Annotated in this window: 55 protein-coding genes, 3 tRNA genes and 1 pseudogene (2 of these 59 running past the window's edge); 17 read left to right on the plus strand and 42 right to left on the minus strand. The window is 70.6% G+C overall.

Going from position 1 to position 55,465, the window contains the following annotated elements:
* Both M1D56_RS11575 and M1D56_RS11580 read left to right on the plus strand, forming a co-directional pair.
* Positions 1-919, plus strand: the 3' end of a protein-coding gene (locus M1D56_RS11575; protein ID WP_456283654.1) for a PTS mannitol transporter subunit IICBA. The gene continues 1,151 nt to the left of window position 1, outside the view; only the last 919 of its 2,070 coding nucleotides appear in the window; the start codon falls outside the window, past its left edge; the stop codon is at positions 917-919.
* The gene (locus M1D56_RS11580) at positions 919-2,064 is read left to right on the plus strand and encodes a mannitol-1-phosphate 5-dehydrogenase (RefSeq protein WP_456283655.1); all 1,146 of its coding nucleotides are present in this window, start codon (positions 919-921) and stop codon (positions 2,062-2,064) included. Before M1D56_RS11575 ends, M1D56_RS11580 begins: the two co-directional genes overlap by 1 nt.
* An 86-nt stretch (positions 2,065-2,150) precedes the next feature.
* On the opposite strand, the gene M1D56_RS11585 is transcribed toward M1D56_RS11580, so the two are convergent.
* The 11 genes from M1D56_RS11585 to sdhC form a co-directional block, all read right to left on the minus strand.
* Positions 2,151-3,266 carry an adenosine deaminase gene (locus M1D56_RS11585; RefSeq protein ID WP_456283656.1) on the minus strand — a complete coding sequence of 372 codons (1,116 nt, stop codon included), beginning with the start codon at positions 3,264-3,266 and terminating at the stop codon, positions 2,151-2,153.
* Between the two features lie 67 nt (positions 3,267-3,333).
* Positions 3,334-4,623: a thymidine phosphorylase gene (locus M1D56_RS11590; RefSeq protein ID WP_324014230.1), complete on the minus strand. Its 1,290-nt coding sequence runs from the start codon at positions 4,621-4,623 to the stop codon at positions 3,334-3,336.
* The gene (locus M1D56_RS11595; protein ID WP_271173859.1) at positions 4,620-5,015 is read right to left on the minus strand and encodes a cytidine deaminase; all 396 of its coding nucleotides are present in this window, start codon (positions 5,013-5,015) and stop codon (positions 4,620-4,622) included. The genes M1D56_RS11590 and M1D56_RS11595 overlap by 4 nt, the downstream gene beginning before the upstream one ends.
* 5 nt (positions 5,016-5,020) lie before the next feature.
* Entirely contained in the window at positions 5,021-6,307 is a 1,287-nt protein-coding gene (locus tag M1D56_RS11600; RefSeq protein WP_455969878.1) for an ABC transporter permease, read from the minus strand.
* Positions 6,304-7,566 (minus strand): ABC transporter permease, encoded by a 1,263-nt coding sequence (locus tag M1D56_RS11605; RefSeq protein WP_455969877.1) that lies wholly within the window; start codon positions 7,564-7,566, stop codon positions 6,304-6,306. The genes M1D56_RS11600 and M1D56_RS11605 overlap by 4 nt, the downstream gene beginning before the upstream one ends.
* Positions 7,563-9,083 carry an ABC transporter ATP-binding protein gene (locus tag M1D56_RS11610; RefSeq protein WP_455969876.1) on the minus strand — a complete coding sequence of 507 codons (1,521 nt, stop codon included), beginning with the start codon at positions 9,081-9,083 and terminating at the stop codon, positions 7,563-7,565. Before M1D56_RS11610 ends, M1D56_RS11605 begins: the two co-directional genes overlap by 4 nt.
* A gap of 74 nt (positions 9,084-9,157) precedes the next feature.
* Complete coding sequence (locus M1D56_RS11615) at positions 9,158-10,252, minus strand: BMP family lipoprotein (protein ID WP_455969875.1); 1,095 nt, start codon at positions 10,250-10,252, stop codon at positions 9,158-9,160.
* Between the two features lie 162 nt (positions 10,253-10,414).
* On the minus strand, positions 10,415-11,170 hold the full coding sequence (locus tag M1D56_RS11620; protein ID WP_271173864.1) for a succinate dehydrogenase iron-sulfur subunit: 756 nt from the start codon (positions 11,168-11,170) through the stop codon (positions 10,415-10,417).
* The gene (gene sdhA / locus M1D56_RS11625) at positions 11,170-12,996 is read right to left on the minus strand and encodes a succinate dehydrogenase flavoprotein subunit (protein WP_271173865.1); all 1,827 of its coding nucleotides are present in this window, start codon (positions 12,994-12,996) and stop codon (positions 11,170-11,172) included. The genes M1D56_RS11620 and sdhA overlap by 1 nt, the downstream gene beginning before the upstream one ends.
* Before the next feature lie 20 nt (positions 12,997-13,016).
* Positions 13,017-13,490 (minus strand): succinate dehydrogenase, hydrophobic membrane anchor protein, encoded by a 474-nt coding sequence (gene sdhD, locus M1D56_RS11630; RefSeq protein ID WP_271173866.1) that lies wholly within the window; start codon positions 13,488-13,490, stop codon positions 13,017-13,019.
* Entirely contained in the window at positions 13,490-13,924 is a 435-nt protein-coding gene (gene sdhC / locus M1D56_RS11635) for a succinate dehydrogenase, cytochrome b556 subunit (RefSeq protein ID WP_271173867.1), read from the minus strand. The genes sdhD and sdhC overlap by 1 nt, the downstream gene beginning before the upstream one ends.
* A gap of 198 nt (positions 13,925-14,122) precedes the next feature.
* On the opposite strand from sdhC, the gene M1D56_RS11640 reads away from it, so the two are divergent.
* Both M1D56_RS11640 and M1D56_RS11645 read left to right on the plus strand, forming a co-directional pair.
* Positions 14,123-15,238: a mannose-1-phosphate guanylyltransferase gene (locus M1D56_RS11640; protein WP_271173868.1), complete on the plus strand. Its 1,116-nt coding sequence runs from the start codon at positions 14,123-14,125 to the stop codon at positions 15,236-15,238.
* A gap of 172 nt (positions 15,239-15,410) precedes the next feature.
* Entirely contained in the window at positions 15,411-16,253 is an 843-nt protein-coding gene (locus M1D56_RS11645; RefSeq protein ID WP_456283657.1) for an exodeoxyribonuclease III, read from the plus strand.
* 61 nt (positions 16,254-16,314) lie between these two features.
* Here M1D56_RS11645 and M1D56_RS11650 read toward each other — a convergent pair whose 3' ends face one another.
* Positions 16,315-17,070, minus strand: coding sequence for a hypothetical protein (locus M1D56_RS11650; protein ID WP_456283658.1), 756 nt, complete (start codon positions 17,068-17,070; stop codon positions 16,315-16,317).
* Between the two features lie 189 nt (positions 17,071-17,259).
* Between M1D56_RS11650 and M1D56_RS11655 the strand changes: the two genes are divergently transcribed.
* The 4 genes from M1D56_RS11655 to pstB all read left to right on the plus strand — a co-directional run bounded on the left by M1D56_RS11655 (position 17,260) and on the right by pstB (position 21,390).
* The gene (locus tag M1D56_RS11655) at positions 17,260-18,369 is read left to right on the plus strand and encodes a phosphate ABC transporter substrate-binding protein PstS (protein WP_271173871.1); all 1,110 of its coding nucleotides are present in this window, start codon (positions 17,260-17,262) and stop codon (positions 18,367-18,369) included.
* A gap of 138 nt (positions 18,370-18,507) precedes the next feature.
* Positions 18,508-19,491, plus strand: a complete 984-nt coding sequence (gene pstC, locus M1D56_RS11660) for a phosphate ABC transporter permease subunit PstC (protein ID WP_271173872.1) — start codon at positions 18,508-18,510, stop codon at positions 19,489-19,491.
* 1 nt (position 19,492) lies between these two features.
* Positions 19,493-20,575: a phosphate ABC transporter permease PstA gene (gene pstA, locus M1D56_RS11665; RefSeq protein ID WP_271173873.1), complete on the plus strand. Its 1,083-nt coding sequence runs from the start codon at positions 19,493-19,495 to the stop codon at positions 20,573-20,575.
* Between the two features lie 35 nt (positions 20,576-20,610).
* Complete coding sequence (pstB, locus tag M1D56_RS11670; RefSeq protein ID WP_271173874.1) at positions 20,611-21,390, plus strand: phosphate ABC transporter ATP-binding protein PstB; 780 nt, start codon at positions 20,611-20,613, stop codon at positions 21,388-21,390.
* Between the two features lie 677 nt (positions 21,391-22,067).
* On the opposite strand, the gene M1D56_RS11675 is transcribed toward pstB, so the two are convergent.
* A complete protein-coding gene (locus tag M1D56_RS11675) occupies positions 22,068-22,697 on the minus strand; it encodes a DNA-directed RNA polymerase subunit beta (protein ID WP_282979688.1) in 630 nt (209 codons plus the stop codon).
* 74 nt (positions 22,698-22,771) lie between these two features.
* Entirely contained in the window at positions 22,772-23,161 is a 390-nt protein-coding gene (locus M1D56_RS11680) for a hypothetical protein (RefSeq protein ID WP_271173876.1), read from the minus strand.
* Between the two features lie 38 nt (positions 23,162-23,199).
* Between M1D56_RS11680 and M1D56_RS11685 the strand changes: the two genes are divergently transcribed.
* A tRNA-Lys gene (locus M1D56_RS11685) sits at positions 23,200-23,275 on the plus strand.
* A gap of 28 nt (positions 23,276-23,303) precedes the next feature.
* Here M1D56_RS11685 and M1D56_RS11690 read toward each other — a convergent pair.
* Positions 23,304-24,173: an SDR family oxidoreductase gene (locus tag M1D56_RS11690; protein ID WP_421076362.1), complete on the minus strand. Its 870-nt coding sequence runs from the start codon at positions 24,171-24,173 to the stop codon at positions 23,304-23,306.
* Positions 24,174-24,292: 119 nt separating this feature from the next.
* Between M1D56_RS11690 and M1D56_RS11695 the strand changes: the two genes are divergently transcribed.
* A complete protein-coding gene (locus M1D56_RS11695; protein WP_421076361.1) occupies positions 24,293-25,093 on the plus strand; it encodes a fructosamine kinase family protein in 801 nt (266 codons plus the stop codon).
* Positions 25,094-25,104: 11 nt separating this feature from the next.
* On the opposite strand, the gene M1D56_RS11700 is transcribed toward M1D56_RS11695, so the two are convergent.
* Entirely contained in the window at positions 25,105-25,617 is a 513-nt protein-coding gene (locus M1D56_RS11700; protein WP_456283659.1) for a DUF3841 domain-containing protein, read from the minus strand.
* Between the two features lie 248 nt (positions 25,618-25,865).
* On the opposite strand from M1D56_RS11700, the gene M1D56_RS11705 reads away from it, so the two are divergent.
* Positions 25,866-26,483 (plus strand): GyrI-like domain-containing protein, encoded by a 618-nt coding sequence (locus M1D56_RS11705; RefSeq protein WP_456283660.1) that lies wholly within the window; start codon positions 25,866-25,868, stop codon positions 26,481-26,483.
* A gap of 3 nt (positions 26,484-26,486) precedes the next feature.
* Here the strand turns inward: M1D56_RS11705 and M1D56_RS11710 are convergent, their stop codons facing one another.
* On the minus strand, positions 26,487-27,059 hold the full coding sequence (locus tag M1D56_RS11710) for an isochorismatase family protein (RefSeq protein WP_421076359.1): 573 nt from the start codon (positions 27,057-27,059) through the stop codon (positions 26,487-26,489).
* Between the two features lie 31 nt (positions 27,060-27,090).
* Positions 27,091-27,531 carry a MarR family winged helix-turn-helix transcriptional regulator gene (locus M1D56_RS11715; RefSeq protein WP_271173881.1) on the minus strand — a complete coding sequence of 147 codons (441 nt, stop codon included), beginning with the start codon at positions 27,529-27,531 and terminating at the stop codon, positions 27,091-27,093.
* Positions 27,532-27,573: 42 nt separating this feature from the next.
* Between M1D56_RS11715 and M1D56_RS11720 the strand changes: the two genes are divergently transcribed.
* Positions 27,574-27,771 carry a hypothetical protein gene (locus M1D56_RS11720; protein ID WP_271173882.1) on the plus strand — a complete coding sequence of 66 codons (198 nt, stop codon included), beginning with the start codon at positions 27,574-27,576 and terminating at the stop codon, positions 27,769-27,771.
* 7 nt (positions 27,772-27,778) lie between these two features.
* Here M1D56_RS11720 and M1D56_RS11725 read toward each other — a convergent pair whose 3' ends face one another.
* From M1D56_RS11725 to M1D56_RS11775, 11 genes are all read right to left on the minus strand, one after another.
* Positions 27,779-28,177, minus strand: coding sequence for a hypothetical protein (locus M1D56_RS11725; protein ID WP_421076358.1), 399 nt, complete (start codon positions 28,175-28,177; stop codon positions 27,779-27,781).
* A gap of 58 nt (positions 28,178-28,235) precedes the next feature.
* Positions 28,236-28,308: transfer RNA gene (locus M1D56_RS11730), tRNA-Thr, on the minus strand.
* A 103-nt stretch (positions 28,309-28,411) separates the two neighbouring features.
* Positions 28,412-29,992: an alpha/beta hydrolase gene (locus tag M1D56_RS11735; protein ID WP_456283661.1), complete on the minus strand. Its 1,581-nt coding sequence runs from the start codon at positions 29,990-29,992 to the stop codon at positions 28,412-28,414.
* Positions 29,989-31,146, minus strand: a complete 1,158-nt coding sequence (locus M1D56_RS11740) for a DNA polymerase III subunit delta' (protein WP_456283662.1) — start codon at positions 31,144-31,146, stop codon at positions 29,989-29,991. Before M1D56_RS11740 ends, M1D56_RS11735 begins: the two co-directional genes overlap by 4 nt.
* Before the next feature lie 55 nt (positions 31,147-31,201).
* A complete protein-coding gene (tmk, locus tag M1D56_RS11745) occupies positions 31,202-31,822 on the minus strand; it encodes a dTMP kinase (protein WP_456283663.1) in 621 nt (206 codons plus the stop codon).
* A gap of 2 nt (positions 31,823-31,824) precedes the next feature.
* Positions 31,825-34,491: a type I DNA topoisomerase gene (gene topA / locus M1D56_RS11750; protein ID WP_456285237.1), complete on the minus strand. Its 2,667-nt coding sequence runs from the start codon at positions 34,489-34,491 to the stop codon at positions 31,825-31,827.
* 147 nt (positions 34,492-34,638) lie between these two features.
* Positions 34,639-34,959 (minus strand): Rv3654c family TadE-like protein, encoded by a 321-nt coding sequence (locus M1D56_RS11755; RefSeq protein ID WP_324014215.1) that lies wholly within the window; start codon positions 34,957-34,959, stop codon positions 34,639-34,641.
* The gene (locus M1D56_RS11760; protein ID WP_271173889.1) at positions 34,959-35,321 is read right to left on the minus strand and encodes a TadE family type IV pilus minor pilin; all 363 of its coding nucleotides are present in this window, start codon (positions 35,319-35,321) and stop codon (positions 34,959-34,961) included. The genes M1D56_RS11755 and M1D56_RS11760 overlap by 1 nt, the downstream gene beginning before the upstream one ends.
* Positions 35,321-35,509 carry a DUF4244 domain-containing protein gene (locus tag M1D56_RS11765; RefSeq protein ID WP_271173890.1) on the minus strand — a complete coding sequence of 63 codons (189 nt, stop codon included), beginning with the start codon at positions 35,507-35,509 and terminating at the stop codon, positions 35,321-35,323. Before M1D56_RS11765 ends, M1D56_RS11760 begins: the two co-directional genes overlap by 1 nt.
* Positions 35,510-35,551: 42 nt before the next feature.
* Complete coding sequence (locus M1D56_RS11770) at positions 35,552-36,496, minus strand: type II secretion system F family protein (RefSeq protein ID WP_309299974.1); 945 nt, start codon at positions 36,494-36,496, stop codon at positions 35,552-35,554.
* Positions 36,487-37,512, minus strand: a complete 1,026-nt coding sequence (locus M1D56_RS11775) for a TadA family conjugal transfer-associated ATPase (protein ID WP_456283664.1) — start codon at positions 37,510-37,512, stop codon at positions 36,487-36,489. The genes M1D56_RS11770 and M1D56_RS11775 overlap by 10 nt, the downstream gene beginning before the upstream one ends.
* 228 nt (positions 37,513-37,740) lie before the next feature.
* Here M1D56_RS11775 and acs point away from each other — a divergent pair, with 228 nt between their 5' ends.
* A complete protein-coding gene (acs, locus tag M1D56_RS11780) occupies positions 37,741-39,708 on the plus strand; it encodes an acetate--CoA ligase (protein ID WP_456283665.1) in 1,968 nt (655 codons plus the stop codon).
* 51 nt (positions 39,709-39,759) lie between these two features.
* Here the strand turns inward: acs and M1D56_RS11785 are convergent, their stop codons facing one another.
* Together M1D56_RS11785 and M1D56_RS11790 are read right to left on the minus strand one after the other, a co-directional pair.
* Positions 39,760-40,227, minus strand: coding sequence for a RidA family protein (locus M1D56_RS11785; RefSeq protein WP_456283666.1), 468 nt, complete (start codon positions 40,225-40,227; stop codon positions 39,760-39,762).
* Positions 40,224-40,448: a hypothetical protein gene (locus tag M1D56_RS11790; protein WP_271173923.1), complete on the minus strand. Its 225-nt coding sequence runs from the start codon at positions 40,446-40,448 to the stop codon at positions 40,224-40,226. Before M1D56_RS11790 ends, M1D56_RS11785 begins: the two co-directional genes overlap by 4 nt.
* 99 nt (positions 40,449-40,547) lie before the next feature.
* Here M1D56_RS11790 and M1D56_RS11795 point away from each other — a divergent pair, with 99 nt between their 5' ends.
* Both M1D56_RS11795 and M1D56_RS11800 read left to right on the plus strand, forming a co-directional pair.
* Complete coding sequence (locus M1D56_RS11795) at positions 40,548-43,157, plus strand: transglycosylase domain-containing protein (RefSeq protein ID WP_456283667.1); 2,610 nt, start codon at positions 40,548-40,550, stop codon at positions 43,155-43,157.
* Positions 43,157-44,074, plus strand: coding sequence for a metallophosphoesterase (locus M1D56_RS11800; RefSeq protein WP_456283668.1), 918 nt, complete (start codon positions 43,157-43,159; stop codon positions 44,072-44,074). Before M1D56_RS11795 ends, M1D56_RS11800 begins: the two co-directional genes overlap by 1 nt.
* Here M1D56_RS11800 and M1D56_RS11805 read toward each other — a convergent pair whose 3' ends face one another.
* The gene (locus M1D56_RS11805) at positions 44,075-44,458 is read right to left on the minus strand and encodes a Pr6Pr family membrane protein (RefSeq protein ID WP_456283669.1); all 384 of its coding nucleotides are present in this window, start codon (positions 44,456-44,458) and stop codon (positions 44,075-44,077) included. It abuts the gene before it with no gap.
* A 199-nt stretch (positions 44,459-44,657) separates the two neighbouring features.
* On the opposite strand from M1D56_RS11805, the gene M1D56_RS11810 reads away from it, so the two are divergent.
* Positions 44,658-44,734 (plus strand) — tRNA-Pro (locus M1D56_RS11810).
* Positions 44,735-44,802: 68 nt separating this feature from the next.
* Here the strand turns inward: M1D56_RS11810 and M1D56_RS11815 are convergent.
* Positions 44,803-44,955 (minus strand): hypothetical protein, encoded by a 153-nt coding sequence (locus M1D56_RS11815; protein ID WP_271173927.1) that lies wholly within the window; start codon positions 44,953-44,955, stop codon positions 44,803-44,805.
* Between the two features lie 156 nt (positions 44,956-45,111).
* Here M1D56_RS11815 and M1D56_RS11820 point away from each other — a divergent pair, with 156 nt between their 5' ends.
* Complete coding sequence (locus M1D56_RS11820) at positions 45,112-45,879, plus strand: HAD-IIB family hydrolase (RefSeq protein ID WP_271173928.1); 768 nt, start codon at positions 45,112-45,114, stop codon at positions 45,877-45,879.
* Positions 45,880-45,941: 62 nt separating this feature from the next.
* Here the strand turns inward: M1D56_RS11820 and galE are convergent, their stop codons facing one another.
* From galE to M1D56_RS11865, 9 genes and pseudogenes are all read right to left on the minus strand, one after another.
* Positions 45,942-46,961, minus strand: coding sequence for a UDP-glucose 4-epimerase GalE (gene galE / locus M1D56_RS11825; protein WP_271173929.1), 1,020 nt, complete (start codon positions 46,959-46,961; stop codon positions 45,942-45,944).
* 42 nt (positions 46,962-47,003) lie between these two features.
* The gene (locus M1D56_RS11830; protein ID WP_271173930.1) at positions 47,004-47,666 is read right to left on the minus strand and encodes a thymidine kinase; all 663 of its coding nucleotides are present in this window, start codon (positions 47,664-47,666) and stop codon (positions 47,004-47,006) included.
* Positions 47,667-47,826: 160 nt separating this feature from the next.
* A complete protein-coding gene (locus tag M1D56_RS11835; RefSeq protein ID WP_456283670.1) occupies positions 47,827-48,279 on the minus strand; it encodes an NUDIX hydrolase in 453 nt (150 codons plus the stop codon).
* 42 nt (positions 48,280-48,321) lie between these two features.
* The gene (gene allB / locus M1D56_RS11840) at positions 48,322-49,716 is read right to left on the minus strand and encodes an allantoinase AllB (RefSeq protein WP_456285238.1); all 1,395 of its coding nucleotides are present in this window, start codon (positions 49,714-49,716) and stop codon (positions 48,322-48,324) included.
* Positions 49,717-49,752: 36 nt separating this feature from the next.
* Positions 49,753-50,877: pseudogene (locus M1D56_RS11845) on the minus strand (glycerate kinase); the annotation flags it as partial.
* A gap of 22 nt (positions 50,878-50,899) precedes the next feature.
* Positions 50,900-52,696 carry a glyoxylate carboligase gene (gene gcl, locus M1D56_RS11850; protein ID WP_456283671.1) on the minus strand — a complete coding sequence of 599 codons (1,797 nt, stop codon included), beginning with the start codon at positions 52,694-52,696 and terminating at the stop codon, positions 50,900-50,902.
* A gap of 69 nt (positions 52,697-52,765) precedes the next feature.
* Positions 52,766-53,653 carry a 2-hydroxy-3-oxopropionate reductase gene (locus tag M1D56_RS11855; protein ID WP_271173935.1) on the minus strand — a complete coding sequence of 296 codons (888 nt, stop codon included), beginning with the start codon at positions 53,651-53,653 and terminating at the stop codon, positions 52,766-52,768.
* 37 nt (positions 53,654-53,690) lie between these two features.
* Complete coding sequence (locus M1D56_RS11860; protein WP_282979717.1) at positions 53,691-54,485, minus strand: hydroxypyruvate isomerase family protein; 795 nt, start codon at positions 54,483-54,485, stop codon at positions 53,691-53,693.
* Positions 54,486-54,642: 157 nt separating this feature from the next.
* Positions 54,643-55,465 carry the 3' portion of a bifunctional allantoicase/(S)-ureidoglycine aminohydrolase gene (locus tag M1D56_RS11865; protein WP_271173937.1) on the minus strand. Its footprint extends 5 nt past the window's final position, so 823 of the gene's 828 nt are visible here — the last part of the coding sequence; the start codon falls outside the window, past its right edge — the gene reads right to left on this strand; its stop codon occupies positions 54,643-54,645.

A 55,465-nucleotide genomic window follows, 5' to 3' on the forward strand; every position in this document is an offset into this window, starting at 1 on the left:
CGCGCGCACCGAGGCGAACAAGGGCAAGAAGTCCGGCGTGCTGGGCGGCCTCGCCGGCGGCACGGCCGTCGCGACCCGGCCGATCGAGAAGGTCATCTTCGCGTGCGACGCCGGCATGGGGTCGTCGGCGATGGGAGCGAGCGTCCTGCGCAACAAGATCAAGCAGGCGGGCATCGAGGGCGTCACGGTCACGAACAAGGCCATCGCGTCGCTCGACGGCACGGCGGACCTCGTGATCACGCAGGCGCAGCTGACCGACCGCGCCCGCCAGCGGGAGCAGAGCGCTGTGCACGTCTCCGTGGACAACTTCATGAACTCGCCGCGCTACGACGAGGTCGTGGAGCTCCTGCGCGAGCAGGCATCGGGCGGGGCGGCCCCCGCGGAGGCCGACGCGCCCGCCGTGCCCGCGACGCGTCGCGAGGCGCGTGCCGTGCCCACGACGACCGGCCCGATCGGCAGCGGCACGTCGCGCCCCGCCGACGACGCGGTGCTCACGCGCGGCAGCGTCCGCATCCACGCCGGCTCCGCGACGCGGGAGGAGGCGCTCCAGGAGGCCGCCGATATCCTCGCGAGCGCAGGTGCCGTCACCGGCGCGTACTTCGACGCGATGCTGGCCCGAGAGCAGACCGTGTCGACCTTCATGGGCAACGAGCTGGCCATCCCGCACGGCACGAACGAGGCGAAGGACGCCATCCTCGGGTCGGCGCTCTCGGTTGTCCGCTACGACGGCGGGGTCGACTGGGACGGCGACGCGGTGACGTTCGTCGTCGGCATCGCCGGCAAGGGCGACGAGCACCTGAAGATCCTGTCGAACGTCGCCGAGCTGTTCAGCGACGAGTCGCAGATCGCGCGCCTCAAGGCCGCCGCGACCCCCGAGGAGCTCTTCGAGCTCTTCCAGAGCGTCAACCAGGAGGACTGATGAAGGCCGTCCACTTCGGCGCAGGGAACATCGGCCGCGGCTTCGTCGGCCTGCTGCTGCACGAGGGAGGGTACGAGGTCGTCTTCTCCGACGTCGCCGCTCCCCTCGTCGACGCGCTGGCTGCCGCCGACGCGTACACGGTCCACGAGGTCGGCGCGGGCGGCGTCGACCGGGAGGTCACGGGGTTCCGCGCGGTGAACAGCGCAGAGGACCCGCAGGCGGTGGCCGACGAGGTCGCGACGGCCAACGTCGTCACGACCGCCGTCGGGCCGACGATCCTGAGGTTCATCGCTCCGCACATCCTCGCCGGGATCGCGCTGCGCGACCCCGACGCTCCCCCGCTGCAGGTCATGGCGTGCGAGAACGCGATCGGAGCGACCGACCAGCTCCGCGCGGAGATCGTCGAGCTCGCCGGCGGCACGTGGGACGCCCTCGAGGGTCGCGCCGTGTTCGCGAACACGGCCGTCGACCGGATCGTCCCCGGCCAGCCGGCCGACGGCGGCATCGACGTCACGGTCGAGCCGTTCTTCGAGTGGGCGATCGAGCGCGGCCCGTTCGACGGCGACCTGCCGAGCATCCCCGGGGCGCACTTCGTCGACGACCTCGCGCCGTACATCGAGCGGAAGCTCTTCACGGTGAACACGGGGCACGCGGCGACCGCGTACCACGGCGCCCGCGCAGGCTTCGAGCGGATCGCCGAGGCGCTGGCCGACCCGGCCGTCGCGGCCTCGGTCGAGGCGGCTCTCGAGGAGACGTCGGCGCTGCTCGCCGCGAAGCACGGGTTCCCCGCCGACGAGCTCGCGACCTACCGCGCGACGATCCTCGAGCGGTTCCGCAATCCGGCGCTGCCCGACACCGTCCAGCGCGTGGGACGACAGCCGCTGCGCAAGCTGTCGCGCCACGAGCGCTTCGTGGGCCCTGCCGCCGAGGCTGCCGAGCGCGGCCTGTCGACGAGCGCCCTCGTCGCGGCGATCTCGGCGGCCCTCGCGTTCTCCGACGAGGGCGACGAGCAGGCCGTGCAGCTGCAGGCGCTCCTCGGCGAGCTCGACGCCGACGCGTTCACCCAGCAGGTCACGGGTCTCGAGCCCGCCCATCCGCTGTTCCCCGCCATCCGCTCGGCCGTCGCGGAGCACCAGGCCGCATAGGCCCCGCCCTGCTCAGCATGTCTCACTCGCCGCGGGATACCCGTCGGCTATCCCGCGGCGGGTGAGACATGCCCCAGGGGCGGCGCCTACCGCGCGAAGCCCTCGGAGATGAGGTCGATGAGCTCCTCGCGCTGCTCGACCGGCAGGAACGACGCGGCCGCGGCGTTGAGCTGGAACTGCTCGATGTCGTCGAGGTCGTAGCCGAAGGCCGCCTGCAGGATGGCCAGCTCGCGCGTGAGCGACGTGCGGCTCATGAGGCGGTTGTCGGTGTTGACCGTCACGCAGAAGCCGAGCTGGTAGAGCAGGTCGAACGGATGGTCCTCGATCTGGCTCCCCCAGTGGGCCACGGCGCCCGTCTGCAGGTTCGACGAGGGCGACAGCTCGAGCGGGATCTCCCGATCCCGCACCCAGCGCGCCAGGTCGCCGAACTGCACGAGCACCTCCTCGCCCTCGCGCGAGACGACCTCGAGGTCCCGGGCGATCGCGACGCCGTGCCCGAGCCGCAGCGCGCGCCCGTCGAGGAGGGCCGACCGGATCGACGCGACCCCGGCGGCCTCGCCCGCGTGCACGGTGACCGGGAAGAACTCGCCGGCGAGGTAGTCGAACGCCGCACGGTGCTGCGAGGGCGGGAAGCCGTTCTCGGGACCGGCGATGTCGAACGCCACGACCCCGTCCTGGCGGAACGCGACAGCGAGCTCGGCGACCTCCTGCACGCGGTCGCCCTGGCGCATCGCGGAGAGGATCTGGCCCACGCGGATGCTCCGCCCGCTGTCCTCGACGATGTCCTCGCCCTGCTCGATGCCATCCTGCACGGCCTCGACGGCCTCCTCGAGCGTCAGGCCCCCGTCGAGGTGCTGCTCGGGCGCCCAGCGCACCTCGCCGTACACGACGCCGTCGGCCGCGAGGTCCTCGACGAACTCGCGCGCGACGCGGGTGAGCGCCTCGCGCGTCTGCATGACGCCCACGGTGATCTCGAAGGTCTTCAGGTACTCGACGAGCGAGCCGGAGTCCGCGCGCTCGGCGAACCACTCCTGCAGCGCTGCGGCGTCCGACGCCGGCAGCGCGACATCCGTCCCCTCCGCGAGCTCGAGGATGGTCTCCGGCCGCAGGCCGCCGTCGAGGTGGTCGTGCAGCGAGACCTTGGGCAGGCTGCGCAGCGCGACGCCCTGCACGCGGGGCTCAGCGGTCTTGTCCTTCGCCATGTCGGCCTCCAGGGTCGTGCGGTGCGGACGGATGCGGGATGGCCGCGGTCCGGATGTCGTCGGTCGGTCAGGCGGTGATGCGCTCGCGCACGAGAGGCGCGGTCTCGGGAGCAGTATCCCCGATCTCGTACGCGCCGTCGAGAGCGTCCAGCGCCCTGTCGAAGCGCGCGCCGTCATCCGCCGAGAGCGTGAAGAGCGCCTGGCCCTCGGCGACCGCGTCGCCAGGCTTCACGAGCAGGTCGATGCCGGCCGCGTGGACGACCGCGTCCTCGGCCCGCGCGCGCCCTGCTCCGAGCCGCCACGCGGCGATCCCGAAGTCGTAGGCGTCCATCCGGGTGACGACGCCGGAGCGGCTCGCCGTCACGGTGTGCGTCTCGCGCGCGACGGGCAGGGGCGCATCGGGGTCGCCGTCCTGCGCGCGGATCATGCGGCGCCAGGTGTCCATCGCGCGGCCGTCCGCGAGCGCCGCCTCGACGTCGGCGTCGGGCTGTCCGGCGAGCGCGAGCATCTCGCGGGCGAGCGCGACGGTGAGCTCGACGACGTCGGCGGGGCCGCCGCCCGCGAGCACCTCGACCGACTCGCGCACCTCGTTCGCATTGCCGATCGCAAGCCCGAGCGGGGTGTTCATGTCGGTGAGGAGCGCCGTGGTCTTCACGCCGGAGTCCGTGCCGAGCGCGACCATCGTCTCGGCGAGCTCGCGTGCGCGCGCGGGGTCCTTCATGAAGGCGCCCGTGCCGAACTTCACGTCGAGCACGAGCGAGTCGGTGCCCTCTGCGATCTTCTTCGACATGATGCTCGACGCGATGAGCGGGATGGCCTCGACCGTGCCGGTGACATCGCGCAGCGCGTAGAGCTTCTTGTCGGCGGGGGCGAGACCGGTGCCCGCGGCGCAGATCACGGCGCCGACGTCGGCGAGCTGGGCGAGCATCTCCTCGTTCGAGAGGGCGGCGCGCCAGCCGGGAATCGACTCGAGCTTGTCGAGCGTGCCGCCCGTGTGGCCGAGCCCCCGCCCGGAGAGCTGCGGCACGGCGACGCCGAAGGCCGCCACGAGCGGGGCGAGGGGCAGCGTGATCTTGTCGCCCACGCCGCCCGTGGAGTGCTTGTCGGCAGTCGGCTTGTCGAGCGACGCGAACGACATCCGCTCCCCCGACGCGATCATCGCGTCCGTCATGACGCGGATCTCGTCCCGCTCCATGCCGTTCAGCAGCACGGCCATCGTGAACGCCGACATCTGCGCGTCGGAGACGTACCCGCGCGTGTAGGCGTCGACCATCCAGCGCAGCGCGTCCTCGGGGACCGCGCCGCCGTCGCGCTTGGCGCGGATGACGTCGACCGCGTCGAACGGCTCGGGGCTCATCGCTCCTCCAGGTCTCGGGGTCCGAACGCGTCGGGCAGCACCTCTTCGATGCTGCGGATGCCCGACACGGTCTCGAGCAGCATGCCCGGCAGGGCGTGCTCGAACAGCAGCTGCCGGCAGCGTCCGCACGGCATGAGGGTGCGGCCCTCGCGATCCACGCACACGAACGCGACGAGCTGCCCGCCGCCGGTCATGGCGAGATTCGAGATGAGGCCGCACTCCGCGCACAGCCCGACGCCGTACGACGCGTTCTCGGTGTTGCACCCCGCGACGATCCGGCCATCCGTCACGAGGGCGGCCGCCCCCACGGGGAACTTCGAGTAGGGCACGTACGCCCGGGTCATGGCGTCGGTCGCGACGGCACGCAGCTCGTCCCAGTCGATGTCTGTCATCTCTCCTAGCCCTTGATGTACGGCTGTCCCACCGCGGCGGGTCCTCGCGAGCGACCGACAGCGCCTGCCACCACGAAGATGGTCACGAGGTACGGCAGCATCAGCATGAACTCTCCCGGCACGGGAGAGCCGATCACGCTGAGCGTGTTCTGCAGGTTCGACGCGAAGCCGAACAGCAGCGCCGCGAGGGTCGCCTTGATCGGGTGCCACTGACCGAAGATCACTGCTGCCAGCGCGATGAATCCCATGCCGTTGGTCATCTCCTGTCCGAACGGGATGCCGTTCCCAACAGTGAACACCGTGCCTCCTGCGCCCGCGATCGCGCCTCCGAGGAGCACGTTCAGGAAGCGCGTGCGCCCCACGCGGATGCCGACCGTGTCCGCAGCCTGAGGGTGCTCGCCGACGGCACGAAGCCGCAGTCCCCACCGGGTGTGGAACATCGCGAAGTAGACCGCGAAGACCGCGACGTACACGGCATAGACGAGGATCGTCTGACGGAACAGCACGGGCCCGATCACCGGGATGTCCGCAAGCAGCGGGATCGGTATCCGGTCGAAGCGGGGCGGAGTGTTGAGAGTGGCCGCGTTCGGCTGCATGACCTGTGAATAGAGGAAGCTCGTGAGCCCGGCGATCAGCACGTTGAGCACGACGCCGACGATGATCTGGTCGACGACATAGACGATCGCGAACACAGCGAGCAGCGCGGCCACGAGCACACCCGTGATGATCGCCGCAAGAAGACCGAGGATCGGCTGCCCCGTGAGCGTGGCGATGAGCGCGGCGCTGAACGCGCCGCCGAGAAGCTGCGCTTCGATGGCGATGTTCACGACTCCGACGCGTTCGCCGATCACCCCGCCGAGCGCACCGAAGATGAGCGGTACCGCGAGGGCGAGCGATCCGGCGAGGAGCCCGGTCACGGGGATCGTCGCTCCTGCGGCCGCCCAGCACAGGAATCCGAAGACGCCGATGACGATGAACGCCGCGATGATCCATCGCGGCACGGAGGCGGACCGAGAGACGAAGTACGCGGCCGCCGCGGTCAGCAGCGCCATGAGGAGGATCGAGCCCCAGGCTCCGATGCCCACGCCGACGACCAACGACGGCAGGACGACCACGTCGCCCTCGGAGGACAGCCGGAACGTCGATTCCCCGGCCCGCGGCGCGAGCGTCGCCACGATGACGAGCAGCACCGTGAACACGGCGAGGGTGATGGGTGCCTTCCAGCTGCGGGTGAGTGGCGTCACGCCCGCGTCAGCGGCGAGCGCGGGGGGAACTCGCACCGCGTCGCTCATCGCTCTCCGCCTTCCGTGCCGGCAGCGACAGCCAATCGCGCCTTCATCCGCTTCTTCTCCTTCTTGCGCCGGTCGCGCTCGGGCGAGGGCAGACCGAAGATCGCCCGCACGAGCGGTGGCGCTGCGATGAACAGGACGATGAAGGACTGGACGACGAGCACGATCTCGAGGGGGATCTGCTCCGCCGCCTTCATCGTGAAGCTTCCCGCCTTGAACGCGCCGAACAGCAGGCCCGCTGCGAACGTCCCCCACGGCGTGGAGCGCCCGAGAAGCGCCACCGTGATGGCGTCGAAGCCGATGCCGGCGTCGACGCCGGACGCGAAGCCGTTCGTCGAGGTGCCGAGAACCTGGGCGACGCCGGCGATGCCGACGAGGGCACCCGACATGAGCATCGCGAGCACGTACATGCGCTTGACGTCGATCCCGGCCACTCGCGCAGCACTCGGGTTCTCCCCGACGGCCTTGAACTGGAATCCGAGGCTCGACCGGTTCAGGATCCACCACACGAGGACGGTGGCGGCGATGACGACGAGGAAGCCCGCATGCAGGTTGAACTGCGGCCCGAGCAGCGACGGGAAGATCGCGGTCTCCTTCATCGCGGGCGACTTGGGGTCACTGGACCCGGGCTTCTGCAGCAGACCCGGCGTCCGCAGCATCCAGGACACGAGGTGGAACGCGATGTAGTTGAGCATGATCGTGAGGATCACCTCGTGCGCCCCCGTGCGCGCCTTGATGAAGCCCGCGATTCCGCCCCAAAGCGCTCCGGCGACGATTCCGCCCAGGAGCGCCACGAGCGTGTGGATCCCCGCCGGCAGATCCAGGCCGAAGCCGATCCAGCCCGCTGCCGACGCGCCCATGAGCATCTGACCGCGCCCGCCGATGTTGAACATCCCGACGCGGAAGGCGAGCGCGACGCCCAGCCCGCCTGCGATCAGCGGCGTCGCGTAGGTGAGGGTCTCCGTGAGAGGTCGGATGGCGCGAACGAATCCGTCCGCCTCGTAGTTGAAGATCGCACCGCGGAAGAGCGCGGCGTACGCCCCGCCGACCGCCTCCCAGATCGCGGCGACGGTATCCGTCGGTCGCGCGAAGAAGTACCCGGAAGCGCGTTGGACGTCGGCGTCGGTGGCAGCGATCATGATGCCGCCGATCACGAACGAGAGCAGGATCGCGAGCACGATGATCGTGCCGTTCGCGCGCGCGATGCTCATCATTGCGACATGCCAGCGCGATGGCGATGTGGCCTGCTGCGCATCGGTCATGCTGCCGTTCCTCCCTGCGGGGCCGGCTCGCCCGCCATCATGAGTCCAAGCACGTCTCGAGGCGTGTCGCCCGGCACGATCCCGACGATGCGACCGCGGTACATCACCATGATGCGGTCGGCGAGCGCAGCGACCTCGTCGAGCTCAGTGGAGACCACCACAACGGGTACCCCCGCGTCGCGCGTCGCGACGATGCGCTTGTGGATGAACTCGATCGACCCCACGTCGACGCCGCGCGTCGGCTGCGCAGCGACCAGTAGTGAGAGGTCGCGGCTCATCTCGCGTGCGAGCACGACCTTCTGCTGGTTGCCGCCCGACAGGCTGCCGACGGGGGCGTCGATCCCGGGCGCCCGAACGTCGTACTCGGCGAATCGCTCCTTCGCGAACTCCTCCAGATAGGAGCGTCGGATCGCTCCACGCCGTACGAACGGCTCACCGTGAGCACGGTCGAGCATGAGGTTCTCGGCGATCGAGAACGCGCCGACGAGCCCGTCCTCCTTGCGGTCCTCGGGGACGAACCCCACGCCGGCATCGAGGATCTGCCGCACGGACCGACCCACGAGCTCGCGACCGTCCAGCCGGATGCTCCCGTGGACGCGCTCCTGGAGCCCGAGGAGGGCCTCCGTCAGCTCCGTCTGCCCGTTGCCCTGCACGCCCGCAACGGCGAGGATCTCCCCTGCTCGGACTTCGAACGAGGCACCGTCGACGACCTTGCTTCCCAGATCATCGACCACCGTGAGTCCGTCGACGATGAGGCGCGGTTCGCCGAGCCCGGGAGCGTCCTTGTGGACCGTGAGCTCGACAGCACGGCCCACCATCATCGCCGCAAGGTCCTGATTGCTCGCGCCCGGGTCGGCTTCGCCGACGACCTTGCCGAGACGGATGACGGTGATGCGGTCCGCGACTTCGCGCACCTCTCGGAGCTTGTGGGTGATGAAGACGATCGCAGCGCCCCCATCGCGCAGCTGCCGCATCGTGGCCATCAGCTCGTCCGTCTCCTGCGGGGTGAGGACGGCGGTCGGCTCGTCGAAGACGAGAACGCGGGCGTCCCGGGAGAGCGCCTTGATGATCTCGACCCGCTGCTGCACGCCGACAGGGAGATCCTCGACCACGGCATCGGGATCCACATCGAACCCGAATCGCGCCGAGATCTCGCGAACGCGCTCTCGAGCGGCGTCGATGTCGAGAATTCCGCCGGCCTTCGTCGCCTCGTGACCGAGCATGACGTTCTCGGCCACCGTGAAGACCGGGATGAGCATGAAGTGCTGATGCACCATGCCGATGCCGGCGCGCATCGCATCGCCGGGACCCTGGAAGGCCTGGGGCTGATCGTCGAGGAGGATGGTGCCCTCGTCGGCCTGGTAGAGGCCGTAGAGCACGTTCATGAGCGTTGACTTGCCTGCGCCGTTCTCGCCAAGCAGGCAGTGGATCTCTCCGGGCTGCACGACGAGGTCGATGTGATCGTTGGCTGTCAGGGCGCCGAACCGCTTCGTGATACCACGGAGTTCGAGCTTCATATGCCGATCCTAGTGAGAGGGCTGGACGTGCGAGTGCGGGGAGGTCGCACGCGACCTCCCCGCACTCGAAGGGATCACTCGGCGAGGTAGGACTCGACCGCGATGGACCCGTCGATGATCCCCGCGGAGATGTCATCGAGCTCGGCCTGCAGCCCCTCGGGGACCTTGTCCTCGAAGTCATGGAACGGGGCGAGCGAGACGCCGCCGTTCTCCAGCGTGCCGACATACGGGGTGGCGTCGAACTCGCCCGCGCCTGCCGCCTCGACCGTCTCCTGAACGGACACATCCATGCCCTTGCGGATGGAGGTCAGCAGGAGATCGGCGACCGACGGGTCGGACTCGTAGACGTCCGCGTCCACGCCGATGAGAGCGATCTCGCGACCCGAGTCGCGGATGACCGATGCGGCGCTCTGGTAGATCGGGCCGCCCACCGGCAGCAGCACGTCGACACCCTGGTCGACGATGCCCTGCGCGGCATTAACCGCGGCCTGGTCTGCGGCGAATCCTCCGGTGAACACGCCGTCGGAGCCGTCCCAGCCGACAACCTGGACGTCGCCGTCGTTCTGCTCGTTCCAGTACTCGACTCCCTGGCGGAAACCGTCCATGAAGATGGTGACCGTCGGGATGTTGGCGCCACCGAAGGTGCCCACCTTGCCGGCCTCGGAGTACGCGGCCGCCGCGTAACCGCCCAGGAACGCGGCCTGCGCGGTGTCGTAGACGAGAGGCTTGATGTTCGGCTGGTCCGTCTCTCCGTCGCCGTCGAGATCGATCATCTCGTCGATCGAGACGAAGTGGACGTCCGGGTTCGCCTCTGCGGCGTCGTTCGCGTCGGCGGCGAGCTTGAAGCCCACCGTCACGATGAGGTTGCAGTTCTGGTCGACGAGGCTCGACAGGTTGCCCGCGTACTCCGACTCGTCATTCGATTCGACCGTGATGGGCTCGACTCCGAGCGTCTCGCTGGCGGCCGTCAGGCCCTCGAAGCCGAGCTGGTTGAACGACTTGTCGTCGAATCCGCCCTCGTCGGAGATCATGCAGGGCAGGAAGTCGCTCTCGGCGCCGCCGCCGCTTCCGCCCGTGGTCTCCTCCGGCGCCGACCCGCATCCGGCGAGCAGCACCGCCGAAGCGGTGAGCGCGAGACCGCTGAGCGCAGCCTTCTTGGTGGTCTTCACACTGTCCTCCAGAGTGTGCGGGCCCCGAACCGACCCGGGGCCAATATGCTCACGCTAGTTCGCTCACACCGTGCGAAACGACGATCCGGGCGACCGCAACGCGATAGTTACAAACACGACGACGGGGCCCGGGGAACTCCCGGGCCCCGTCGCGGGCGAAGGTCAGCGGCCGCCCTTGAGGATGGCCTGCTTGACCTCGGCGATGGCCTTCGTGACCTCGATGCCGCGCGGGCACGCCTCGGTGCAGTTGAAGGTCGTGCGGCAGCGCCACACGCCCTCCTTGTCGTTGAGGATGTCGAGACGCACCTGCGCCTCGTCGTCGCGCGAGTCGAAGATGAAGCGGTGCGCGTTCACGATCGCGGCGGGGCCGAAGTACTGCCCGTCGGTCCAGAACACGGGGCACGACGAGGTGCACGCCGCGCAGAGGATGCACTTCGTGGTGTCGTCGAAGCGCTCGCGATCGGCGATCGACTGCACGCGCTCCTTGCCCTTGGCGGGCGCGCTGTTCGCCTGCAGGAACGGCTGGACGTCACGGTACGCCGCGAAGAACGGGTCCATGTCGACGACGAGGTCCTTCTCGAGCGGCAGGCCCTTGATCGCCTCGACGTAGATCGGCTTCGAGATGTCGAGGTCCTTGATGAGCGTCTTGCAGGCGAGACGGTTGCGCCCGTTGATCCGCATGGCGTCCGACCCGCAGATGCCGTGCGCGCACGAGCGGCGGAAGGTCAGCGAGCCGTCGACCTCCCACTTGATCTTGTGCAGCGCGTCGAGCACGCGATCGGTCGGGTACATCTCGACGTCGTAGTCGACCCAGCGGGGCTCGCTGTCGGTCTCCGGGTCGAAGCGCCGGACGATGAACGTGACGAGGTACGACTGGATGGCGGTCTCGGCGGCGGGCGCCTCTGCGACGGTCGACATCAGTACTTCCTCTCCATCGGCGGGTAGTTGAACTCGCCCTTCTCGTTCTTGGTGAACACGACGGGCTTCCAGTCGAGCTTGATGTGGTCCTCCGGGTCCGGCGAGTGCGGGTCGCCGGTCAGGTAGGCCATCGTGTGCTTCATGAAGTTCTCGTCGTCGCGGTCGGGGTAGTCCTCGCGCATGTGGCCGCCGCGGCTCTCCTTGCGGTTTCGGGCGGCGTAGGCGACGATCTCGGCGAGGTCGAGCAGGAAGCCCAGCTCGATCGCCTCGAGCAGGTCGGTGTTGAACCGCTTGCCCTTGTCGTCGACGTAGATGTTCTTGTAGCGCTCGCGCAGGTCGTGGATGGTGCCCATGACGTTCGTCAGGGTCTCCTCGGTGCGGAACACCTGCGCGTTCGCATCCATCTGCTCCTGCAGCGTGCGGCGGATGTCGGCGATGCGCTCGGTGCCGTTGGCGGTGCGGATGCGCTCGACGAGCTCGCGCACCTCCTTCGCCGGGTCCTCGGGCAGCGGGACGAGCTCGCCGGTCTTCACGTACTCGACCGCATGGCGGCCCGCTCGCTTGCCGAAGACGTTGATGTCGAGCAGCGAGTTCGTGCCGAGTCGGTTGGCGCCGTGGACCGACACGCACGCGCACTCCCCCGCCGCGTACAGGCCGGGGACGACGGTCGTGTTGTCGGCGAGCACCTGCGCATCGTTGTTCGTCGGGATGCCGCCCATCGCGTAGTGCGCGGTCGGCATCACGGGCACGGGCTCGACGACGGGGTCGACGCCGAGGTACGTGCGCGCGAACTCCGTGATGTCGGGCAGCTTCGTCTCGAGCACCTCGGCGCCCAGGTGGGTGCAGTCGAGGTAGACGTAGTCCTTGTTGGGTCCGGCGCCGCGGCCCTCGAGGACCTCCTTGACCATGCAGCGGGCGACGATGTCGCGCGGGGCGAGGTCCTTGATCGTCGGCGCGTAGCGCTCCATGAACCGCTCGCCCGAGGCGTTCCGGAGGATGGCTCCCTCGCCGCGCGCGCCCTCGGTCAGCAGGATGCCGAGGCCGGCGAGGCCGGTCGGGTGGAACTGGAAGAACTCGATGTCCTCGAGCGGCAGGCCCTTGCGCCACACGATGCCGACGCCGTCGCCCGTGAGGGTGTGCGCGTTCGACGTCGTCTTGAAGACCTTGCCGAAGCCGCCCGTCGCGAAGATGACGGCCTTGGAGTGGAAGACGTGGAGGTCGCCCGTGGCGAGCTCGTAGGCGACGACGCCCGCGATCTTCGTCGTGCCGTCCGCGTCCTTCACGGTGATGAGGTCGAGCGCGTAGAACTCGTTGAAGAAGTTGATGCCGAGCTTGACGCAGTTCTGGAACAGCGTCTGCAGGATCATGTGGCCCGTGCGGTCGGCCGCGTAGCACGCGCGGCGCACGGGGTTCTTGCCGTGCTCGGCCGTGTGACCGCCGAAGCGACGCTGGTCGATCTTGCCGTCGGGTGTGCGGTTGAACGGCAGGCCCATGTTCTCGAGGTCGATGACGGCGTCGATCGCCTCCTTGGCGAGGATCTCCGCGGCGTCCTGGTCGACGAGGTAGTCGCCGCCCTTCACCGTGTCGAACGTGTGCCACTCCCAGGAGTCCTCCTCCACGTTCGCGAGGGCTGCGGCCATGCCGCCCTGCGCGGCTCCCGTGTGGGAGCGCGTGGGGTACAGCTTCGTGATCACGGCGGTCTTCGCGCCCGGGCCGGCCTCGATGGCCGCGCGCATGCCGGCGCCGCCGGCGCCGACGATCACGATGTCGAACTCGTGGTAGTACACGCCGTCCTTGAGCACGGCGTCGGTGTGCTGTGTCGTCACGTCTCTTCCGTCAATCCCTGTCAGTTGGCCGCAGCCTGGCAGACCTCGAACAGCGCGCTGTCGGGGTTCTCGAACGCGCCGAACACGCCGGCGCACGGGTCGAAGGTGAACACCACGAGCGTGCCGAGCACGATCATGAGCGCGGCGACGATGCCGATGACCCACACGAGCGCGGTGCGCACGGTCTTGCCCTGCACGTAGTCGTTGACGATCGTGCGCATGCCGTTCGCGCCGTGGATGAACGCGAGCCAGAGCATGAGCACGTCCCACCACTGCCAGAACGGCGACGCGAACTTGCCCGCGACGAACGCGAAGTTCAGCGCGTGGACGCCGCCTTCCGGCAGCACGAGGTTCACGAGCAGGTGGCCGAAGATGAGCACGACGAGCAGGACGCCCGACACGCGCATGTAGAGCCATCCCCACTTCTCGAGGTTGACACCGCGGCTGGCGGGCCGCTGCGGGGAGCGGGGTGCGGCGAGGTCTGCGGCGGTCATCAGTGTCCTCCTCCGAAGTCGCCGAACACGTTCATGAGCTGACGCGGGACGAAGCCGGCCATGACCACGGCCCAGACGCCGAGGACTCCCCAGAAGAGCTGGCGCTGGTACTTCGCGCCCTTCGACCAGAAGTCGACGAGGATGATGCGCAGCCCGTTGAACGCGTGGAACGCGATCGCGCCGACGAGCGCGATCTCGCCGATGCCCATGATCGGGTGCTGGTACGTGCCGATCACCGCGTTGTACGCCTCCGGCGAGACGCGGATGAGCGCGGTGTCGAGCACGTGCACGAGAAGGAAGAAGAAGATGGCGATGCCGGTGATGCGGTGCAGCACCCACGACCACATGCCCTCGCGGCCGCGGTACAGGGTGCCCCTCGGTGTTCTCGACGTCGTCTCCGACACCCGGGGCGTCGGTCGCGCGGTAGCGGACAAGATCGTCCTCCTGCTCTCAGGGCCTGCGAGGCGGCTCGTGGACCTGCCGCCGATCGCCCTTCAGGCTACTCCCAGGGGCGCCGAAGCGGCCATTGAGGATCGCCTAACTATCTCGACGTCGAGAGGTCAGGGCACCCTTACTCCGCGTGATTCCGCGCTTCCCGGGGTTCGGAGGCGACGCCTTGTAGCCTGGTGCTCATGCCAGAACCGATCAAGGACTTCTTCGCCGTCATCCCCGCAGGCGGGGTGGGCTCGAGGCTGTGGCCGCTGTCCCGCGCGGAGACGCCCAAGTTCCTCCACGATCTGACCGGTTCCGGCCGCTCGCTGCTCCAGGAGACATGGGATCGGCTCCTGCCGCTGGCCGACCGCGAGCACATCGCCGTGGTGACCGGGCGCGCGCACGGCCCGAAGGTCGAGAACACGCTCCCCGACATGCCGGAGCACAACGTCTTCGTGGAAGCCGACCCGCGCGAGTCGGCCGCCGCGATCGGCCTGGCCGCGGCCATCCTGCACCGCCGCAATCCCGACGTCATCATCGGCTCGTTCGCGGCCGACCACGTCATCAAGCGGCAGCGGGTGTTCGAGTTCACGGTGCGCCAGGCGGTCGCCGTGGCGCGCGAGGGCTACATCTGCACGATCGGCATCCAGCCGTCCGAGCCCGCCGTGGGCTTCGGGTACATCAAGACCGGCGGCGAGCTCGTCATCGACGACGCGCCGCTGGCCGCCATGGTCGACGCCTTCGTCGAGAAGCCCGACCTCGAGACCGCCCGCCGCTACTACGCCGACCGCTCGTTCCTCTGGAACGCCGGCATGTTCATCTCGCGCGCCGACGTCATCCTCGACGAGCTCAAGGCGAACGAGCCCGAGCTGCACGCGGGCCTCGTCGAGATCGCGGATGCGTGGGATGACCCCGCGCGCAAGGACGAGACCGTCGCACGCGTCTGGCCGACCCTCAAGAAGATCGCGATCGACTACGCCGTCGCGGAGCCCGCGGCCGCGAAGGGGCGCCTCGCCGTCGTCCCCGGCCAGTTCGACTGGGATGACGTCGGCGACTTCGCGAGCCTGTCGAACCTCATCTCCGACGGCGACGGCGAGCGGATGAGCGTGCTCGGGCCGAACGACAAGGTGATCGTCGACGAGTCCACGGGTCTCATCGTGTCGCAGACCAACCGCGTGATCGCGGTCATCGGCGTCGAGAACCTCATCGTCGTCGACACCGACGACGCCCTTCTCGTCACGACGAACGAGCACGCGCAGCGCGTCAAGGGCGTCGTCGGCCGCCTGCATGAGGGCGGCCGCGACAGCGTCCTCTAGAGCCGCCCCCGGACGTTGAGCGAGCGCCAGCGAGTCGACACTCAGCGAGCGCAGCGAGCCGCCCCCGGTCGTTGAGCGAGCGCCAGCGAGTCGAAACGCAGCGAGCCGCCCCCGGTCGTTGAGCGAGCGCCAGCGAGTCGAAACGTCCGACCCCCTCGGTAGGGTCGAGATCATGTCTCGAACGATCCGCGTCGCCACAGTCAACGTCAACGGAATCCGCGCAGCCGCCCGCAAGGGGATGGCCGGATGGCTGGATGCTGCCGACGTCGACATCCTCACACTGCAGGAGGTGCGCGGCGAGCGCGAGCACCTCGACGCGGCGCTGCCCGGATGGCACATCCTCGAGGACAAGGCCCTCCAGAAGGGGCGCGCGGGCGTCGCGATCGCGAGCCGCCTCGAGCCGACGGCGTCGAGCATCGCCCTGGGCGACGACGCGCTCGAGTCGAACGGGCGCTGGCTCGAGGCCGACTTAGAGGTGGAGGGTCACAAGCTCACGGTGGTCAGCGCGTACGTGTTCACGGGCGAGGCCGACACTCCCAAGCAGGAGCAGAAGTGGGCATTCCTCGACGCGATGGACCTCCGGCTTCCCGAGCTCGCCGCCGACGGCGCGCTCGCGGTCGTGACGGGCGACCTCAACGTCGGCCACCGCGAGCTCGACATCAAGAACTGGAAGGGCAACCTCAAGAAGGCGGGCTTCCTGCCGCGTGAGCGCGCCTACTTCGACCGCTGGCTCGGCGCCGAGGGCGAGACCGTCGACTGCGCGGACGGCACGACCGGCACGGGCCTCGGCTGGGTCGACATCGGGCGCCGCTTCCACGGCGAGGTGCCGGGCCCCTACACCTGGTGGTCGCAGCGCGGTCAGGCGTTCGACAACGACGCCGGATGGCGCATCGACTACCAGCTCGCGACGCCGCCGCTCGCGGAGCGCGTCAGCACGTACCGCGTCGATCGTCACGCGTCGTACGCCGAGCGCTGGACGGATCACGCCCCGGTCGTCGTGGACTACGCGTTCTGACCGCTCACGCAGAGGGCGCCTCGGATTCCGAGGCGCCCTCTGCGTGTCTCCGCCTCGTGGCTCAGCGGCGCAGGAGATCGATCAGCGCGGCCTTCGTCAGGCGCGAGTAGCCCGAGAGGCCCGCCTCCCGAGCACGAGCCCGCAGGGCCGGGACCGTGAGGCCGGCCAGCTCGTCCGACGCGGGCTCCGGTGCGGCGGAACGGCGCGCACGCCGTGGAGCGGGAGCGGCGGGCGCCGCGGCGATCTCCTCCACGATCCGCTCGATCGGCGCGATCGCCGGCGGTCGCACGACCGTGCGCTTGGCCGCGTCCGCTGCGCGCTTCTCCTTCTCGGTCGCCTTCCTGCGGTCGCCCTTCGCGCCATCCGCGCGCTTCGCGTCCTTCTTCTTCGCGTCGTTCTTCTTCGCGTCCTTCTTCGCGGCGGGCTTCGCGTCCTTCTTCTTCGCCGCGTCCTTCTTCGCCGCGGGCTTCGCGTCCTTCTTCGCGGCAGGCTTCGCGGCGGGCTTCGCGGTGTCCTTCTTCTTCGGCACGGGCTTCTCCGCCGCCGCCTTCTCCTCGGCCTTCCGGACCGCGGCCTCGGTGGCGGAGCGCAGCGCCGCTGCGGCCTCCTCGGCCAGGCGCGCCGTGCGCTTGGGCGCCTTCGAAGCGCTCTTGGCCGAGGTCCCGGCGATCTCGGCCGCATCGGCGATGAGGGGCTCGAGGCGCTGCGCGGCCTTCTTCGGGAGCCGCTTCGCGGCCTTCTTCGCGGTCGAGACCGCCTTCGCGGCCTCCTGGAGGGCCTTGTGCGCTGCGCGTTCGCGCTCGGGTGTCTTCGCCATCCCTGCATGGTAGAGCTCCGCGCGAGGTGGCGCCGCTCAGGCCGTCGGCCGTCCTCGGCATTCGTCCAGGCGCGTTCACCGTCCGTTCACCTGCGCACCGCAGTCTCTTCACCGGGCACTCCTAGCGTCACGACGTGCCCTGCGACCCGGCGGGGCTGTCCCTGACACTGAACCGAATGAGGATTCACAGTGAAGATCACTCGTCTTTCGAGCCTGGCGGCCGTGGGCGCCATCGCCGCCCTCACTCTCGCGGGCTGCGCCGCGAACGAGGGTGGAGCCACCCCCGAGACGGAGGGCAGCACCGGCGGCGACAGCGCGCTCAGCGGCACGATCGACGCGACGGGCGCCTCGTCGCAGACCGCCGCGCAGGAGGCCTGGGTCGCCGCGTTCCAGACCGCCAACCCCGACGTCACCGTGAACTACGAGCCCACGGGCTCGGGCACGGGTCGTGAGAACTTCCTCTCCGGCGCGAGCGCCTTCATCGGCTCCGACCGCGCGTTCGACGACGACGAGGTCGCCGCAGGCGGCTTCGGCGCCTGCATGACCGACGACATCGTCGAGGTGCCGCTCTACATCTCGCCGGTCGCCGTCGCCTTCAACCTCGAGGGCATCGACACGCTCAACCTCGACGCCGCGACGATCGCCGGCATCTTCAAGGGCGAGATCACGAACTGGAACGACGACGCGATCGCCGCGACGAACCCCGACGTCGAGCTGCCCGACCTCGCGATCACGCCCGTTCACCGCTCCGACCCCTCGGGCACGCAGGAGACCTTCACGACGTACCTCCAGGCGACCGCTCCGGACGTGTGGACCGACGAGCCCTCGGACGAGTGGCCGCTCGAGGGCGGCGAGGCCGCACAGGGCACGTCCGGCGTGATCCAGGCGATCAGCGGCGGCAACGGCACGATCGGCTTCGCCGACGCCTCGCAGGTCGGCGACCTCGGCCAGGTCCACGTCGAGGTCGACGGCGAGTTCGTCGCCTACTCGGCGGAGGCCGCCTCGCTCCTCGTCGAGAACTCGCCGCTGGTCGAGGGCCGCGGCGAGGCCGACCTGGTCTTCGACGTCGACCCGGCTTCGGCCACCGACGGCGCGTACCCGATCGCTCTCGTGAGCTACCTCATCGCCTGCGAGCAGTACGAGGACAAGGAGCAGGCCGCTCTCATCAAGGCGTACCTCGAGTACATCGCGAGCGCCGAGGGCCAGGAGGCCGCTGCCGAGAACGCGGGCAGCGCGCCGATCTCCGACGGCCTCCGCGAGCAGGTGCTCGCGGCCATCGACCTCATCCAGGTCGACTGACACAACCTCACGGCGGACAGCTGAGCGACGGTGCCCTCGCGCCCTTGTCCGAGGAAGGATTCCTCGGCAGGATGCGAGGGCACTGTCGCGAAGCCCCGCAGACGACGACCCCCACGATGACCCGAGGACTGGGAGCACATGAGCATCTCTGAGAAGACGGCGGAGGAAGCGCCGCCGGCAGCGCCCGCGCCGGGCGAGCCCATCAAGGCGAAGCAGCGGCTCGGAGACCGGATCTTCTCCGGCACGGCCCTCGGCGCCGGACTGATCATCCTCATCGTGCTCGCCGCGGTCGCGCTCTTCCTGATCGTCCAGAGCATCCCCGCCTTCGAGGCGGACACCACCGACAACCACATGCTGCGCGGCCAGTCGTTCTGGTCCTACGTGTGGCCTCTGATCTTCGGCACCGTCTGGTCGTCGCTGATCGCGCTCATCGTGGCCGCGCCGATCGCCATCGGCATCGCGCTCTTCATCTCGCACTACGCGCCTCGACGACTGGCCGCCGTCCTCGGCTACATCATCGACCTCCTGGCCGCGGTGCCCTCCGTGGTCTTCGGTCTGTGGGGCGGCCTCGTCTTCGCGCCCATGCTCGTCGGCCTCTTCGCGTGGCTCAACGAGAACCTCGGCTGGATCCCGCTCTTCTCGGGCCAGGTGTCCCCGACGGGGCGCACCATCCTCACCGCCTCCCTCGTGCTCGCCGTGATGATCATCCCGATCATGACCGCCATCTCGCGCGAGGTGTTCTTGCAGACGCCGAAGCTCCACGAGGAGGCCGCCCTCGCGCTGGGCGCCACCCGCTGGGAGATGGTGCGGATGGCCGTGCTCCCCTTCGCGCGCGGCGGCATGGTGTCGGCGGCGATGCTCGGTCTGGGGCGCGCCCTCGGCGAGACGATGGCCGTGACGATGGTCCTGTCGGCCTCCGGCGCCATCACGTTCGAGCTGCTCACCTCGACGAACCCGACCCCCATCCCGGCGAACATCGCCCTCCGCTTCCCGGAGGCGCACGACTCGGGCGTCAACACGCTCATCGCGACGGGCCTCATCCTCTTCATCGTGACCTTCGCGGTCAACGCGTTCGCGCGCTGGATCGTCGCGCGCCGCGCCGAGTTCTCGGGAGCCAACTGACATGGCCGCCATCGCCGCCCCCGCGCAGAGCGCGCGCCTGACCTCCGGACGCCTGCCGGGCTGGGCCCCGTGGGCCCTGCTCGTCGGCTGCTTCGTCGCCTCCTCCATCGTCTTCGGCATCATCGCCGCCGGTGGCGAGCTGGCCGACTTCAATATCGCCGGCGCGCTCATCGTCGGCATGATCCTCTACATCCTGCTGATCGCGGTCACGTCGTCGATCGCCGAGAGCAGCCGCAAGGCCGTCGACCGGGTGATGACGGCGCTCGTCTCGACCGCGTTCGTGATCGCGCTCCTCCCCCTGGTCTCGCTCCTCTGGACGGTCGTCGTCAACGGCATCCAGCGCTTCGACGCCGAGTTCTTCTCGTACTCGATGCGCAACATCGTCGGCGAGGGCGGCGGCATCGTGCACGCCATCTGGGGCACGGTCCTCATCACGCTCATGGCGACCCTGATCGCGGTGCCGATCGGCCTGATGACCTCGATCTACCTCGTCGAGTACGGCCGCGGCAAGCTCGCGCGGGCGATCACCTTCTTCGTCGACGTCATGACGGGCATCCCGTCGATCGTCGCCGGTCTGTTCATCTACTCCGTGTTCGCGCTCTTCATCCGCCCGGGCATCTCGATGGGCTTCATGGGCGCGCTCGCCCTCGCGGTTCTGATGATCCCGGTGGTCGTCCGCGGAAGCGAGGAGCTCCTCCGCATCGTCCCGAACGAGCTGCGCGAGGCCTCGTACGCGCTGGGCGTTCCGAAGTGGCTCACGATCGTGAAGGTCGTCCTCCCCACGTCGATCGCCGGCATCACGACGACGATCATGCTCGCGATCGCGCGCGTCATCGGCGAGACCGCACCGCTCCTCCTCACGGCGGGGTACACGCTCAGCCTCAACACCAACCTGTTCGACGGGCAGATGATGACGCTGCCGGTGTTCGCGTACAACCAGTACATGAACCAGGGCACGAGCCCCGACGCCGCGGTCGCGCGCGCGTGGGCGGCCGCCCTCACCCTCATCCTCATCGTCATGCTGCTCAACCTCGTCGCGCGCCTCATCGCGAAGGTCTTCGCCCCGAAGACCGCGGGCCGCTGAGCCGAGACTTCTCCGACCACAACGAAGGAACCCCCGTGTCCAAGAGCATCGAAGTCAACGACCTCAACGTCTACTACGGCGACTTCCTCGCCGTCGAGGGCGTCTCGATCGACATCCAGCCCCGCACCGTGACGGCGTTCATCGGCCCGTCGGGCTGCGGCAAGTCCACCTTCCTCCGCACGCTCAACCGCATGCACGAGGTCATCCCTGGTGCGTCCGTCAAGGGCCAGGTGCTCGTCGACGGCCAGGACCTCTACGGCCCGGGCGTCGACCCCGTGCTCGTCCGCCGCCAGGTCGGCATGGTCTTCCAGCGCCCGAACCCCTTCCCCACGATGTCGATCCGCGAGAACGTGCTCGCGGGCGTGAAGCTCAACAACAAGCGCATCTCGAAGAGCGACGCCGACGCCCTCGTCGAGAAGTCGCTCACGGGCGCGAACCTCTGGAACGAGGTCAAGGACCGGCTCGACAAGCCCGGGTCGGGCCTCTCGGGCGGCCAGCAGCAGCGTCTGTGCATCGCGCGCGCCATCGCGGTCTCGCCCGACATCATCCTCATGGACGAGCCCTGCTCGGCCCTCGACCCGATCTCGACCTTCGCGATCGAGGAGCTCATCAGCGAGCTGAAGAACGACTACACGGTCGTCATCGTCACGCACAACATGCAGCAGGCGTCGCGCGTGAGCGACAAGACCGCGTTCTTCAACATCGCGGGCACCGGCAAGCCCGGCAAGCTCATCGAGTACGACGACACCACGAAGATCTTCACGACGCCCCAGGTGCAGGCGACGGAGGACTACGTCTCGGGTCGCTTCGGCTGAACCGCCCCGTGCCCGAAGGGCCGGTCTCGCTTCCGCGGGGCCGGCCCTTCTGCATGGCGGGCGGATGGCGGCGGGCCGCTCTGCGCGCACACCGCCCGGCACGCCCGCGCCGGCCCCGCCTGCAGCGTGTGGCTGGCCCGTGCGCGGAATCGGACTCCTGGGGCTGGTGTGCGCGTGTCCGCCCCAGCAGACACCATCCGCCCCACCGATCCGAATCCGGAGACGCCCTCGCCCCGGCCGCCCGTGCGCGGAATCGGACCCGTGGGGCTGGTGTGCGCGTGTCCACCACAACCGACACCATCCGCCCCACCGATCCGAATCGGGAGACGCCCTCGCCCCGCCGCCCGTGCGCGGAATCGGACGCCTGGGGCTGGTGCGCGCGTGTCCGCCCCAGCAGACACCATCCGCCCCACCGATCCGAATCGGCGCACACCCCGGCGGCAGGATGGCCGGTGCAAGCCGGGCAGGGAACGTCGCAGCAGGGCCCCGGCAGGCCCAGCCAGCCCGGCACGCCCGAGCGTCGCCGCGTGCTGAATGCCCCATGGGAATACCCGACAGGGGGTGCCCGTTAGACTGTGATGGCCGGGCCGCAGTAACCCCGGGCTCCAAATTCTGCCGCTGCGAGCGGCCTTCCGCCGAGAGGCGTTTTCTGCGGCTCGGCCCTTTTCATGCCCCGGTCACTCGAGGGCATCCCGACGCCACAGGCGCGCCGCCGTCGCGAGATCGGCGGCGAAGGCCGACAGGCGCAGTGCCCGCGTCGTGAGGGCGGATGACCGCTCCGGCTCGGTCGGCTCGTAGTCGTCGGCGAGGTGCGTCGCTCCGGACGCGACAACGCGGCAGTACGCTGCCGTGCGATCGAGCGCGACGGCGTAATCGCCCGTGAAGGCGCCGTGCAGGATGGTGTCGATGAGGCGCACGAGCTCCTGCGGCCCCGCCGGCGTCGGCGCCCCGGCGATCACCGGATCGGCCGAGTGCAGCTCGACCCTTCCGCGCTCGTACAGCAGCGATGCCGTGTGCGGGTCGTCGTGGATCGAGAGCTGGACGAGGTAGAGGCGCCAGAGCGAGCCGGGCAGCGAGCGCGCGGGCGACTGCGACCACAGCTCGGCGATGTCGTCGATGCCGTGGTGCGCGGTGAACGAGATCAGCCGCTCGACGACATCCGCGTCGGCCTCGTCGCGCACGCGCGAGAGCAGCGCGACGGCCGTCGCGTGCGCCGCGCGCGAGACCTCGGCCGGGTCGCTCCCCGCGAACAGCCGGTCGAACATCTCCGAGGGCCGGCGCACCGGCTTGCTGAACTCCGCACTCATCCCGAAAAGGCTACGCCCGGGTCGCGCCCCGGTCTCCGGGGCGACGCACATGCCGGACGGATAGGCTTCCCCCGTCAGCGCGGCGCGGAGTAGCGCGCGGCGATCTCCTGCAGGAACGCCCCGCCGAGGCGCTCGACGTCGTCGAAGGTGAGCGTGAGATGCTCGCCGATCGCGTTGCCGAGCACGGCGCGCGAGCGGTCGTAGACGATCGGCGGATGCTCGCGCAGCACGCCGTCCGACATGATCGCCTCGACGACGAGCGAGACCTCGGTGAGCGGGTTGGTGTCCTCGCCGGCGACGCTGCGCAGCCGGTGCACGAACCAGCGGTCGAGCGCGAGGAGGATGCCCTCCGACGCGCGGCGCTCGCCGATCGTGTGGACGTCGCGGGCGGCCTGGAGCGTCTCCTCGAACCACTCGCGCGCGTACGCCTGCTCTTCGTCGGTGAAGGTGCGTCTGTCGAGCATGGCCCGAAGCTACCACCGGGTCCGCGTAAAGTGGTCTCGGGCCTATAGCTCAGTCGGTAGAGCAGCGGACTTTTAATCCGTAGGTCGAGGGTTCGAGCCCCTCTGGGCCCACCAGACGTCGCCTCGCGACGCCGCGCTCGGCTCACCCGAGCGAGAATCCGCCGTCGCTCGTGAGCACCTGCCCGACGATCCACGCCCCCTCGTCGGTGGCGAGCCATCCGATGAGGTGCGCGGGATCATCCGGCCGCCCGAAGCGGCCGAACGCGGTGCGCGCGAGCGCCTCCTCGATGCCGCTCAGGTCGCGGTCCGTCGAGTCGGCGTCGAGGTACCCCGTGTTCACAGGCCCCGGGTTGACCGTGTTCAGCACGATCCCCACGTCGAGGAGCTCGGCCGCGGCCGTCGCCGTGATTCCCGCGAGCGCGGCCTTGCTCGTCGCGTACGCCACCTCACCGCGCATGGCGCCGTGGATCTGGCCCGAGGTCATCCAGAACACCCGCCCGGTCGGCTCCGGGAAGGGGCCCCGCCGACCCACGTGGTCGCCCGGGCGCAGCGCGGCGTCCGGCGTCACACCCGAGATGCGACGTGCGTACTCGGCGGTGAGCAGCAGCACCGAGCGCGCGTTCGCCTGCCAGTGCTCGTCGAGGCGCTCCGCGGTCATGTCGAGCAGGCTCCCGTCGCCGCCGCTGCGCGCGTGATTGCAGACGAGGATGTCGACACCGCCGGTGAGCGCGAAGGCGTCGTCGAGCAGGGCAGGGATCTCCGCGGGGTCGCGCAGGTCGGCTGCGCGGTCGCCGAGGCGCGCGCCCGGAGCGAGATGGCCGCGCAGCTGCTCCGTGAGCGCCTCGATGTCGTCCCCTCCCCAGGGCTGGTCGACGTCGTGCGCGCGGAAGTGGTGGATGAAGACGCTCGCGCCGAGTGCGGCGAGACGCGCGGCGACGGCGAATCCGATGCCGCGTCGTCGCGAGACGCCGGTGACGAGGGCGGTCTTGCCGGACAGAGGGAGTGCAGGCATGCAGGAGGTCCTTCCGAGATGCGCAGACGCGCGAGATCAGGGGGCGGAAGCGGCTCACCGGCATTGCATGACGCCCATGCTAGTCGGACCGCAGCCCGCGACGGCTACCCTCGTCCTCGATGGGCGACACGTTCACGAAGACACGACGCGACGGCGACGACCTGCTCGGTGAGGCGGCCGGACTCCGATGGCTCGCGGAGGCGGATGGCGGTGCGCGCGTCGCGCGGGTCGTCTCCGCCGACCGCGATCGACTCGTCCTCGAGCGGATCGACGAGGCCGCGCCGTCGGCGGAGGCGGCGCGCGCATTCGGCCGCGCGCTTGCCCGCACCCACGCGGCGGGCGCGGCCTGGTGGGGCTGCCCTCCCCCGGAGCACTCGGGCGCGCGGAGCATGGGCCGGTCGCGCACTCCGCTCGTCGTGGACGCCGCAGAAGCGGCGGACACGTGGGGCGCCTTCTACGCCGAGCACCGGGTGGAGGTGTTCGCCCGGCGCCTGCGCGACGACGGCGTCATCGACGAAGACGACGCCGCGGTGTTCCACCGGCTCGCATCCCGGTTGCGAGACGGCGCCCTCGACCATCCGCAGCCCGCGCTCGTGCACGCAGCGGGCCATGCGGTCGCACGCGTCCACGGCGACATGTGGGCGGGGAACGTCCTCTACGTCGACGACCCGTCGGGCGCCGCGCTCATCGACCCCATGGCGCACGGCGGCCATGCCGAGACCGACCTCGCGACGCTCTCGGTCTTCGGCTTCCCGCATCTCGAGGACGTGTACGCGGGCTACGACAGCGCCTCCCCGCTCACGGACGGATGGCGCGAGCGCATCGGGCTGCATCAGCTCGGGATCGTCATCATGCATGCGCACCTCTTCCGCGGCGGCTACACGTCATCCGCGCTGCGACTGGCCCGCACGTACGTCTGAGGCCGCCGTGTTCAGAGGATCCGGCTCGCTCGGATGACATCCTCCGCCTTCAACTCCCGCATCGTCGCCTGGAGCGCTCGACGCGGATCCCAGGTGTCCGGATCGAAGATGGCCTCCCAAGACCGCTCCGCCTCCGCGCGCAGTTCTGCCGGCCACTGATGAAAGGGCGCCCGTTCCGACGCGCCGAGCCGCGAAGCGATGTCGCGGTCGAGAGCATCGGCTCTTCTCTCCCAGTCGTCCTCGCTCTCATTCGTGAAGCGAGGCACGTGCAGCCACCCGTTCAGCGCCGCATGCCAGCCGTCGAAGTCGCTCACCAGCGCCTGTTCGCGCGCCACCGTGACGGTCAGCAGCACCTCCCCGTGCGCCCGACGCGCGCAGCTCCTCAACAAGCGGCGGGTCGGGTTCACCCAGAACCACACGAGACCGTCCGGCCCGGCCGGGACGCGCCGCTCCATCTGACCGCGCATCCAGGCGTAGGCGTCCTGGAACTCCGGAAAGCCACGCGAAAAGTCCCCGACGAGCACGCCATCCCTCACGAGAGCGTCGTACGCCTCCCGCGTCTGCACGGTATGAAGTGTCACGAGATCTCCGCCGAGGTCCGTTCGGAGCTGGAACGGCGGCACCAGATACCACGGACATGCCCGGAGGCGCGCCCATGGTCGGAGGCCCGCGTCACCAGGTCTCCGCCCACTCGCTCTCACGAAGCCGATCCTGCCCGGCACCACCGACACGGCCCGCACGTACGTCTGAGGCCGCCGGTACGCTGGCCGTCATGGCGGACAAGATCGACCTCCGGAAGACCCTCGACGCCTACCGCGCGCGGCAGGGCGAGTTCCGCATCGTCGATCTCGAGCCCGCGCGATACCTCATGGTCGACGGGCACGGCGATCCGAACACCTCCCCCGCGTTCGCGGAGGCGATCGAGACCCTGTACCCCGTCGCCTACGCGCTGAAGTTCGCCAGCAAGCAGGAGCTCGAACGCGACTACGTCGTCCCGCCGCTCGAGGGCCTCTGGAGCGCCGACGACATGGCGAGCTTCACGACCGCCCGCGACAAGTCCGCGTGGAACTGGACCCTGGTCATCCGCACGCCCGACTGGATCGACGCCGGCCTCGTCGACGCCGCCATCGGGAAGGCGGCGGCGAAGAACCCGCCCCGACTCGCGGAGCTGCGCTGGGAGCTGCTCGACGAGGGGCGGGCCGTCCAGACGCTGCATGTGGGCTCCTTCGACGACGAAGGGCCCGTCCTCGAGCGGATGCACGATGCGTTCATCCCGCAGCACGGCCTGCGGATGACCGGCCACCACCACGAGATCTATCTCAGCGACTTCCGCAGGGTCCCGCCCGAGCGACGGCGGACCATCCTGCGGCAGCCCGTGGCGGCCGCCTGAGATTCAGACGATCTCGGCTCCCGCGTGCGCGAGTTCGGCGAGCGCCGCCTCCGACGACTCGGCGCCGACCCCCGCGACGAGCTCAGTGAGGACGCGGACGTGCTGGCCGTGCGCGATCGCGTCGAGCGCGGACGCACGGACGCAGTGATCGGTCGCGATGCCGACGACGTCGACGGCCTCGATCCCGCGCGCATCGAGGATGCGGCCGACGGTCTCGCCGTCATCCGTCTGACCCTCGAACATGGAGTAGGCGGGGCGTCCCTGACCCTTCTTCACATGGTGTGTGACCGAGGCAGTGTCGAACCCGGGATCGTAGTCGGCCCCTGGCGTGCCCGCGACGCAGTGCACGGGCCACGTGTCGACGAAATCGGGATCGGCATCCACGGCGAAATGCCCGCCGTTGTCGCCATCGGCATCGTGCCAGTCGCGCGAGGCGATGATCGCCGCGTACTCCCCCGCATGCTCGGCGAGGTGCCGCGTGATCCCCTCGGCCACGGCGTCGCCGCCCGCGACCGCGAGCGCACCGCCCTCGGTGAAGTCGTTCTGCACGTCGACGATGAGAAGCGCCCTGCTCATGGTCCGAGCGTACGCCTCCCCCGGGTCGACGTCAGGCGTCCAGGTTCCCCGAGAAGGGCGCGAGCGAATCCCGAATGCTCGCGAGCTGCGCCGCGTCGAGGCCGACGCGCGCCATGATCTGCTCGGGAACGGCGAGCGCCTGCTCGCGCAGGGCGGCGCCCTCCTCCGTGAGCCCGATCGCGAGCCGCCGCTCGTCATCCGGTCGGCGCTCGCGACGGACAAGACCCTGGGCCTCGAGACGCTTCACGAGGGGCGACGCGGTCGCGGGCTCGAGCGCGAGCTCCGCGGACAGCTCACGGAGCGTGCGCGGGGCCTTCTCCCACAGGGCGAGCATCACGAGGTACTGCGGATGCGTCAGCCCGAGGGGCTCGAGCACGGGCCGGTAGATCGACACGACGTTGCGCGCGGCCGTCACGATCGCGAAGCACAGTTGGTTCTCGAGCTTCAGCAGGTCCTCGCGATGGTCCGTCACCCGACTACCCTATCGAGGTCTATTCGTTAGTACACTAATTACATGCACGCGCGCGTCGAGCGAACACCCCTCCGCACCCGCATCCGTGAGGCGGGTGGCTTCTACCAGTGGTTCAACACCACCCTGATCAGCCTGGCCGGCCCCGCGCAGGTGGGTGAGGGAAAGGGCACGCCCTGTCATCGCTGCGGCGCGCACAAGGTCGACCACGCCCTCGTGGACGGCGAGCTGCGCTGCCCCTGAGCGCGGCTCAGCGCATCGCCACGAGGATCAGCTGCACGATCGTCGACACGACCCCGAGGCCCCCGAACGCGATCGCGCCCCAGCCGAGGAATCGGGGCAGCGGCGAGTGCTGGTGGAGTCGCACGGATCCCGGGCGCTGCGGATTCGTGAAGACGTCGACCTCGTCGGCATCGCCGGCGGCCGCGCGCAGCTCGGGCGTGAGCGGCGCCTCCCCGACTGCGTGACCCACCGTGAACCAGCGCAGGATCGGCGGCTCCTGCTCCGACAGCACGAACGCGCGAACGGGGACCCACGTGCCGTCCGCGAGGCGCGCGATGATCGCGATGAGACCGAGGACGAGCGCCGCACCGAAGCCGATCCACGAGAAGATCTCGGTGATCGCTCCGATCACGTGGCTCGCGTCCATGGGGCTCCGTCGGTATGGCAGAAGGCGCGCTCCGGATGGAGCGCGCCTTCTGTATCGGAGCCACCTGTCGGAATCGAACCGACGACCTATTCATTACGAGTGAATCGCTCTGCCGACTGAGCTAAGGTGGCGATCTCGCGCCGCCCGAGCGGCACGAGAATCAAGCATACCGGGTCGGAGCCCGTGCTGCGAACCGACGGCGTCGGCCGGGCGTTTCGCGTCAGAGCAGTCGGGTCAGGAGCAGACGAGCCCGTCCTCGGGCACGGTGCCGTCGACGAGGAACGCCTCCACGGCGTCGTTGATGCAGTCGCTCGCGCCGTTGTACGCCGTGTGCCCCTCCCCCTCGTACGTGAGCAGCACCCCTGATTCGAGCTGGGCTGCGAGCGCCTCGGCCCACTCGTACGGGGTCGCCGGATCGCCCGTCGTTCCGACGACGAGGATGGGCGCGGCTCCGGAGGCGGAGATCTCGCCGCGCTCGCCCGTCGGCGGGTAGGGCCAGTACTCGCAGGCGGATGCGCCGGACCAGTACGGCGCGATCGTCGGCGCCTCCTCCGCGATCCGCCGCTCGGTCTCCTCGACCGCCTCTTCGGGGTCTTTCGGGTAGTCCATGCAGTTGTAGGCGTTGAAGGCCTCGGTCGAGTTGTCCTGGTACTCGCCGTTCTCGCGGCCGTTGTAGAAGTCCGCGAGGAAGAAGGCGGTCGACGGGTCGCCCTCGAGGGCCCCCGCGAGCGCCTCCGTGAGGTACATCCAGTTCGCCTCGTTGTAGAGCGCCGCGATGATGGCCGTCATGAGCGCATCGGCGCCGAGCTCGCGCCCGTCGTCGTAGGGCAGAGGGCGCGCGTCGACGCTCGCGAGCAGTGCGGAGAGGTCGTTCATCGCGTCGTCGACCGACCCTGCGAAGGGGCAGGCCGCGCCCGTGTCACCCGCCACGCACGCCTCCATGTAGGTGCGCAGGGCGTTCTCGAAGCCGACCGCCTGGGTCACCCCGACGTCCTCCCCCGAGGTGGAGGGATCGATCGCCCCGTCGAGCACGAGGCGGCCGACGCGATCCGGGAAGTTCTCGGCGTAGGTCGCTCCGAGGAACGTGCCGTACGAGAACCCGAGGTAGTCGAGCTCGGCCTCGCCGAGGACGGCGCGCAGCAGATCGAGGTCGCGCGACGACTGCTCCGTCGTGATGAACTCGAGCAGCCCGTCGCTGTTCTCCGCGCACGCGTTCGCGAACGCCTCGGCGCGCTCCTCGAGCTCCGCCTCCCACTCGGCGGAGCCGCGCTCACCCTGCGGGATGTCGTAGAGGTAGGCGTCCATCTCATCCGCGTCGAAGCAGCGGACAGCGGTCGACGCGCCCACGCCGCGCGGATCCCATCCGACGACGTCGTAGCTCTCCTGCAACGCGTCCCCGATCGACCACGCGATGTTCTCGCGGATGAAGGAGACACCACTGCCGCCCGGACCGCCCGGGTTGGTCAGCAGCGATCCCTGTGCCCGCCCGGAGAGCGCGGTCTGGCGGATCACGGCGAGCTCGATCTCGCCCGCCTCGGGGTGCTCCCAGTCGAGCGGCGCGGTGACCGTCGAGCACTGGAAGTCGCCGCCGCACGGCGTCCACTCGAGCTGCTGGTCGTAGAACGGCAGCAGCTCGTCGGGAACGCCGTCGAGCACCGGCTCGGCCCCGAGGACGGTTCCCGACTGCCCCTCCCCCTCGACCGGGATCTGCGCGGTGAGGCAGCCCGACAGCGCAAGGGCGGCCGCGGAGAGACCCGCGACGACGGCCGTCGGACGGCCGAACCGCCTCCGGAGGGGATGACGGGCGATGGTCATGTCTTCCTTCCGCTGACGATGGTGACGAGCAGGCTCTCGAGCGCGAGCGTGGGCTGCACGTTCTTCTCGAGCGCGTCGCGCGTCTCGGCGATGTGGTCGAGCACGACCAGCGTGCGCTCGGGCTTCCACGCGCCCGCCAGCGCTCGGAGGTCGTCGAGGAGCTCGAGGTTGATGAGGCCCTCCTCCCGCCCGAGCTGCAGGAGCACGACGTCGCGGTACAGGGACTGCAGATCGGTGAGCACGCGATCGATCCCGTCGCGCAGGCTGCGCGTGGCGCGCTTGCGCTGCTCGTCCTCGAGCGCCGTGATCTGCGCGCGCACGGCCGGCGGGATCCGGGCGCCCTCCACGATGCCCACCGTCCGCAGGAGGGCGGCGCGCTCTGCCTCGTCGCGCTCGGCGGTGAGGGCCTTGGCGTCGTCCGTGGCGGCCTGCACGATCTCGCCGGCGACCTCGACGACGTCGCCGATGCCCCGCACCCGCATGACGGCGCGCAGCGTGTCGTCGCGGCGCCGGCGCGACGCGGCGTCGGTCGCGAGCCGCTGCGCCATGCCGATGTGGCGCTGCGCGTGACGAGCCGCCTGCTCGGCGGTCGCCTCGTCGACGCCCGTTCGGGCCTGGATGAGCGCGGCGACGTCGGCGACCTCCGGCTCGCGCAGGCGCAGGAGCCGCACGCGCGAGCGGATGGTCGGCAGCAGATCCGCATCGCTCGGCGCGCAGAGCACCCACACGGTCTCGGGCGGCGGCTCCTCGAGAGCCTTCAGGAGCACGTTCGAGGTGCGCTCGGTCATCCGATCGGCGTCCTCGACGACGATCACGCGGTACCGCCCGGTCGAGGGCGAGAAGTACGACCGCTCCACGAGGGCGCGCGCCTGGGCGATCGTGATGATGACGCCCTCGGTGCGCAGCGCGGTGAGGTCGGGGTGCGTTCCCGCGAGCACCTGCTTCATCGTCGCGGTGTCATCAGGCGCCGACGCGATGAGCGCGGCGGCGAACGCCCGCGCGAGGGTCGATCGCCCGGAGCCGGGCGGACCGGTGATGAGCCACGCGTGCGCGAGCGAGCCCGCGCCGGACGCGGCGGCCTGGAGGATCTCGACGGCCTCGTCCTGCCCCCACACATCCCCCCACGGAAGAGCGGGTGCCGTGACGGAGGTCATACCGTCAGCCTAACCAGCCCCGCCGACAATGCCCTCCGCGCTCCCGCGTGCGGGGTCAGAGCAGGGGCGCGATGCGCGCGCGGATGGCCTCGGCGAGCGTCTCCGGCGAGAGGGCCGCGTCGACGACGAGGAACCGGTCGGGCTCGGCGGCCGCGAGCGCGAGGAAGGCCTCGCGCACGCGACGGTGGAAGTCCTCCTTCTCGGCCTCGAGCCGGTCGAACGGCCTGTCGTCGGCGTCGAGCCGTGCGCGCGCCGCGGCCGGGTCGAGATCGAGCAGCACGGTCACGTCGGGCAGCGCCCCCTCCGCGGCCCACAGCGACAGATCGCGCACCTCGTCCGCGTCGAGCACGCGACCGGCACCCTGATAGGCGACCGACGAGTCGAGGTAGCGGTCCTGGATGACGACCTCGCCGCGCTCGAGGGCGGGGCGGACGACCGCGCGCACATGGTGGGCGCGGTCGGCCGCGTAGAGGAGAGCCTCCGCGCGCGGCGCGATGTCGCCGCGGTGGTGCAGGACGATGTCGCGGATGAGCTGGCCCACATCGCTGCCGCCCGGCTCGCGGGTGCGCACGACCGTGCGGCCCTCGGCGGCGAGCCAGTCCTCGAGCAGACGCGCCTGCGTCGTCTTGCCGACGCCGTCGCCGCCCTCGAATGTGATCCAGACCCCGCGCGCCACCGTCACTTCTTCTTCGCGGCCGGCTTGCGCGTCGTGGTCGTCTTGCGCGTCGTCGTGCGCTTCTTGACGGGCCCCTTGGCGCGCTTGTCGGCGAGCAGCTGCTTGGCGCGCTCGAAGTCGATCTCGTCGACCGTCTCGCCGCGCGGGATCGTCGCGTTCGTCTCGCCGTCGGTCACGTACGGCCCGAAGCGGCCGTCGCGCACGCGGATCGGCTTGCCGCTCACGGGGTCGTTGTCGAACTCCTTGAGCGCGCTCGACGCCCGGCGCGCGCCGTACTTCGGCTGCTTGTAGAGCTCGAGCGCCTGCTCGAGCGTGATGTCGAAGATCTGGCTCTCGCTCTCGAGCGAGCGCGAGTCGGAGCCCTTCTTCAGGTAGGGGCCGAAGCGGCCGTTCTGCGCGGTGATCTGCTCGCCGCTCTCCGGGTCCTCGCCGACGACGCGCGGGAGCGACAGCAGGCGCAGCGCGGTGTCGAGGTCGACCGTCTCGGGCGTCATGCTCTTGAAGAGCGACGCCGTGCGCGGCTTCGGCGCAGCGGCCTTCTTGGCGCCGCGCTTCTTCGGCTCCTCGGCCACCTCGCCCGTCGCCTCGTCGACCTCATCGGCCGACGGCGGCTCCTGCTCCTGCACATACGGACCGTACCGGCCGTCCTTCACGACGACGATCTTGCCGTTCTCCGGGTTCTCGCCGAGCACCCGGTCGCTCACGACCGGAGCATCGATGAGCTCCTGCGCCTTCTCGGGCGTCAGCTCGTCGGGCGCGAGATCCTCCGGCACGTTCACGATGCGCGGCTTCTCGTCGGGCTTCGCGGGGTCGACGACCTCGAGGTACGGGCCGTACTTGCCGACCCGCAGCGTCGCCGTCTCGGTGATCGGCATGGAGTTGATGGCACGCGCGTCGATCTCGCCGAGGTTGTCGACGATGTTGCGGAGGCCGGGATGCCCCTCCCCGCCGAAGTAGAACGACTTCAGCCAGTCGACGCGGCGCTGCTCGCCGCGCGCGATGGCGTCGAGGTCGTCCTCGAGCTCGGCCGTGAAGTCGTAGTCGACGAGCTCCGAGAAGTGGTCTTCGAGCAGGCGGATCACGCTGAACGCGATCCAGGTCGGGACGAGCGCCTGACCGCGCTTGACGACGTACCCGCGGTCGAGGATGACGCCGATGATGCTCGCGAACGTCGAGGGCCGCCCGATGCCGCGCTCCTCGAGCGCCTTGACGAGGCTCGCCTCGGTGTAGCGCGGCTTCGGGGTCGTCTCGTGCCCCTTCGCGGTCGCGTCGGAGAGCGCGAGCTCGTCCCCCTCCGCGACGCGCGGGAGCGACTGCTCCTTCGCCTCGTCGGCGTCGCCGCGCTTCTCGTCGCGCCCTTCCTCGTACGCCTCGAGGAAGCCCTTGAACGTGTAGACGGTGCCCGATGCCGTGAACTCGACCTTCCGGCCATCCGCCTCGGTCTCGAGCGTGACCGTCGTCGTCTCGAACTTCGCGTCGGACATCTGGCTCGCGATGGTGCGCTTCCAGATGAGGTCGTACATCCGCTGCTCGTCGCGCCCGAGCTGCCCCGCGACCTCCTTGGGGGTGCGGAAGCGGTCGCCCGACGGGCGGATCGCCTCGTGCGCCTCCTGCGCGTTCTTGCTCTTCGACGCGTACGACCGCGGCTTGAGCGGCACGGCGCTCTCGCCGTACAGCGCGACCGCCTGCTCGCGCGCGGCGCTGATCGCCTGCGCGCTGAGGTTGGTCGAGTCGGTGCGCATATAGGTGATGTATCCGCGCTCGTACAGGCTCTGCGCGACCGACATCGTGACCTTCGCGGTCATGCCGAGCTTGCGGCCGGCCTCCTGCTGGAGGGTCGACGTCGTGAACGGCGCGGAGGGGCGCCGCGTGCCGGGCTTCGCTTCGACCTTTGTGACGCGCGCCGTTCCCGTCTCGTCGATCGCGGTCGAGAGCTGCCGTGCGCCCGCCTCGTCGAGCACGACGACCGCGCGCTTGAGCTGGCCCTTGTCGTCGAAGTCGCGGCCGACCGCGAGGGGCGCGCCGTCGACGCGCACGAGACGCACCGAGAAGCTCTCGGCGGCGCGCGCCGCGGTGGCATCGATGCCCCAGTACGAGGCCGACACGAACGCCATCCGCTCGCGCTCGCGGTCCACGACCATCCGCGTGGCCGCGGACTGCACGCGTCCTGCGCTGAGCGCGGCGCCGGAGCTGCCGCTGCCGATCTTGCGCCACAGGACCGGGGAGACGTCCCAGCCGTAGAGGCGGTCGAGGATGCGCCGGGTCTCCTGGGCGTCGACGAGGGCGAGATCGAGCTCGCGCGTCTTCTCGACGGCGGCCTGGATGGCGTCCTTGGTGATCTCGTGGAACACCATGCGCTTGACCGGGATCTTCGGCTTGAGCGTCTCGAGGAGGTGCCACGCGATGGCCTCGCCCTCGCGGTCCTCATCGGTGGCGAGCAGGAGCTCGGAGGCGTCCTTGAGCGCGCGCTTGAGCTCGGAGACGGTCTTCGTCTTCCGATCGCTGACGACGTAGTACGGCTCGAAGCCGTGCTCGATGTCGATCGAGTACTTGCCGTAGGCCTCGCGGTCCTTCTCGGGGATGTCGCGCTTGTCGGCGAGGTCGCGGATGTGGCCGACCGAGCTGAGCACCTCGTAGCCGTCGCCGAGATAGCTCTGGATCGAGCGCATCTTCGTCGGGGACTCGACGATGACGAGCGTCTTGCCGGCAGCGGTCTTGCCTGATGCCGTCTTGCCTGATGCCAAGGGGCGTCCTTTCCTCGAAGCACACCATACACATCGCGCGCCGACCGGACGCTCACAGGGGAGCGCCTCGGCTCATGAGGGAGGCGGGCCCGCTCGGGCAGCGGCCGCCACCGGGAATCCGCCGTATCGGGACTGGACGGAGACGGTTGCGATGAGACCCTCCACGGTACAGGACGCCAGGGATGCCCGGCCCGCACCTGCCACCTGGCCCGCGAGCCCGCAGGGGTCGCCGACGACCGCGCCGCTCGCCGCATCGGCCGCGGCGAGCGCGGCCGCGTCGGCCACGCTCGCGATGCGCTGGCTCTCGGCCGCCGCCCCTCCCGCGGCGGCGAGCCCGACGACGAGCGCGCATGCTGCCGCGACCACGCCCGCCCCGATCGCGGTGCCCGACATCACCATCCTCCGGCGAGTGCGCAGCTCGACGCGGACAGCGGGACGGCGAGCGCTCCGATGCGGGCCTCGGCCTCGGCCGTCGCGCACACGAGGTCGCCGTGGTGCGCGATCGAGAGCGCGCCGCCGACCGCCGCGACGATGCCGGCGGCGCGCCCCTCCTCCTCTCCCCTCGCGATGAGCCGCGCCGCGTCCGCCGCGGCGTCCTGGAGCTGCACCTGGCGCGAGGCCGCACCGAGCCCGGCGATGCCGAGCGCGGCGACGAGCACGACGGCGGGCAGCGCGACGGCGAGCTCGGCCGTGACCGAGCCGCGCTCGCTCGCGCGGCACGGCCATCCGCGTCGCCGCCGCACCGCCCGTCGCATCACGGCACCGTGAGCGCGCGGCGCACGAGATCGGTGAGGATCTGCTGCACCTCGCCCGACCGCATGATCATCACGAGCAGGCCGGCGAACGCGACGGCCGCCATGGTGACGATCGCGTACTCCGCCGTCGACGCTCCGGTCTCGTCGTCGAGCAGCTCGACGAGTCGGAGGGTGGGCTTCTCTGACATGTGCTCCTTCTTTCTCTCTGGATGGATTCCCGGGGTCGATGCTCAGCCGCCGAGTGCGGGCAGAGGGGTCGCGCGGATGACGCTGAGCATCATCGGCGCGACACCGAGGCACAGGAACGCCGGCAGGGTGCACACGCCGAGCGGCAGCAGCAGACGCGAACCGAGGCGCGCCGCGCGCATCCGGCCCTGCGTGCGCGCGTCGTGCCGGTCGTGCGCGGCGGCGGCGCGGAGCAGCTCGACCGCTGGCACCCCTGCCGAACGCGACAGAGCGAGCACGGGCTCGATGCGATCGACAGCACGGGGGCCGCCCGCGGCCTCGTCGACGAGCCGCGTCGCGCGGTCGATCGACACGCCGCCCGCGAGTCCGATGGCCATCAGCTCGGCGGTCATGCCCGGTGTCCCGGCCGGAGGCTGAGCCGCGCGGACGAGCCGACCGGTCCAGATGCGAGCCAGGAGGAGGAGAGCGAGCCCGCTCCCCAGGCAGACGAGGCCGATCGCGTCGCCCACGAGAACGGAGAGCGTGTCGAAGCCGAGCGCCCCGCCGATGAGCAGGCCGAACAGCGGCAGCCAGGCCATGAGACGCGCGGTGCCGGCGGGCTCCGCGAGCGCGACCCGCACGTCGTCACCGCTCTCCTGCGCATCGCGGAGTGCGGCCGCCATCGCGCGGAGACTCTCGGCGAGGGGCGCGCCCACCGCGATCGACACATGCCACGCGGCTGCGACGTCGCGCCAGGCGGCGGCGAGGCGGATGGCCGCCGGATCGCGCGGGCGCTCGACGGCCGCCGCCTCCGCCTCGATCGCCTCGACGAGGGGCATGCCGGCGGCCGAGCGCGCGACGATCCGCTCGGCGGCCGCGTCGCCCGACTCGCTGAGGTGGCGCCATGCCGTCGTCGGCGATGCACCCGCCTGCAGCAGCACGGCCAGACGCAGGACGGTCTCCGCGACCGGACCGGTCGGCTCGTCGCGGCGCCTTCTCCTCAGCGCCACGGCTCGACCTCCTCGATCGCCAGCCGACCCCGTCCATCCGCGAATCGCCCGACGCGGGCCAGCCGACGCTGCCCGGCGCGGTCGCGCTCGAGGTGCAGCACGAAGCCGATCGCGCTCGTGACCTGGCGCGCGACGGCGTGGTCGTCCATGCCCGCAAGCGCGCCGAGGGCCTCGAGACGCGCCGGCACGTCGTCGAGACCCGATGCATGCAGGGTGCCCGCGCCGCCGTCGTGACCCGTGTTGAGCGCCGTGAGGAGCTCGCGGACCTCCTCGCCCCGGCACTCCCCCACGACGATCCGGTCGGGGCGCATCCGCAGCGATTCCCTCACGAGCCGGGCGAGGCCGATCGCGCCGGCGCCCTCGAGGTTCGGCTGCCGCGCCTCGAGCGACACGTGATGCGGATGCGCGATGCGCAGCTCGGCGACGTCCTCGATCGTCACGATCCGCTCGTTGGGCGGAGTGTGCGAGAGCATGGCCGCGAGCAGCGTCGTCTTGCCGGTGCCCGCGGCTCCCGTCACGAGCACGTTCTCGCGCCGACGGACGATCTCGACCAGCCAGGCGCGGACGTCGTCGGCGAAGGCGCCGCCGCGGCACAGGTCGCCGAGATCGGCGCGGGTCAGTCGGGGCACGCGGATCGACAGCGACGTTCCGCTCGAGCTCACCGGCGGCAGGACCGCGTGGATGCGCATGCCGCCCGGCAGGCGCACGTCGACGCACGGCGTCGCGTCGTCGATGTGGCGCCCGCCCCGCGCGATGAGCTCGGTCGCCAGGTCGCGCACCTCGCGCTCCGATGCCCGCCAGCTCGGGTCGTGTCGCGGCCCCTCCCCGCGGTCGACGAAGAGCCCCGCGATCCCGTTGACGAAGAGGTCGGTCACGGCGTCGTCGGCGAGGTACGGCGCGAGCGGCCCCAGGTCCGCCCGCGCCGCCAGGTCGTCCCGCCGCGCAGCCTGCGCGTCGTCATCTCCGGGCGCGCGGCGGGGGTTTCCACGCGGCTGGACGATGAAGGGGACGGCCATGCCTCGACGCTAGGGAGCCCGCGCCCTCGAGAACGGGCGCTCGCGCCATCCGTGGAGAACCATGACGAGACACGCCGCCTGGGCACACGGCGTCGGGCGGCCTGAGGGCACCCCCGACTTTCGGAGGTACCCGACCCGTCCGGCGGCGGCGTAGGTTCGGATGGTCGGCTTCGTCAGCCGGCGCCGCGGCGTCGCGGCTTCAGGACCTGCACGCGAAGGAGCGATCGAATGTCCAGCCAGATCGACCACCTGCTCACCGAGACGCGCCGATTCGCGCCGTCGCCCGAGTTCGCCGCGAACGCCGTCGCGAAGGCCGACCTGTACGGGCGCGCCGCCGCGGACCGCGAGGGGTTCTGGGCCGAGCAGTCCCGCGAGCTGCTGCACTGGGAGAAGCCGTTCACCCAGGTGCTCGACTGGTCGACGCCGCCGTTCGCGAAGTGGTTCGCCGACGGCGAGCTGAACGTCGCGTACAACTGCCTCGACCGCCACGTCGAGGCGGGCAACGGCGACCGCGTGGCCCTGCTGTGGGAGGGCGAGCCGGGCGACTCCCGCACGGTCACCTACGCCGAGCTCACCGACGAGGTCAAGCGCCTCGCGAACGTGCTCACCGACCTCGGTGTCGGAGCGGGCGACCGCGTCGCGATCTACCTGCCGATGATCCCCGAGGCCATCGCCTCGATGCTCGCGGTGGCGCGGATCGGCGCCATCCACTCGGTCGTCTTCGGCGGGTTCAGCGCCGACAGCCTGCGCTCGCGCATCGACGACGCCGGCGCGAAGCTCGTCATCACGGCCGACGGCGGCTACCGCAAGGGCAAGGTGTCGCCGCTCAAGCCGGCCGTCGATCAGGCGCTCTCCGACCGCGGCGACGGCGCGCAGCTCACGGTCGAGCACGTTCTCGTCGTCAAGCGCGGCGAGAACGAGGTCGAGTGGACCGAGGGCCGCGACCTGTGGTGGCACGACGTCGTCCCGCAGGCGTCGGCCGAGCACACCGCGCAGGCCTTCCCGTCGGAGAACCCGCTGTACATCCTGTACACGTCGGGCACGACGGGGAAGCCGAAGGGCATCCTGCACACGTCGGGCGGCTACCTCACGCAGGCCGCGTTCACGCACCGGAACGTGTTCGACCTCCACCCCGAGTCCGACGTGTACTGGTGCACGGCCGATATCGGATGGGTCACCGGGCACACGTACGTCGCGTACGGACCGCTCGCGAACGGCGCGACGCAGGTGCTGTACGAGGGCACGCCCGAGTTCCCCGCGCCCGGCCGGTGGTGGGACATCGTCGAGAAGTACGGCGTGACCATCCTCTACACCGCACCCACGGCCATCCGGGGATTCATGAAGCAGGGCAGGGTCATCCCGCAGCAGCGCGACCTGTCGAGCCTGCGCGTCCTCGGCTCGGTCGGCGAGCCGATCAACCCCGAGGCGTGGGTCTGGTACCGCGACGTCATCGGCGGCGGGAAGACCCCGATCGTCGACACGTGGTGGCAGACCGAGACGGGCGCGATCATGGTGTCCGCCCTCCCGGGCGTGACGGAGGCGAAGCCCGGCTCGGCTCAGGTGCCGCTCCCTGGCATCTCGATCGACGTCGTCGACGAGAAGGCCCAGCACGTCGGCAACGGCAACGGAGGCCTGCTCGTCATCACGGAGCCGTGGCCGAGCATGCTCCGCGGCATCTGGGGCGACCCCGAGCGCTACAAGGAGACCTACTGGGACAAGTTCGCCGAGCAGGGCTACTACTTCGCGGGGGATGGCGCGCGCCTCGACGAGGACGGCGACATCTGGCTGCTCGGCCGCGTCGACGACGTCATGAACGTCTCGGGGCACCGCCTCTCCACCGCGGAGATCGAGTCGGCCCTCGTCGCCCACGAGGCGACCGCGGAGGCCGCGGTCGTGGGCGCCTCGGACGAGACGACGGGGCAGGCGGTCGTCGCGTTCGTGATCCTGAAGGAGAGCTACCTCAAGGAGCACGGGCCGGATGGTCTCGCGCAGCAGCTGCGCGCATGGGTCGGCGAGCAGATCGGCCCGATCGCGCGCCCGCGCGACGTGTACATCGTCGGCGAGCTGCCGAAGACCCGCTCGGGCAAGATCATGCGCCGCCTGCTGCGCGACGTGGCCGAGGGACGCGAGGTCGGCGACACGACGACACTGGCCGACACCGCCGTGATGAGCGTGATCTCCGCCCAGGTGCGGTAGGACGACGACAGAGGCCGGGCCCCGCGGGGCCCGGCCTCTGTCGTCGTCCGGTCAGGCGAAGAGGAACGCCACCTCGACCTCGACGGGAGCGTCGAGCGGCAGCACCGAGACGCCGACCGCGGAGCGCGAGTGCCGTCCGGCCTCGCCGAAGATCTCGCCCAGCACCTCGCTCGCGCCGTTGATGACGCCGGGCTGGCCGGTGAAGGCCGGCGCCGATGCGACGAAGCCGGTCACCTTGAGCACGCCCGTGATGCGGTCGAGTCCGCCGACCGCATCCGCCGCGGCGGCGAGTGCGTTCAGGGCGCAGATGCGGGCGAGTGCCTTCGCGTCGTCGGCTGCGACGAGGCCCTCGCCATCGCCGACCTTGCCCGTGTGCGGGAGCGAGCCCGACACCATCGGCAGTTGACCCGACGTCTGAACGACGTCGCCGTGCACCTTCGCGGGGATGTACGCCGCCACGGGTGCGACGACGTCCGGGAGATCGATGCCGAGCTCTGCGAGCCGCGCGCTGACCGTCACTGGGCGCCGCCCTCGAACTGCTTCGCCGCCTCGGCCGCGGCGCCGAGGCCCGCGTTCGACGGCCCCGCCTCGGTCAGCGGCCGCTTCAGGTAGGCGACGAGGCCGCCCTCGGGGCCCTGCACGACCTGCACGAGCTCCCAGCCCTGCTTGCCCCAGTTGTTGAGGATGGCCGCCGTGTTGTGGATGAGCAGCGGCGTGGTGAGGTACTCCCACGTGGTCATGGAACTCCTGTCGTTCGAGCGTGTGCGGCGCTGGGAATGCGGTCCGAGGACCATGGCCGAAGGCGGGGATGTTCAGGGAACTCCCCTACGATCAAGCCTATGCCCGGAGCGAAAAGGACTGCGAGCGGTGTTCTCGGCGGTGTGCTCGGCCTCGTCGGCCTGAGCGCGATCGCCGGAGTGCTCGTCACCGCCACCGTCACCCCCGCGATCGCCGTCGCCGGCTCTGCCGCGTCGAGCGCGATCACGATGTTCGACAAGCTGCCCGCGTATCTCGAGGTGGATACGCCGATGCTGCCGACCACGATCTACGCGAAGGGTCTCGACGGCAAGGACTTCGTCCTGACGTCGTTCTACGACCAGAATCGCGTCCCCGTCTCTTACGACGAGGTCACGCAGACGATGTACGACGCGCTCCTCTCCAGTGAGGACCCGCGCTACTACGACCACGGCGGCATCGACCTCATCGGCACGACGCGCGCCCTGCTCAACAACTTCCAGGGCGGCGACACCCAGGGCGGCTCCTCGATCAGCCAGCAGTACGTCAAGAACGTGCTCATCCAGAAGTGCGAGCAGGAGGCGCCCTTCGGCTCGCAGGAGCAGCTCGACTGCTACAACGACGCGATCGAGGCAGAAGGCGTCGAGGGCTACGAGCGCAAGCTCCAGGAGATGCGCTACGCGATCTCGATCGAGCAGGAGTACTCGAAGGACGACATCCTCATCGGGTACCTCAACATCGCGAACTTCGGCGGTCAGACGTACGGCATCGAGGCCGCCGCGCAGTACTACTTCCACACGACGGCCGCGAAGCTCACGCTGAGCCAGGCCGCAACGCTCGCCGGCATGGTGCAGAACCCGAACCGGTACCGGTTCGACCTGCCGGATGGCTCCTACACCGATTCCGAGGGCGTCGCGCGCAACACCGCGGAGGATGGCTACGCGGCGACGAAGCAGCGACGCGACTACGTCCTCGGCCGCATGCTCGAAGACGGCAAGATCACCCAGGAGCAGCACGACGCTGCCGTCGAGGAGCCCATCGAGCCGCAGATCACCCCGCGTGAGACGGGCTGCGGCGCCGCAGGCGGCTCCGCGTACTTCTGCAAGTACGTGCAGCAGACGATCCTCACCGACCCCGCGTTCGGCGAGACCGACGAGGAGCGCTGGGAGACGCTGCGACGCGGCGGGCTCAAGGTCTACACGACCCTCGACTTCAACATCCAGATGCCCGCCGAGGCGGCGATGAAGGCCACTGCTGCGTCGCACATCGACGGGATCGAGTTCGGCGCCGCGGCTGTGACGGTCGAGCCGAGCACGGGCAGGATCCTGGCGATGGCCCAGAATACGAACTTCTCCGAGGACGAGAAGGTCGTCTCGACGCAGCCGGGGTACTCCTCGCTCGTCTACGCGGCAGACAGCGCGCACGGCTCCGCCAACGGATTCCCGGTCGGATCGACGTACAAGCTCTTCACGCTCATCGACTGGCTCGAGAAGGGCCGCTCGATCAACGAGGTGCTGAACGGCAACAACCGCGTCTTCCAGTACAAGTGCGACGGCGTCCAGCAGTACAACGACAAGAAGATCGGCAACTTCGCCAACGGCAACGGTTACACCGGGACGGTCACTCGCTTCACGAGGGATTCGCTCAACTCGGGCTTCCTCGCGATGGCCGAGCAGCTCGACGTCTGCGAGATCAACCGCGTCGCCGAGCGCTTCGGAGTGACGCTCGGCAACGGCGGCTCGGTGACTGAGGAGAACTACCTCTACGACGTCCTCGGCTGGAAGGCGATCGCCCCCATCGACATGGCATCGGCCTACGCGACGATCGCCAACAACGGCGTGCGCTGCGAGCCGCACGCGATCGATCGGATCACCGACATCGACGACAAGGAAGTGCCGGTCCCCGAGACAGGCTGCGAGCCGGTCATCGAGCCCAACATCGCCGCGACGGCGGCCGAGGCGCTCAAGTCGGTGATGAACGGCGGAACGGGTGCGGCAGCGAACCCCGGCGACGGCACCGAGCTCATCGGCAAGACCGGAACGCACGAGAACGTCTCGACGATGATGATCGAGTCGTCCACGGCCGCCACGACGGCCGTCTGGGTCGGCAACACCCGGGGGCTCACGGATCTCCGCACCATCTGGAGCAACGGGATCAACGGCAACAACGTCCGCTATGAGCTCGCCCGCCCCATCCAGGCCGCGGCCAACGCGCACTACCCCGGCGGCGCGTTCCCGACGCCGGATCCGAACCTGACACGTCGCGTGCTCGTCGACCTCCCGGACGTCACGGGCAAGTCGATCGACGAGGCCACGAGCATCCTCCGCGGTGCCGGCTTCGGTGTCACGGTCGGCGAGACCGTCCCGGGCGACCAGCCCGAGGGCACGATCCAGCGTCAGGACCCGGGCGCGGGTCAGGCCGCGGGCGGCACCAACGTCACGATCTTCCCGAGCGATGGCAAGGCGTCGTCTGTTCCCGATGTGTCGGGCATGTCGGTGCAGGCCGCATTCGCGGCGATCACCGGCGCGGGCTTCGACAACGTCGAGCGCGGCAGCTGCTCCGAGAACTCCGACGCCGGCAGCGGCAAGGTGACCGGGACCGACCCCGAAGCAGGAACGGTCGCCGACCCGAACACCGTGATCCGCGTGAACTACGAGGCCAAGAGCTGCGGCGGCGGAGGCGACGACAAGAAGAACGACAAGGACGACGACTAGTGGCGTCGCGTCCTGGTGTCGCGGCCCTCGGCGCCCTCGCGGGCGCGGGGGCCGCGGCCGCCGTCTGGGGCATCGGGATCGAGCGGCACCTCTTCACCGTGCGCCACCACACCGTGCGCGTGCTCGAGCCGGGGGCGACTCCCCTGCGGGTCCTGCACGTCTCGGACGCCCACATGGCGCCGTGGCAGCGGGGCAAGCAGGAGTGGATGGCGAAGCTCGCATCGCTGCGCCCCGATCTCGTCGTCAACACCGGCGACAATCTCGGGCACCGCGAAGGCCTGGCCGGCATCCGCCGGGCGTTCGAGCCGTTCGCCGGCGTCCCCGGTGTCTTCGTGCACGGGTCCAACGACCTGTACGAGCCGTCTCCGCGCAACCCCCTGCGCTACGTCCTCGGGCCATCCGAGCGGGCCACGACCGCGCCGAAGCTCGACACCGCGGCCCTCGACGCGTTCTTCGCCGACGAGCTCGGCTGGACGAACCTCAACAACGCGGCCGCCACTCTGGACGTGCGCGGCACGGCCGTGAAGCTGTTCGGCGTGAGCGACGCGCATCACGACCTCGATGACCTCGATGCGCTCCCCGCGCACGTCGCGGCGCTGCCATCCGCTCCGGTCTCGATCGGCGTGACCCACGCCCCGTACCGGCGCGTCCTCGATGCTTTCACGGAGCTCGGCGCCGACATCCTCATCGCGGGTCACACGCACGGCGGCCAGGTTCGCGTGCCGTTCTACGGCGCCCTCGTCTCCAACTGCGACCTTCCGCCGAAGCAGGCGCGGGGGCTGTCGAGCTGGACGCACGACGGCCGGACCGTGCCGCTCAACGTGAGCGCGGGCCTCGGGCACTCGATCTACTCCCCCGTGCGCTTCGCGTGCCCGCCGGAGGTCTCGCTGCTCACGCTCGCGCCGCGCGCCCGCTGATCAGCCCGCGCGGCGCGCGCCTGAGTCGGTTCCGCGAGGGATCCGGCTCATCCCCCACACGAGCGCGCCCGCGGCTGTCAGCGCGACCAGCAGCCCGACGACGTGCGCCACGAGGGAGCCCGCGCCGCGCTCCGGCAGCAGGAACCCGTAGGGAACCCATCCGTCGACCGCACCGCGCACGAGGACGACGGCGAGCCAGAGTACGGGGTACGGGAAGACGACCCACAGCTCGCGCCACGAGAGCCTCGGACGATCCGGCGCGACGAGCCAATCGACGAGGGCGAGAGCCGGGAAGACGATGCGGAGGGGGCAGGTGCGCGGTTCCCGCGTTTCGCGGCGAATCGGGCCGGCTTGGACGCAGAACGCGGCAGGTGCCGTCGGCATCTGCCGCGGATCGGGGCGAACGGGCCAGCAGTCGCCGCGAATCGCGACGACCAGCGTCGACACCCGCCCGGCCCGAGGCACAGGACCGCCGCCATCCGCGCCCCGCTCCTCCTCGGGGCGGCGCCGAAGCCGCGGCACTCCCGGGGACACGCCGGATTCGGCTCACCGCGTCGGATCGGGTAGAGTAGACGGGTTGCCACGGGGTGTGGCGCAGCTTGGTAGCGCGCGTCGTTCGGGACGACGAGGCCGCAGGTTCAAATCCTGTCACCCCGACCACACGAGAAGGGCCGGTTCCATCGGAACCGGCCCTTCTGCTGTCCCGGCCATCGGCCTCGGGTGGCGCGTCAGGCGCGCCGACCGCCCGGGCGCCGCGGCACCGCCGTGCGCCGGCGCGTGCGGCCGACGACGAAGGCGCTGATCAGCACGAGCAGACCCCCGGCGGCCGACGCGGCGAGCGCGACGATCGACGCGATGTGGGCCATCTCATCGGCACTCATGCCTCTCCCCTTCCGTCCGCGGATCCCTCCCCTGCTCATGAGACGCGCGAGCCGCCGTTTCATTACGCGGGTCGACGGGGACCATCCCTCCCCGCGTTCTCAGGGCGTGTCGCGTAGGCTTGTCCGGTTCGTGCCCCATCCGACATCCGGAGAGACATGCCTGCCACGCCCCGCCTCGTCGCCTTCGACCTCGACGACACCCTCGCTCCCTCGAAGTCGCCCATCGAGCCGCGGATCGGCGAGCTGCTCATCGCGCTCGCGGAGCGCGTCGAGGTCGCGATCATCTCGGGCGGGCAGATCCAGCAGTTCCGCATGCAGGTCGTCGACCGCCTCCCCGAGGCTCCCGAGGCGCTCTCGCACATCCACCTCCTGCCGACGTGCGGCACCCAGTACTTCCGTCACACGGGCGACGACTTCTCGGCGGTGTACGCGCGCGAGCTCACCGACGACGAGAAGCGCCGCGCCCTCGCCGCGGTCGAGGAGGAGGCCAAGCGCCTCGGCTTCTGGGAGACGCAGACCTGGGGCCCGATCCTCGAGGACCGCGGCTCGCAGATCACGTTCTCGGCCCTCGGCCAGGAGGCGCCCGTCGACGCGAAGAAGGCGTGGGACCCGACGAGCGAGAAGAAGTCCGCGCTGCGCGACGCCGTCGCCGCGCGCGTGCCCGACCTCGAGGTGCGCTCGGGCGGCTCGACCTCGGTCGACATCACCCGCAAGGGCATCGACAAGGCCTACGGCATGCGCCAGCTCGCCGAGGAGACCGGCATCGACCTCGACGACATGCTCTTCTACGGCGACCGGCTCGACGCCGACGGCAACGACTACCCCGTCCTCGCGATGGGCGTCGCGTGCGTCTCGGTGACGGGCTGGGAGGACACCGTCGAGAAGCTCGAGGAGCTCATCCCGGCACTCCCCGTGCGCGTCTGAGCGCCCGCCATACGACGAAACGGCCTCCGGATCATCCGGAGGCCGTTTCGTCGTCTGGCGCGTCAGCTGGCGTAGCCGCGCGGGTTCTTCTGCTGCCAGTTCCAGACGCTCGACGTCATGTCGTCGATGCCGAAGCGCGCCTTCCATCCGAGCTCCGACTCGGCCTTCGCCGGGTCGCAGTATGTCGCGGCCATGTCGCCCGGGCGTCGCGGCGCGATCACCTTGGGCAGCTCGCGGCCGACGGCCTTCTCGAACGATGCGATGAGCTCGAGCACGCTCACGGGGCGACCCGTGCCGAGGTTGTAGCTCGCGAGCCCGGGCTGCGCCTTCTCGAGCGCCGCGACGTGCCCCTCGGCGAGGTCGACGACGTGGATGTAGTCGCGCAGGCCCGTGCCGTCCGGGGTGTCGTAGTCGTCGCCGAAGACGTTGATCTCGGGCAGCGAGCCGACGGCCACGCGTGCGACGAACGGCATGAGGTTGTTGGGGATCCCCTGCGGGTCCTCGCCGATGAGACCGGACTCGTGCGCGCCGACCGGGTTGAAGTAGCGCAGCAGCGTGACGTTGAGCTCGGGGTTCACCTTCTGCACGTCGGCGAGGATGACCTCGTTGATGAGCTTGCTCTTCGAGTACGGGTTCGAGAGCTCGACCAGGTCGCGCGTGCCCGTCTCGCGGAACGGCAGGTCGGCCGGGTTCGAGTAGACGGTCCCCGTGGAGGAGAAGACGAACGAGCGGATGCCGTTGGCGAGCCCCACGCGGAGCAGCGCGAACGTCGAGTCGAGGTTGTTCGCGTAGTACTCGAGCGGCTTCTGGGTCGATTCGCCGACCGCCTTGTGCGCGGCGAAGTGGATGATCGCCTCGAACGGCCCGTGCTCGGCGAACGCCGCCCCCACGACCTCGTCGTCGGCCGCGTCGCCCACGACGAGCGCCACGGGCGTCCCCGTGATCTGCTCGATGCGCGAGGCGACGACGTCGCTCGTGTTGTCGAGGTTGTCGAGCAGCACGACCTCGTGGCCGGCTTCGACGAGCGCCACCGCAGTGTGCGCACCGATGTATCCGGCTCCGCCGGCAAGGAGTACTCGCATGCCCTCAGGCTACGGCTCCGGCCATGTTGACGTCAACATGCATCACGCGGGCGTGAGCACGCCGCCGGACTCCTCGAGGTAGCAGACGCCGCACAGCGACTCGTAGGTCACGAAGTGCTCGTCGCGCACGGCGGCGCCCTCGGCGTCGATGGCCACCTGGTCGCCGTCGAACACGAACCGCCCTGCGACCTTGCGGCCGTTGAAGAGCGCCTTCCGGCCGCAGCGGCAGATCGTCTTCAGCTCCTCGAGGGCGTGGGCGATCTCGAGGAGACGCCGCGAGCCCGGGAACGCCTGGGTGCGGAAGTCGGTGCGGATGCCGTACGCCATCACCGGGATGTCCTCGAGCACGGCGATGCGGAACACCTGGTCGACCTGCGCGGGCGTGAGGAACTGCGCCTCGTCGATGAGCAGGCACGCGACGTCGCGCGGACGGTCTCCTGCGAACAGGGCGCGGCTCGCCTCGCGACGGACGTGCTCACGGTGACGCGCGAAGAGCTCGCCGGCATCGTCATCCGCATCGATGAGGAAGTCGACCGTGCGGGTGACGCCGAGGCGCGACTCGATCTGGTCGGCGCCCTTCGTGTCGATCGCGGGCTTGGCGAGGAGGACGGCCTGCCCGCGCTCCTCGTAGTTGTACGCGGCCTGCAGGAGGGCGGTGGACTTGCCCGAGTTCATCGCCCCGTAGCGGAAGTAGAGTTTGGCCACCGGACGAGTGTAGTCGGCGGGCGGTCAGAGCCCCACGCGGCGGGCTGCCGGCGCCCCGCTCGGAGGGCTGCCGCCATCCAGACCAGCGCCCGTCGCCGAGACCAGTGCGGGGAACGCCAGTCTCGACGACCGACGCTAGTCTCACGAAGGAGGCGGGCGGTCAGAGCACGGCGAGGCGGGCGAAGACGTGCTCGCGGTTGAGCGGCGCCTGTGACGGATCGTCCACCGCCGCGACCGGGACGACCCACCGGAGCTCGTCGATCTCGGCCTGCACGACCGGCTCGACCGGAGTGCGGGTCGTGAACACGGTGGCGAGCAGCGCGTAATCGGCCTCGTTGGCCGCACGGGTCGCGAAGGTGCCCAGCAGGCGCAGGTCGGCGGGCGCGATCTCCAGCCCGAGCTCCTCGCGCACCTCGCGGATGGCCGTGTCGACCGCGCTCTCCCCCGCCTCGGGCTTCCCGCCCGGCAGCATGAACGCGCGCGTGCCGCGCTTGCGCACGGTCAGCACCGCGCCATCCGCTCGCAGGAAGGCGATCGCGGCGACGGTGATCCGCGGGGCGGACGACGCCGTCGCCGAGGAGGGTCGGATGGCGGCTGCGGGGTTCACGGGCACGTCGAGCCATGTTAGCCGCAGCCGCCATCCGGCGGCCGTGCGTCAGTCGATCATGCCGCGGCGGAGGAGCTGCCCCCGCGGGGTGCTGCCGTCGACGACCTGACCGCGCAGGTACGTGCGGCGCACGAGACCCGAGAGCGCGCGGCCCGCGTACGGCGTGATCGGGTTCTTGTGGTGGAGCTTCGCGACGTCGACGACGTACGCATCGTCGTCGGCGAACACCGCGAAGTCGGCGTCGTAGCCGGGCGCGATGCGCCCCTTGCCGGTGAGCCCCGCGAACTGCGCCGGCCGGTCGCTCATCCACGACACCACGGTCTCGAAGTCGATGCCGCGGTGACGCGCCTCGGTCCACACGAGCGACAGCCCCAGCTGCAGCGAGGAGACGCCGCCCCATGCCACCGCGAAGTCGCCGTTCTCGAGGTCCTTCAGGTCGAGCGTCGACGGGGAGTGGTCCGAGACGATGAAGTCGATCGTGCCGTCCTGCAGGCCCTCCCAGAGCAGCTCGCGGTTGCCGGCCTCGCGGATCGGCGGGCAGCACTTGTACTGCGTGCCGCCCGTCGGGATCTCCTCGGCGGTGAGGGTCAGGTAGTGCGGGCAGGTCTCGACCGTGAGCCGCACGCCGTCGCGCTTCGCCGAGCGGATCATCGGCAGCGCGTCGGACGACGACAGGTGCAGGATGTGCGCACGCGCCCCGGTCCAGCGGGCGCGCTCGATGACCTCGGCGATCGCGATGTTCTCGGCGCCGCGGGGGCGCGAGGCGAGGAACTTCGCGTAGTCGTCGCCCTCGGGCGAGGGCGCGCGGTCGATGGCGCGCGAGTCCTCGGCGTGCACGAGCATGACGGAGTCGAACGATGCGAGCTCGCGCATGTCGTGCTCCATCTCGTCGGCGTCCAGCGGCGGGAACTCGTCGACGCCCGAGTGCAGCAGGAAGCACTTGAATCCGAAGACGCCGTCGTCGTGCAGGTCGCGCAGGGACGACGTGTTGCCGGGCACGGCGCCGCCCCAGAAGCCCACGTCGATGTGCACCTGGTCGCGCGCGACGGCGCGCTTCTCCTCGAGGGCCGGCACGTCGATCGTCGGCGGGATGCTGTTGAGCGGCATGTCGATGATCGTCGTCACGCCGCCGGCGGCCGCGGCGCGGGTCGCGGAGGCGAAGCCCTCCCACTCGGTGCGGCCGGGCTCGTTGACGTGCACGTGGGTGTCGACGAGGCCCGGGATGAGGGTCTCGCCTGGGGCCAGCTCGACGACCTCGTCGCCCTCGAGCGCGTTCCCGAGCGGCTGGAGCGCCACGATCCGGCCATCCCGCACGCCCACCTCGCGCGGGCGCAGGCCCGAGGTCGTGAGCACCCGCTCGCCCCGGATCACGAGGTCGTAGCGCTCGCGGGGAAGCGTCGAGGCGGCTGTCGAGTCTGCACTGTGTTCGGTCTGCGACGACATCGTCGCTCCTTTCGAATGGTCTCTCATCAGTTTCGCGGAACGGGCCGCGAGATGCTGCGCGGCGATGTCGCGGCCGATCGCGCGCAGGTGGATGGCGGCGTCGCGGATGCTCGCCGCCGCGTCGACGGCGCGGTCGCTCGTCGCGTAGCACGCGGCGAACCCCGCCTCCCGCCAGCGCTCCTCGCCGAGGAGCGACCGGCCGCACACGGCGACGGCGGGCACCCCCGCGGCCGCCGCCGTGCGCGCGACGCCCAGCGGCGTCTTCCCCCCGAGGCTCTGCTCGTCGAGCGAGCCCTCACCCGTCACGACGAGGTCCGCCCCCCGCAGACGGTCGGCGAGACGGGTGAGGTCGAGCACGACGTCGACGCCCGCACGGCGTCGAGCGCGCAGCGCCGCGAGAGCGCCGAAGCCGACGCCGCCGGCCGCGCCCGCACCGGGCAGGTCGCGGGCAGCGACGCCCGCTGCGGCCTCGAGGGCGTCGGCGAACACCGCGAGCGCGGCGTCGAGGGTCTCGACGTCGGCGGGCGATGCTCCCTTCTGGGGCCCGAAGACGCGCGCCGCACCGCGCGCCCCGAGCAGCGGATGGTCGACATCGCTCGCGAGGACGATCTCCGCGCCGACGAGCCGGGGATCGAGCCCCGACAGGTCGACGCGGCGGACGCGCGCGAGCGCTGCACCGCCATCCGGCACCTCGCGCCCCTCCTCGTCGAGGAGACGCGCGCCGAGGGCCGCGAGCATGCCCGCTCCCCCGTCGGTGGAGGCCGATCCCCCGACCGCGAGCACGAGCCGGCGTGCACCGCGGCCGAGGGCGGCCCGGATCAGGTCGCCCGTGCCGCGCGACGACGCCCTCAGCGCGTCGCGCTCGGCTTCGGGCACGAGCTCGAGGCCCGAGGCCGTCGCCATCTCGATGACGGCGAGGTCGTCGCGCTGCGCCCACGTCGCCGCGACCGGCTCGCCGAGGGGCCCGGACGCGACCGCCGCGTGCCGGGCGAACCCGTTGGCGACCGCCGCGTCGACCGTGCCCTCGCCGCCGTCGGCGACCGGCGCGAGGTCGATCTCCGCGTCGGGGAGCTCGTCGCGCAGGCCGTCGGCGACGGCCTGCGCGACCTGCTCCGCGCTGAGAGACCCCTTGAACTTGTCGGGGGCGATGACGATGCGCACGCGCGTCCTCCGGGCGTCCTGCTCAGGCCGTGACGGCGGCCGGACGCAGCGGGATGGTCGCGGTCGGCGCGTCCTCGGGGCCCTCGGCGAGGTCCTCGAACTCGTTGATCGCGTCGATGCCCGCTGCGCCCATCGAGATGTTGGTGACGCGCTCGAGGATGACCTCGACCACGACCGGCACCTGGTGCTCCTCCATGAGCTTCTTCGCCTGCTCGAACGCGCCCGCGAGGTCGCCCGCTTCGCGCACGCGGATCGCCTTGCAGCCGAGGCCCTCGGCCACTTTGACGTGGTCCACGCCGTAGCCCTCGGTCTCGGGGCTGTTGACGTTGTCGAACGCGAGCGACACGTGGTAGTCCATGTCGAACGCGCGCTGCGCCTGGCGGATGAGGCCCAGGTAGGAGTTGTTCACGAGCACGTGGATGTAGGGCAGCTTGAACTGCGCGCCCACCGCGAGCTCCTCGATGAGGAACTGGAAGTCGTAGTCGCCTGACAGCGCGACGACGGTCTTCGTCGGGTCGGCGGTCACGACGCCGAGCGCCGCGGGCAGCGTCCAGCCGAGGGGTCCGGCCTGACCGCAGTTGATCCAGTGACGCGGGCGGTACACGTGGAGCAGCTGCGCGCCGGCGATCTGCGACAGGCCGATCGTCGAGACGTAGCGGACGTCGCGGCCGAACGCGGCGTTCATCTCCTGGTACACGCGCTGCGGCTTGATCGGCACGTTGTCGAAGTGCGTCTTGCGCTGCAGCGTCGCCTTGCGCTCCTGCGTCTCGGCGACCCAGGCCGACCGGTCGCGGAGCGACCCGGCCGCCTTGCGCTCGCGGACGAGCTCGAGCAGTCCGCGGATCGCGGCACCCGCGTCCGACACGATGCCGAGGTCGGGCGCGAACACGCGGCCGATCTGCGTGGGCTCGATGTCGATGTGGACGAAGCGGCGGCCCGCACGGTAGACGTCGAGGGCGCCCGTGTGGCGGTTCGCCCAGCGGTTGCCGATGCCGATCACGGCGTCGGAGGCGAGCAGGTTCTCGTTGCCGTAGCGGTGCTGGGTCTGCAGGCCCACCATCCCCGCGTGCAGGGCGTGGTCGTCGGGGATGACGCCCCAGCCCATGAGGGTCGGGATGACGGGAAGGCCGAGCTCCTCGGCGAGCGCGACGAAGTCGTCCGACGCGTCGGCGTTGATGATGCCGCCGCCCGCGACGAGCACGGGCCTCTCGGACGACTCGATGAGGTCGAGCACGGCCTCGAGCTGGCCGCGGGTGGCCGCGGGGCGCGCGATCGGCAGCGGCTCGTACAGGTCGATGTCGAACTCGATCTCGGTGAGCTGCACGTCGATCGGGAGGTCGATGAGCACGGGGCCGGGACGGCCCGAGCGCATGAGGTGGAACGCCTGCTGGAAGACGCCGGGCACCTGGCCGGCCTCGAGCACGGTCTTCGCCATCTTCGTCACGGGAGCCGCGATCGAGGCGATGTCGACCGCCTGGAAGTCCTCCTTGTCGAGCTTGGCGACCGGCGCCTGGCCCGTGATGCAGAGGATCGGGATGGAGTCGGCGGATGCCGAGTACAGGCCCGTGATCATGTCGGTGCCGGCAGGGCCCGACGTTCCGATGCAGATGCCGATGTTGCCCGGCTCGGCACGGGTGTACCCCTCGGCCATGTGGCTCGCCGCCTCGACGTGGCGGGCGAGCACGTGGCGGATGCCGCCGTGGGCGCGCATGGCGGAGTAGAACGGGTTGATGGCGGCGCCCGGCAGGCCGAAGGCCTGCGTGGCGCCCTCCTTCTCGAGGATGAGCACTGCCGCGTCCACGGCGCGCATCTTGGTCATGATGGTCTCCTGATGGTCTTGTCGCCGCGAGGGCCGAGGCCGCTTCCGCTGCGGGAGGTGAGGGTGGGGCTACGCCTTGCTCGCGCGGCCGGAGAGCTCCTCGACGAGGAGGAGGAGGCCCGAGTGGTCGAGCGACCCGTAGCCCTTCTGACGAGCGGCGCCCATGAGCTGGGCGGTGAGGGCGCCGAGCGGGATGTGGACGCCGGCTTCACGGGCGGCGCTCGTGACGATGCCCATGTCCTTGTGGTGGAGGTCGATGCGGAAGCCCGGCTCGAACTCGCGCTTGATCATCGACGCGGCCTTGCGATCGAGGATCCGGTTGCCGGCGAGTCCGCCTGCGAGCACCTCGACGGCGCTCGTCGTGTCGACGCCGTACGCCTCGAGGAAGACGAGGGCCTCGGCGACGAGCTCGATCGTGCCGGCGACGATGAGCTGGTTGGCCGCCTTGACCGTCTGGCCCGAGCCGGCGGGACCGACGCGGACGATCGTCTTGCCGACCGCCTCGAGAACGGGGCGGACCTCCTCGACGACGGCCTCGTCGCCGCCGATCATGATCGAGAGCACGCCCTCGATCGCCCCGGCCTCTCCGCCGGACACGGGCGCGTCGAGCGCGCGCAGGCCGGCCTCGGCGGCGGCCTCCGCGAGTCGCGCCGAGACGTCGGGCCGGATGCTCGAGAAGTCAATCCAGACGGCGCCCTTCTGCGCGTGGGCGAACACGCCCTCCGAGCCGCCCACGACGGCCTCGACGTCGGCCGAGTCGGGCACCATCGTGGCGACGATGTCGGCGCCGGCGACGGCCTCCGCGATCGACGCGGCACCCGTGCCGCCCGCCTCGACGAGTGCGTCGACGGCGCCCCGGCTGCGGTTGAAGCCCACGACGTCGTGGCCGGCCGAGATGAGGTTCTTCGCCATGGGGAGGCCCATGATGCCGAGTCCGATGAACGCGATCCTGGTCATGATCTGCCTTTCCGAGATGTCTGTGCGGGGGAAGCGGTCAGCTGCGGGCGGCCGCGGCGTCGAGCCAGGCGAACGGGGCGTCGCCCGTGGCCTTGTACTCGAGCCCGATCGGGCCGTCGTAGCCGAGCTCGCGGCTGCGGTCGATCCACTGCTGCAGGGGCAGGTCGCCCGTGCCGGGCTCGCCGCGCCCGGGGGCGTCGGCGATCTGGATGTGGCCGAAGCGCGCCGCGTGCGCCTCGATCACCGCGGCGACGTCGTCGCCGTTGACCGCGAGGTGGTAGAAGTCGGCGAGCAGGCGCACCTCGCCGGCGCTCGCCGGGACGCGGGCGATCACGTCGAGCGCGTCCTGCGCCGTGCGCAGCGGGTAGCGGTCGGCGCCCGAGACGGGCTCGAGCAGCACCGTGCCGCCGATGCGGGCGACGGCGGTCGCCGCGGCGGCGAGGTTCTCGGCGCCGAGCGCGTCCTGCTCCTCGGGCGTCGCGTCGTCCTGGCGGAGGCCGTACAGCGCATTGAAGGCGCGCGTGCCGAGACGCTCGCCGATGCGGGTCACGACGTCGAGGTTGTCGCGGAACTCCTGCGAGCGCGCGGGCCACGAGACGAGGCCGCGGTCGCCGGCGGGCATGTCGCCCGCGAAGAAGTTGAGCCCCGTGAGCTGCACGCCGGCGTCCTCGATCGCGCGGACGAAGGCGTCGACCTCGTCCTGCGCGGGCACGGCCTCGGCGAACGGCCACCAGAACTCGACGGCGTCGAAGCCCGCGGCCTTCGCGGCGGCAGGGCGCTCGGCGATCGGCAGCTCGGTGAGGAGGATCGAGCAGTTCACCGTGTACGTCATCGGACCGGCCTTTCTAGTTTCATAATCCGGAAGATTAGTTCTGATATGTGAAATCTACCGGATGGTCCCGGCGCGCGTCAACCCGCAGTCGCCGGCGTCCGGACACAACGATGGCCGGGAACCGCCCCAACGAGGTCCCCGGCCATCGCGCCGTGAGTCAGAGGGTGATCTGACGGTTCACGTCCTTGTAGAGCAGGTACCGGAACACCCCGGGACCGCCCGCGTAGCAGGCCTGCGGGCAGAACGCCCGCAGGGAGAAGTAGTCGCCCGGCTGCAGCTCGACCCAGTCGTCGTTGAGCCGGTAGACCGCGTTGCCCTCGAGGACGAAGATGCCGTGCTCCATGACGTGCGTCTCGAGGAACGGGATCTTCGCACCGGGCTCGAACGTCACGACCGTGATGTGGAAGTCGTAGGCGAGGTCCTCGACGTCGAACAGCCGCGTCGTCCGCCAGGCGCCGTCTGTGCCGGGCATCGGCGCCGGCTCGATCTGCTGCTCGTTCCCCGCGAACGCGCGGGGCTCGAGTCCCTCGACGCGCTCGTAGCGCTTGCGGAACCAGTGGAACTGGGCCGTCTGGCCGCCGTCGTTGCGCAGCGACCAGCGCGCGGCCGGGGGGATGTACGCGAAGCCGCCCGGCGTGAGCTCGTGGCGCTCGCCGTCGATCTCGACCGACACCGACCCGGTGAGGACGAAGACGAAGCCCTCGACCTCGGCCTGGGGCTCGGGCCCGTCGGACCCTCCACCGGGCTCGACCTCGAGCACGAGCTGCGCGAAGGTCGTCGCACCCGATGCGACGGGGCGGTTGAGGATCCAGGCGCGGGTGCCGCGCCATTCGGGCAGCACGCTCGCGACGATGTCGCGCATGACGCTGCGCGGGATGACGGTGTACGCCTCCGTGACGATCGCGGCCGACCCGAGGGAGTCGGTCTGCGGCGGCAGCGTCGGGTCGATCGTCGCGTAGTCGTAGGTGGGAGTGGTGATG

The sequence above is a fragment of the Microbacterium sp. JZ101 genome, from assembly GCF_053903175.1.

Coding starts and splice junctions, on each gene's coding strand:
- pstC (WP_271173872.1), top strand. CDS start 18,508: ATGAGCATCTCTGAGAAGACGGCGGAGGAAGCGCCGCCGGCAGCGCCC.
- M1D56_RS11605 (WP_455969877.1), bottom strand. CDS start 7,566: ATGACCGATGCGCAGCAGGCCACATCGCCATCGCGCTGGCATGTCGCA.
- M1D56_RS11645 (WP_456283657.1), top strand. CDS start 15,411: ATGTCTCGAACGATCCGCGTCGCCACAGTCAACGTCAACGGAATCCGC.
- M1D56_RS11595 (WP_271173859.1), bottom strand. CDS start 5,015: ATGACAGACATCGACTGGGACGAGCTGCGTGCCGTCGCGACCGACGCC.
- M1D56_RS11820 (WP_271173928.1), top strand. CDS start 45,112: ATGCCTGCCACGCCCCGCCTCGTCGCCTTCGACCTCGACGACACCCTC.
- acs (WP_456283665.1), top strand. CDS start 37,741: ATGTCCAGCCAGATCGACCACCTGCTCACCGAGACGCGCCGATTCGCG.
- M1D56_RS11675 (WP_282979688.1), bottom strand. CDS start 22,697: ATGAGTGCGGAGTTCAGCAAGCCGGTGCGCCGGCCCTCGGAGATGTTC.
- M1D56_RS11680 (WP_271173876.1), bottom strand. CDS start 23,161: ATGCTCGACAGACGCACCTTCACCGACGAAGAGCAGGCGTACGCGCGC.
- M1D56_RS11860 (WP_282979717.1), bottom strand. CDS start 54,485: ATGACGTACACGGTGAACTGCTCGATCCTCCTCACCGAGCTGCCGATC.
- M1D56_RS11740 (WP_456283662.1), bottom strand. CDS start 31,146: ATGACCTCCGTCACGGCACCCGCTCTTCCGTGGGGGGATGTGTGGGGG.
- pstA (WP_271173873.1), top strand. CDS start 19,493: ATGGCCGCCATCGCCGCCCCCGCGCAGAGCGCGCGCCTGACCTCCGGA.
- M1D56_RS11580 (WP_456283655.1), top strand. CDS start 919: ATGAAGGCCGTCCACTTCGGCGCAGGGAACATCGGCCGCGGCTTCGTC.
- M1D56_RS11620 (WP_271173864.1), bottom strand. CDS start 11,170: ATGTCGACCGTCGCAGAGGCGCCCGCCGCCGAGACCGCCATCCAGTCG.
- M1D56_RS11775 (WP_456283664.1), bottom strand. CDS start 37,512: ATGGCCGTCCCCTTCATCGTCCAGCCGCGTGGAAACCCCCGCCGCGCG.
- M1D56_RS11855 (WP_271173935.1), bottom strand. CDS start 53,653: ATGACCAGGATCGCGTTCATCGGACTCGGCATCATGGGCCTCCCCATG.
- M1D56_RS11815 (WP_271173927.1), bottom strand. CDS start 44,955: ATGAGTGCCGATGAGATGGCCCACATCGCGTCGATCGTCGCGCTCGCC.
- gcl (WP_456283671.1), bottom strand. CDS start 52,696: ATGACCAAGATGCGCGCCGTGGACGCGGCAGTGCTCATCCTCGAGAAG.
- M1D56_RS11585 (WP_456283656.1), bottom strand. CDS start 3,266: ATGGCGAAGGACAAGACCGCTGAGCCCCGCGTGCAGGGCGTCGCGCTG.
- M1D56_RS11690 (WP_421076362.1), bottom strand. CDS start 24,173: ATGCCTGCACTCCCTCTGTCCGGCAAGACCGCCCTCGTCACCGGCGTC.
- M1D56_RS11600 (WP_455969878.1), bottom strand. CDS start 6,307: ATGAGCGACGCGGTGCGAGTTCCCCCCGCGCTCGCCGCTGACGCGGGC.
- sdhD (WP_271173866.1), bottom strand. CDS start 13,490: ATGACCGCCGCAGACCTCGCCGCACCCCGCTCCCCGCAGCGGCCCGCC.
- M1D56_RS11710 (WP_421076359.1), bottom strand. CDS start 27,059: ATGAGCAGGGCGCTTCTCATCGTCGACGTGCAGAACGACTTCACCGAG.
- topA (WP_456285237.1), bottom strand. CDS start 34,491: ATGCGCTCGATCCAGAGCTATCTCGGCGACGGCTACGAGGTGCTCAGC.
- M1D56_RS11795 (WP_456283667.1), top strand. CDS start 40,548: ATGCCCGGAGCGAAAAGGACTGCGAGCGGTGTTCTCGGCGGTGTGCTC.
- M1D56_RS11640 (WP_271173868.1), top strand. CDS start 14,123: ATGCCAGAACCGATCAAGGACTTCTTCGCCGTCATCCCCGCAGGCGGG.
- M1D56_RS11790 (WP_271173923.1), bottom strand. CDS start 40,448: ATGACCACGTGGGAGTACCTCACCACGCCGCTGCTCATCCACAACACG.
- M1D56_RS11720 (WP_271173882.1), top strand. CDS start 27,574: ATGCACGCGCGCGTCGAGCGAACACCCCTCCGCACCCGCATCCGTGAG.
- M1D56_RS11735 (WP_456283661.1), bottom strand. CDS start 29,992: ATGACCATCGCCCGTCATCCCCTCCGGAGGCGGTTCGGCCGTCCGACG.
- M1D56_RS11805 (WP_456283669.1), bottom strand. CDS start 44,458: ATGCCGACGGCACCTGCCGCGTTCTGCGTCCAAGCCGGCCCGATTCGC.
- M1D56_RS11590 (WP_324014230.1), bottom strand. CDS start 4,623: ATGAGCCCCGAGCCGTTCGACGCGGTCGACGTCATCCGCGCCAAGCGC.
- M1D56_RS11695 (WP_421076361.1), top strand. CDS start 24,293: ATGGGCGACACGTTCACGAAGACACGACGCGACGGCGACGACCTGCTC.
- M1D56_RS11650 (WP_456283658.1), bottom strand. CDS start 17,070: ATGGCGAAGACACCCGAGCGCGAACGCGCAGCGCACAAGGCCCTCCAG.
- allB (WP_456285238.1), bottom strand. CDS start 49,716: ATGTCGTCGCAGACCGAACACAGTGCAGACTCGACAGCCGCCTCGACG.
- M1D56_RS11725 (WP_421076358.1), bottom strand. CDS start 28,177: ATGGACGCGAGCCACGTGATCGGAGCGATCACCGAGATCTTCTCGTGG.
- M1D56_RS11610 (WP_455969876.1), bottom strand. CDS start 9,083: ATGAAGCTCGAACTCCGTGGTATCACGAAGCGGTTCGGCGCCCTGACA.
- M1D56_RS11755 (WP_324014215.1), bottom strand. CDS start 34,959: ATGTCGGGCACCGCGATCGGGGCGGGCGTGGTCGCGGCAGCATGCGCG.
- M1D56_RS11760 (WP_271173889.1), bottom strand. CDS start 35,321: ATGCGACGGGCGGTGCGGCGGCGACGCGGATGGCCGTGCCGCGCGAGC.
- galE (WP_271173929.1), bottom strand. CDS start 46,961: ATGCGAGTACTCCTTGCCGGCGGAGCCGGATACATCGGTGCGCACACT.
- M1D56_RS11765 (WP_271173890.1), bottom strand. CDS start 35,509: ATGTCAGAGAAGCCCACCCTCCGACTCGTCGAGCTGCTCGACGACGAG.
- M1D56_RS11705 (WP_456283660.1), top strand. CDS start 25,866: ATGGCGGACAAGATCGACCTCCGGAAGACCCTCGACGCCTACCGCGCG.